The 46,990-nt window shown below is 67.4% G+C and carries 42 protein-coding genes and 1 tRNA gene; 19 read left to right on the top strand and 24 right to left on the bottom strand.

What is annotated here, in order from left to right; genetic code table 11:
- Nucleotides 1-350: transposase (locus AC3IFE_RS04025; protein WP_489189672.1), on the bottom strand; the 350-nt coding region annotated here is incomplete at its 3' end.
- 323 nt (nucleotides 351-673) lie between these two features.
- On the bottom strand, nucleotides 674-1,219 hold the full coding sequence (locus AC3IFE_RS04020) for a hypothetical protein (RefSeq protein ID WP_489189671.1): 546 nt from the start codon (nucleotides 1,217-1,219) through the stop codon (nucleotides 674-676).
- Between the two features lie 341 nt (nucleotides 1,220-1,560).
- Here AC3IFE_RS04020 and AC3IFE_RS04015 point away from each other — a divergent pair, with 341 nt between their 5' ends.
- On the top strand, nucleotides 1,561-2,766 hold the full coding sequence (locus tag AC3IFE_RS04015) for an IS110 family RNA-guided transposase (protein ID WP_489189670.1): 1,206 nt from the start codon (nucleotides 1,561-1,563) through the stop codon (nucleotides 2,764-2,766).
- A gap of 319 nt (nucleotides 2,767-3,085) precedes the next feature.
- Nucleotides 3,086-3,601, top strand: coding sequence for a shikimate kinase (locus tag AC3IFE_RS04010; RefSeq protein ID WP_489189669.1), 516 nt, complete (start codon nucleotides 3,086-3,088; stop codon nucleotides 3,599-3,601).
- A gap of 78 nt (nucleotides 3,602-3,679) precedes the next feature.
- Here AC3IFE_RS04010 and AC3IFE_RS04005 read toward each other — a convergent pair whose 3' ends face one another.
- Both AC3IFE_RS04005 and AC3IFE_RS04000 read right to left on the bottom strand, forming a co-directional pair.
- Complete coding sequence (locus AC3IFE_RS04005; RefSeq protein ID WP_489189668.1) at nucleotides 3,680-4,990, bottom strand: MFS transporter; 1,311 nt, start codon at nucleotides 4,988-4,990, stop codon at nucleotides 3,680-3,682.
- Between the two features lie 169 nt (nucleotides 4,991-5,159).
- Entirely contained in the window at nucleotides 5,160-6,242 is a 1,083-nt protein-coding gene (locus AC3IFE_RS04000) for a tartrate dehydrogenase (protein ID WP_489189667.1), read from the bottom strand.
- 108 nt (nucleotides 6,243-6,350) lie between these two features.
- Between AC3IFE_RS04000 and AC3IFE_RS03995 the strand changes: the two genes are divergently transcribed.
- Nucleotides 6,351-7,271, top strand: coding sequence for a LysR family transcriptional regulator (locus AC3IFE_RS03995; RefSeq protein ID WP_301738464.1), 921 nt, complete (start codon nucleotides 6,351-6,353; stop codon nucleotides 7,269-7,271).
- 52 nt (nucleotides 7,272-7,323) lie between these two features.
- Here the strand turns inward: AC3IFE_RS03995 and AC3IFE_RS03990 are convergent, their stop codons facing one another.
- The 3 genes from AC3IFE_RS03990 to AC3IFE_RS03980 all read right to left on the bottom strand — a co-directional run bounded on the left by AC3IFE_RS03990 (nucleotide 7,324) and on the right by AC3IFE_RS03980 (nucleotide 9,775).
- Nucleotides 7,324-8,328 carry a LysR family transcriptional regulator gene (locus AC3IFE_RS03990; protein ID WP_489189666.1) on the bottom strand — a complete coding sequence of 335 codons (1,005 nt, stop codon included), beginning with the start codon at nucleotides 8,326-8,328 and terminating at the stop codon, nucleotides 7,324-7,326.
- A 106-nt stretch (nucleotides 8,329-8,434) separates the two neighbouring features.
- The gene (locus AC3IFE_RS03985) at nucleotides 8,435-8,854 is read right to left on the bottom strand and encodes an ATP--cob(I)alamin adenosyltransferase (RefSeq protein WP_489189665.1); all 420 of its coding nucleotides are present in this window, start codon (nucleotides 8,852-8,854) and stop codon (nucleotides 8,435-8,437) included.
- A 120-nt stretch (nucleotides 8,855-8,974) separates the two neighbouring features.
- The gene (locus AC3IFE_RS03980; RefSeq protein WP_489189664.1) at nucleotides 8,975-9,775 is read right to left on the bottom strand and encodes an AraC family ligand binding domain-containing protein; all 801 of its coding nucleotides are present in this window, start codon (nucleotides 9,773-9,775) and stop codon (nucleotides 8,975-8,977) included.
- Between the two features lie 163 nt (nucleotides 9,776-9,938).
- Between AC3IFE_RS03980 and AC3IFE_RS03975 the strand changes: the two genes are divergently transcribed.
- On the top strand, nucleotides 9,939-10,565 hold the full coding sequence (locus tag AC3IFE_RS03975) for a LysE family translocator (protein ID WP_489189663.1): 627 nt from the start codon (nucleotides 9,939-9,941) through the stop codon (nucleotides 10,563-10,565).
- A gap of 13 nt (nucleotides 10,566-10,578) precedes the next feature.
- Nucleotides 10,579-11,331, top strand: a complete 753-nt coding sequence (locus tag AC3IFE_RS03970; RefSeq protein WP_089469170.1) for a class I SAM-dependent methyltransferase — start codon at nucleotides 10,579-10,581, stop codon at nucleotides 11,329-11,331.
- Nucleotides 11,332-11,365: 34 nt separating this feature from the next.
- Here the strand turns inward: AC3IFE_RS03970 and rtcR are convergent, their stop codons facing one another.
- On the bottom strand, nucleotides 11,366-12,982 hold the full coding sequence (gene rtcR, locus AC3IFE_RS03965; RefSeq protein ID WP_489189662.1) for an RNA repair transcriptional activator RtcR: 1,617 nt from the start codon (nucleotides 12,980-12,982) through the stop codon (nucleotides 11,366-11,368).
- A 336-nt stretch (nucleotides 12,983-13,318) separates the two neighbouring features.
- Between rtcR and AC3IFE_RS03960 the strand changes: the two genes are divergently transcribed.
- The 7 genes from AC3IFE_RS03960 to AC3IFE_RS03930 all read left to right on the top strand — a co-directional run bounded on the left by AC3IFE_RS03960 (nucleotide 13,319) and on the right by AC3IFE_RS03930 (nucleotide 21,169).
- Nucleotides 13,319-13,391, top strand: a tRNA-Phe gene (locus tag AC3IFE_RS03960).
- Nucleotides 13,392-13,650: 259 nt separating this feature from the next.
- A complete protein-coding gene (locus tag AC3IFE_RS03955) occupies nucleotides 13,651-14,790 on the top strand; it encodes a slipin family protein (RefSeq protein ID WP_089469168.1) in 1,140 nt (379 codons plus the stop codon).
- A gap of 62 nt (nucleotides 14,791-14,852) precedes the next feature.
- The gene (locus tag AC3IFE_RS03950; RefSeq protein WP_489189674.1) at nucleotides 14,853-16,076 is read left to right on the top strand and encodes an RtcB family protein; all 1,224 of its coding nucleotides are present in this window, start codon (nucleotides 14,853-14,855) and stop codon (nucleotides 16,074-16,076) included.
- A gap of 55 nt (nucleotides 16,077-16,131) precedes the next feature.
- The gene (locus tag AC3IFE_RS03945; RefSeq protein ID WP_489189661.1) at nucleotides 16,132-16,947 is read left to right on the top strand and encodes a nucleotidyltransferase domain-containing protein; all 816 of its coding nucleotides are present in this window, start codon (nucleotides 16,132-16,134) and stop codon (nucleotides 16,945-16,947) included.
- 258 nt (nucleotides 16,948-17,205) lie between these two features.
- Entirely contained in the window at nucleotides 17,206-18,357 is a 1,152-nt protein-coding gene (locus AC3IFE_RS03940) for a DUF1176 domain-containing protein (protein ID WP_489189673.1), read from the top strand.
- A gap of 62 nt (nucleotides 18,358-18,419) precedes the next feature.
- Nucleotides 18,420-19,715, top strand: a complete 1,296-nt coding sequence (locus AC3IFE_RS03935) for an XAC2610-related protein (protein ID WP_489189660.1) — start codon at nucleotides 18,420-18,422, stop codon at nucleotides 19,713-19,715.
- A gap of 158 nt (nucleotides 19,716-19,873) precedes the next feature.
- On the top strand, nucleotides 19,874-21,169 hold the full coding sequence (locus AC3IFE_RS03930; protein ID WP_489189659.1) for an O-acetylhomoserine aminocarboxypropyltransferase/cysteine synthase family protein: 1,296 nt from the start codon (nucleotides 19,874-19,876) through the stop codon (nucleotides 21,167-21,169).
- Between the two features lie 115 nt (nucleotides 21,170-21,284).
- Here AC3IFE_RS03930 and AC3IFE_RS03925 read toward each other — a convergent pair whose 3' ends face one another.
- On the bottom strand, nucleotides 21,285-21,614 hold the full coding sequence (locus AC3IFE_RS03925; protein WP_489189658.1) for a hypothetical protein: 330 nt from the start codon (nucleotides 21,612-21,614) through the stop codon (nucleotides 21,285-21,287).
- A gap of 206 nt (nucleotides 21,615-21,820) precedes the next feature.
- On the opposite strand from AC3IFE_RS03925, the gene AC3IFE_RS03920 reads away from it, so the two are divergent.
- A complete protein-coding gene (locus AC3IFE_RS03920; protein WP_489189657.1) occupies nucleotides 21,821-22,105 on the top strand; it encodes a DUF4148 domain-containing protein in 285 nt (94 codons plus the stop codon).
- A gap of 70 nt (nucleotides 22,106-22,175) precedes the next feature.
- On the opposite strand, the gene AC3IFE_RS03915 is transcribed toward AC3IFE_RS03920, so the two are convergent.
- The 5 genes from AC3IFE_RS03915 to AC3IFE_RS03895 form a co-directional block, all read right to left on the bottom strand.
- Nucleotides 22,176-23,600: a heavy metal sensor histidine kinase gene (locus AC3IFE_RS03915; protein ID WP_489189656.1), complete on the bottom strand. Its 1,425-nt coding sequence runs from the start codon at nucleotides 23,598-23,600 to the stop codon at nucleotides 22,176-22,178.
- Entirely contained in the window at nucleotides 23,597-24,280 is a 684-nt protein-coding gene (gene irlR, locus AC3IFE_RS03910; protein WP_006490455.1) for a heavy metal response regulator transcription factor IrlR, read from the bottom strand. Before irlR ends, AC3IFE_RS03915 begins: the two co-directional genes overlap by 4 nt.
- Complete coding sequence (locus AC3IFE_RS03905; RefSeq protein WP_489189655.1) at nucleotides 24,280-27,492, bottom strand: efflux RND transporter permease subunit; 3,213 nt, start codon at nucleotides 27,490-27,492, stop codon at nucleotides 24,280-24,282. Before AC3IFE_RS03905 ends, irlR begins: the two co-directional genes overlap by 1 nt.
- A gap of 127 nt (nucleotides 27,493-27,619) precedes the next feature.
- Nucleotides 27,620-29,089, bottom strand: a complete 1,470-nt coding sequence (locus AC3IFE_RS03900) for an efflux RND transporter periplasmic adaptor subunit (RefSeq protein ID WP_489189654.1) — start codon at nucleotides 29,087-29,089, stop codon at nucleotides 27,620-27,622.
- 26 nt (nucleotides 29,090-29,115) lie between these two features.
- Nucleotides 29,116-30,429: a TolC family protein gene (locus tag AC3IFE_RS03895; RefSeq protein WP_489189653.1), complete on the bottom strand. Its 1,314-nt coding sequence runs from the start codon at nucleotides 30,427-30,429 to the stop codon at nucleotides 29,116-29,118.
- A 302-nt stretch (nucleotides 30,430-30,731) separates the two neighbouring features.
- On the opposite strand from AC3IFE_RS03895, the gene AC3IFE_RS03890 reads away from it, so the two are divergent.
- Nucleotides 30,732-31,448 (top strand): M35 family metalloendopeptidase, encoded by a 717-nt coding sequence (locus AC3IFE_RS03890; protein ID WP_489189652.1) that lies wholly within the window; start codon nucleotides 30,732-30,734, stop codon nucleotides 31,446-31,448.
- A 15-nt stretch (nucleotides 31,449-31,463) separates the two neighbouring features.
- The gene (locus tag AC3IFE_RS03885; protein ID WP_489189651.1) at nucleotides 31,464-31,913 is read left to right on the top strand and encodes a hypothetical protein; all 450 of its coding nucleotides are present in this window, start codon (nucleotides 31,464-31,466) and stop codon (nucleotides 31,911-31,913) included.
- Nucleotides 31,914-32,076: 163 nt separating this feature from the next.
- On the opposite strand, the gene AC3IFE_RS03880 is transcribed toward AC3IFE_RS03885, so the two are convergent.
- The 6 genes from AC3IFE_RS03880 to AC3IFE_RS03855 all read right to left on the bottom strand — a co-directional run bounded on the left by AC3IFE_RS03880 (nucleotide 32,077) and on the right by AC3IFE_RS03855 (nucleotide 39,932).
- The gene (locus AC3IFE_RS03880) at nucleotides 32,077-33,267 is read right to left on the bottom strand and encodes a phosphotransferase enzyme family protein (RefSeq protein ID WP_489189650.1); all 1,191 of its coding nucleotides are present in this window, start codon (nucleotides 33,265-33,267) and stop codon (nucleotides 32,077-32,079) included.
- Between the two features lie 36 nt (nucleotides 33,268-33,303).
- Nucleotides 33,304-33,936: a nicotinamide riboside transporter PnuC gene (gene pnuC, locus AC3IFE_RS03875; protein WP_489189649.1), complete on the bottom strand. Its 633-nt coding sequence runs from the start codon at nucleotides 33,934-33,936 to the stop codon at nucleotides 33,304-33,306.
- Between the two features lie 59 nt (nucleotides 33,937-33,995).
- Complete coding sequence (locus AC3IFE_RS03870) at nucleotides 33,996-36,227, bottom strand: TonB-dependent siderophore receptor (RefSeq protein ID WP_489189648.1); 2,232 nt, start codon at nucleotides 36,225-36,227, stop codon at nucleotides 33,996-33,998.
- A 620-nt stretch (nucleotides 36,228-36,847) separates the two neighbouring features.
- Nucleotides 36,848-37,051: a DUF2970 domain-containing protein gene (locus AC3IFE_RS03865; protein ID WP_050014477.1), complete on the bottom strand. Its 204-nt coding sequence runs from the start codon at nucleotides 37,049-37,051 to the stop codon at nucleotides 36,848-36,850.
- Between the two features lie 120 nt (nucleotides 37,052-37,171).
- Nucleotides 37,172-39,250, bottom strand: coding sequence for a pyridoxamine 5'-phosphate oxidase family protein (locus AC3IFE_RS03860; protein WP_489189647.1), 2,079 nt, complete (start codon nucleotides 39,248-39,250; stop codon nucleotides 37,172-37,174).
- Nucleotides 39,251-39,287: 37 nt separating this feature from the next.
- Nucleotides 39,288-39,932, bottom strand: coding sequence for a glutathione S-transferase family protein (locus AC3IFE_RS03855; protein ID WP_489189646.1), 645 nt, complete (start codon nucleotides 39,930-39,932; stop codon nucleotides 39,288-39,290).
- 126 nt (nucleotides 39,933-40,058) lie between these two features.
- Here AC3IFE_RS03855 and AC3IFE_RS03850 point away from each other — a divergent pair, with 126 nt between their 5' ends.
- Nucleotides 40,059-41,000: a LysR family transcriptional regulator gene (locus tag AC3IFE_RS03850; protein ID WP_089469151.1), complete on the top strand. Its 942-nt coding sequence runs from the start codon at nucleotides 40,059-40,061 to the stop codon at nucleotides 40,998-41,000.
- A gap of 36 nt (nucleotides 41,001-41,036) precedes the next feature.
- Here AC3IFE_RS03850 and AC3IFE_RS03845 read toward each other — a convergent pair whose 3' ends face one another.
- Both AC3IFE_RS03845 and AC3IFE_RS03840 read right to left on the bottom strand, forming a co-directional pair.
- The gene (locus AC3IFE_RS03845) at nucleotides 41,037-41,252 is read right to left on the bottom strand and encodes a hypothetical protein (RefSeq protein ID WP_489189645.1); all 216 of its coding nucleotides are present in this window, start codon (nucleotides 41,250-41,252) and stop codon (nucleotides 41,037-41,039) included.
- Between the two features lie 5 nt (nucleotides 41,253-41,257).
- Complete coding sequence (locus AC3IFE_RS03840; RefSeq protein ID WP_489189644.1) at nucleotides 41,258-41,914, bottom strand: TetR/AcrR family transcriptional regulator; 657 nt, start codon at nucleotides 41,912-41,914, stop codon at nucleotides 41,258-41,260.
- Between the two features lie 87 nt (nucleotides 41,915-42,001).
- Here AC3IFE_RS03840 and AC3IFE_RS03835 point away from each other — a divergent pair, with 87 nt between their 5' ends.
- Genes AC3IFE_RS03835 through AC3IFE_RS03825 form a run of 3 tightly spaced genes read left to right on the top strand, consistent with a single transcriptional unit; the run spans nucleotide 42,002 to nucleotide 45,472 of the window.
- Nucleotides 42,002-42,904 (top strand): SDR family NAD(P)-dependent oxidoreductase, encoded by a 903-nt coding sequence (locus tag AC3IFE_RS03835; protein WP_489189643.1) that lies wholly within the window; start codon nucleotides 42,002-42,004, stop codon nucleotides 42,902-42,904.
- Entirely contained in the window at nucleotides 42,901-44,481 is a 1,581-nt protein-coding gene (locus tag AC3IFE_RS03830; protein WP_489189642.1) for a flavin-containing monooxygenase, read from the top strand. The genes AC3IFE_RS03835 and AC3IFE_RS03830 overlap by 4 nt, the downstream gene beginning before the upstream one ends.
- 7 nt (nucleotides 44,482-44,488) lie before the next feature.
- Nucleotides 44,489-45,472, top strand: a complete 984-nt coding sequence (locus AC3IFE_RS03825; RefSeq protein ID WP_489189641.1) for an alpha/beta fold hydrolase — start codon at nucleotides 44,489-44,491, stop codon at nucleotides 45,470-45,472.
- 49 nt (nucleotides 45,473-45,521) lie between these two features.
- Here the strand turns inward: AC3IFE_RS03825 and AC3IFE_RS03820 are convergent, their stop codons facing one another.
- Nucleotides 45,522-45,920: a carboxymuconolactone decarboxylase family protein gene (locus tag AC3IFE_RS03820; RefSeq protein WP_489189640.1), complete on the bottom strand. Its 399-nt coding sequence runs from the start codon at nucleotides 45,918-45,920 to the stop codon at nucleotides 45,522-45,524.
- Nucleotides 45,921-46,064: 144 nt separating this feature from the next.
- On the bottom strand, nucleotides 46,065-46,990 hold a 926-nt coding region (locus tag AC3IFE_RS03815; protein ID WP_489189639.1), incomplete at its 5' end, for a highly repetitive protein.

Below are 46,990 nucleotides of genomic sequence, written 5' to 3'. Positions count from 1 at the left end.
TGGCCCGCCCCAACGGCGCGAATCGATGACGAATCGACAGCGGCTCGCGAAAAGTCGATCTGGTCTGCTGCTCGCAGCTTCGCGAGCAGCAACTCGTGCAAGCGGTCCCACACGCCGGCCGCCTGCCAGTCGCGCAGCCGCCGCCAACATGTCACGCCCGAGCCGCAACCCATCTCGGCAGGCAGGTCGCGCCAGCGTAGTCCGGTCTCGAGAACGAACAAGATGCCGGTCAGCGCGGCGCGATTCGAAACAGGCAGGCGGCCCGGGTTCTTCTCGCGCCGCGGCTTGGATGGCGGCAGTAACGGCTCGATCAGTGTCCACAATTCGTCGTCGATGATCGGCTTGCCCATCTCCTCGGCCTCGGTTGTTCCGATGCCTGAGGTTAACAGCTCGCCGCGAAAGTTAACAGGCCCACGGGCTCTTTTTGAAACCGTCTCTTATGGAAATAGATCGATTAATTTCCTTTATAAATTCACTCGAATAATAATTAATTATTTCCACGTTCTCTTCTAAGTCAATCCGATGCGAAGCAATCCAGCGATCCGTGCCCGCCCGCGACCGCTGCAGATCGGCACGGCGCTGCCGGGAGGCCGTATCGACCAACGAAGATCGGCCGGTCTCCGACGGGTCATCGCAGTATTCCAGGTAGCATGGACGCGAACCTATCAGTGCTCTACAGACTGATTGCCAGAAATCCCCCGCTCGCAATCAAATCCCGCGCCGTACGACGTAGCATTTGCACCATATCTAAAGCATTTACCCTGACAAACGTCTCCAGCCTGTCGCCTTCGGGGGCGCACAGCACAGCCCAAAAATGGAGTTTGCTCAGCATCGCAACGAGCGACTCCTCGAACACACCAAGCGGAGCGGCCTCGTCATGTTCCTTGGCCCATGATACGTATCGATCCAAACCCGCGCCGGTCATCCACGCATATTCGAGGTCGGATACCCGCTCACCGGCAGGTATCCGACCGAGGACAAAGGAGGTGACCGGATAGATTTGGAACTCGACATCGTCGAGCCCCGAAAAACCATATCGTGCTTCGCCAACCTCCACGACCTCGTCGCCCCAAGTTCTGACTTGTCGCGCCAATTGAAGCAAGACCGCCTCTCTGTCGCGCTTGCGAAGCACGATTCCAACGTTAGCGTTCATATGTCCTTTCAATGTCCGTAGAACGGCGTAGCGGGACCAATCTGCCACTGCTTTTGTACGGGTCATAGCGGAACTCGTGAATGTGCGGATCCGGATGCGGCGGACCTGGCAGATATTCATGCGCCGTCCAGTCCACGCGTCCCCATGGCACATTCGTCCCGTCCAATATCGGCCATGCCCCGTTACTATCTTCATGCCCCGATAATCGGGGCTATGGCCAGCCGGGCCCGGCATGATTCTCGCCCCCAGTCGCAGTCATGATCCGGGGGTGTTGTCACCGGGCCTGGTGGGTGGCTGGTGATCGCTGATAGGGGTTTGGCCGGGATATCCCGACGCCGTCCGTAACGTGGATGCCGAGACTTGCCACCGTTGTTGCAGGTCAATCCGTTCACTCTGCATAGACTTCGATGCAAGACACTCAACAACGTGACGCCGTCGATGTCTTGGTCGGCGTCGATGTCGGTAAGGGCCACCATCACGCCGTGGCACTCGATCGGAACGGTAAGCGCCTGTACAACAAGGCGCTACCCAACGACGAGGCCAAGCTGCGCGTCCTCATCGCCGAACTCAAGACTCACGGTCGACTGCTGTTCGTCGTCGATCGGCCTTCCACCATCGGTGCGCTTCCTGTAGCCGTCGCCCGCGCCGAAGGCGTACTCGTCGCCTATCTGCCCGGACTGGCCATGCGCCGCATCGCTGATTTGCACGCCGGCGAAGCCAAGACCGATGCCGGCGACGCCGCGATCATCGCCGAAGCCGCTCGCTCGATGCCGCATACGCTGCGCTCGCTTCGACTGGCCGACGAGCAACTCGCCGAACTCACCATGCTCTGCGGCTTCGATGACGACCTCGCCGCTCAGGTCACGCAAACCAGCAACCGCATTCGCGGGCTGCTCACCCAGATCCATCCGGCGCTCGAGCGTGTTCTCGGACCGCGCCTTGACCATCCAGCGGTACTCGATCTGCTTGAGCGCTATCCGTCGCCCGCCGCGCTTGCCGGCACCAGCGAGAAGACGCTCGCCAATCGCCTGACCAAGCTCGCTCCGCGCATGAGCAAAGGCTTAGCGGCCGAAATCGTTCAGGCACTGAGCGAACAAGCCGTGACCGTGCCCGGCACGCAAGCCGCCACCATCGTCATGCCCCGTTTAGCCCAGCAGCTTGCGGCATTGCGTAAGCAACGCGACGAGATCGCTGCCGAAGTGGAGCGATTGGTGCTTGCTCACCCTCTTTGGCCGGTCCTGACCAGCATGCCGGGAGTCGGCGTCAGGACCGCCACCAGACTCCTGACCGAGGTCGCTCATAAGGCGTTCGCTTCGGCGGCGCATCTGGCGGCCTACGCCGGCTTCGCGCCGGTTACCCGACGCTCAGGTTCATCGATACGTGGTGAACATCCATCCAGACGCGGCAACAAGGTGCTCAAGCGCGCCTTGTTCCTATCCGCCTTCGCGGCCTTGCGGGACCCAGTCTCACGGGCCTATTACTCGCGCACGATCCAGCAAGGCAAGCGTCATAACCAAGCGCTCATCGCGCTCGCGCGGCGACGCTGCGACGTTCTGTTCGCCATGCCGCGCGACGGCACCATTTACCAACCCAAGTCAGTCCCTAACGCTTGACGAAACACATAGGAGCACGTTACGGCAAGGCAAAGGCACAGCGCGCGCCAGCCCCCGGTGCCTGCGCGCCCCATTGAATCGGTGCATCCCATTCTGGTCCCGCGCACGGCTTCGCCGGCCGTGCGCCCTCGGTTTTTTGGTCGTGTGGTTGTACTGCTTTCGTCATACTTTTTTTGCGATACCGAGGAAGAGTAACGGCGGGGCCACGCCTTTCTTTAGGGTGCTTGTTCGAATAATTTCTCTAATCGCTTCGGAGTGGACATTACAAATCGATTTCACGCCGAGGCACAATGAAGGCGTCCGATCCATCCCGTTCCTCATGTCCTCTACATCGACGAACCCGCCGCTTACCGTCATCCACCTGAACGGCCCGATCAACAGCGGCAAGACGACGATCGGTCGCGCGCTCGCACGCATGCTGCCCGATGCGCGCTTCATCGACGGCGACGATCACGACGCGCCTGAAGACGCGCCGTTCGACGTGCAATGGGCGATCGCGCTGGAGCGGCTGGTCACGCGGATCGCGCAAGCGCGCGAACGCCACCTCGTGATCGCCTATCCAATCGGCGAAGCGGAATTCGAGCGGCTGCGCGCGGCGTGCAACGCACGCGATGCGCGTCTTTTCGTCGTGACGCTCGCGCCGCCCGAGGCGGTTGCGGCGTCGAATCGCGGCACGCGCGCCCTGACGGGCTGGGAGCGGGAACGCGTCGCGCAAATGTATCGCGAAGGCTATGCGTCGCGCGCGTTCAGCGATTGCGTGATCGATACGTCGAACGCGTCGGCCGATGGGTGCGCGACGGCGATCGCTCGCCGCGTGGCCCTTCCCGCCCATTGACGCGGCGGCTTCGGCCGTGCGCCGTCGTCGGCGCACCGCATGCACGTCCGGACGCATGCAAGCGAACGCGCGCCGCTCTCAATGATGTTGCCGTACGCCCGACACGACCTGCTCGCGCGCCCCCGTCCGGCTCAACATCAACGTCACCACCGCCGACACGGCGAGCGTCCCCGCGACCACATACAGCCCCGCCGCATACCCGCCCGTCACATGCTTCAACCAGCCGATCGCAAACGGCCCGACGAACCCGCCGAGATTGCCGATCGAATTGATCATCGCGATCCCCGCCGCCGCGCCGGCCCCCGACAGGAACGCGCTCGGCATCGCCCACAGCGGCGCCTTCGCGGCACTGATGCCGATGTTGACGACGACCAGCGCGAGCACCGTCAGCAACGCCGTGCTCGCCTGCCCCGCGAACACGAAGCCGATGCAGGCCAGCACGCACGGAATCACGACGTGCCATGTGCGCTCGCCGGTGCGATCCGAATGCCGTGCCCACACGATCATCGCGACCACGGCGGCGATGCTCGGAATGCCGGTCAGCATGCCCGTCTGCAATGCAGTGAAACCGAACTGCTTGACCATCAGCGGCGCCCACAGGCCGAGCGTGTACAGCCCCGCCGACGTGCCGAAGTAGATCAGCGCGAGTGCCAGCACGCGCGGGTCGCGCAGCGCCTGCCATGCGCCGGCCGTGTGCCCGGCGTGCGTGTGGCGCGCGTCCGCTTCCGCCTTCAGCTTCGCGATCAGCCAGTCGCGTTCGTCGGCCCGCAGCCACGCGGCCTGCGACGGCGCATCGGTCAGGCGCTTCAGTACGACGAAGCCCAGCATGACCGCCGGCAGCGCCTCGACGATGTACAGCACTTGCCAGTCGGCGAGCCCGAACATCGGCGGCATCTGCATGATCGCGCCCGACAGCGGCGAGCCGATCGCGGTCGAGATCGGCGCTGCCGCCATGAACCACGCGGCGGCCACCGCGCGCTGCTTCGCGGGAAACCACAGGCTCAGGTACAGGATGACGCCGGGGAAGAAACCGGCTTCGGCCATGCCGAGCAGGAAGCGCAGCACGTAGAAGCTCGTCGGCCCGACCGCGAACGCGGACACCGCCGACACGATCCCCCACGTGATCATCACGCGTGCGATCCAGATGCGTGCGCCGACGCGATGGAGAATCAGGTTGCTTGGTACTTCGAACAGAAAGTAGCCGATGAAGAACAGGCCGCCGCCGAACCCGAACGCGGTCGGCGACAGGCCGATCGCCTTGTTCATCGTCATCGCCGCGAAGCCGACGTTGACGCGATCGAGAAAGCTGACGAAGTAAAGCAGCATCACGAACGGAATGATGCGCCACATCAGTTTCCGCGCGACGCGGGTTTCCAGATCCGCTTGCATGTGTCTCCTCCTTCGAGGTCGGGCCGTGCGCCGTCGGTCGTTGGACCCCGCGCGCCGGCCGGCGCCCGGCTCGCGTCGCATGCGCGAGTCGCGGGCTGAAAATGCCTGAGTGAAGCGAGCGCTCGGCGCTCGGCGGCGCGCACGCGCGGCCGCCGCCGCGTCGCCGCCGTCAGGCCGCGACTGCCGCGTTCGCGACGCGCTCGCAAACGGCCGCCGTCACCTGCGCGGTCGTCGCGCTGCCGCCGAGGTCGCGCGTATGCAGCGACGGATCGGCCGTCACGGCCTCGATCGCGTGCATCACGCGCGCGGCCGCTTCCGTCTCGCCGAGATGCTCGAGCAGCATCACGACCGACCAGAACGTGCCGACCGGATTCGCGAGCCCCTTGCCCATGATGTCGAACGCGGAGCCGTGGATCGGCTCGAACATCGACGGGTAGCGCCGCTCGGGATCGATGTTGCCGGTCGGCGCGATGCCGAGACTGCCCGCAAGCGCGGCGGCGAGATCGCTGAGGATGTCCGCGTGCAGGTTGGTCGCGACGATCGTGTCGAGCGACGCCGGACGGTTGACCATGCGCGCGGTCGCCGCGTCGACGAGTTCCTTGTCCCACGTCACGTCGGGAAACTCCTGCGCGATCTGTTTCGCGATCTCGTCCCACATCACCATCGCGTGCCGCTGCGCGTTGCTCTTCGTGATCACGGTCAGCAGCTTGCGCGGTCGCGACTGTGCGAGCCGGAACGCGAAGCGCATGATGCGTTCGACGCCGGCGCGCGTGAGGATCGACACGTCGGTCGCGACCTCGATCGGATGGCCCTGATGCACGCGGCCGCCGACGCCCGCATATTCGCCTTCGGAGTTCTCGCGGACGATCACCCAGTTCAGGTCGCCCGGCCCGCAGCGTTTCAGCGGCGCATCGATGCCCGGCAGGATGCGCGTCGGACGCACGTTCGCGTACTGGTCGAAGCCCTGGCAGATCTTCAGGCGCAGCCCCCACAGCGTCACGTGGTCGGGCACGTCCGGGTCGCCCGCGGAGCCGAACAGGATCGCGTCCTTGCCGCGCAGCGCGTCGAGGCCGTCGGCCGGCATCATCGCGCCGTGCCGGCGGTAGTAATCGGCGCCCCAGTCGAAATCCTCGAACGCGAACGCAAAGCGGTCGCTGCCGCGGGCCAGCGCTTCCAGCACCTGCTTGGCCGCAGGCACCACTTCCTTGCCGATGCCGTCGCCGGGAATCGTTGCGATACGGTAGGTCTTCATGCGGACATCCTCGATCGATCGTGAGCGTGTACGCACTTTACCGAACTGGAATTACGGAAACCGGGGCTATACTCAAAGCATCTTTAACTTCAATTCATGAATCCCGTCATGGCGGATACCGTCCAGCCGGCCGATCTCGGCTTCTTCTCGACGCTGGCCGCCTCGGGCAGCCTGAGCGCGGCCGCGCGCGAACTCGGGCTGACCGCAGCGGCCGTCAGCAAGCGGCTCACGCAGATGGAGCGGCGCGCGGGCGTGACGCTCGTCAACCGCACGACGCGGCGGATGATGCTGACGCCGGAAGGCGACGTCTATCTGGAGTACGCACGCCGGATCCTCGACCAGATGGACGAACTCGGCGAACTGCTCGGCAGCGCGAAGCAGCGGCCGAAAGGCCTGCTGCGCGTGAATGCGACGCTCGGTTTCGGGCGCAGCCATGTCGGCCCGGCGATCTCGCGCTTCGTCGCGCGCTATCCGGAGGTGTCGGTGCAGTTGCAGTTGTCGGTGATGCCGCCGCCGCTCACCGACGACGCATTCGACGTGTGCATCCGCTTCGGCGAACCGCCCGACACGCGTGTCGTCGCGCGGCGGCTCGCGCCGAACCGCCGGCTGCTGTGCGCGGCGCCCGCGTATCTCGCGCGGCACGGGACGCCCGGCACGCCGCACGACCTCACGCGACACAACTGCATCGGCATCCGGCAGGGCGACGAAGGTTACGGCGTATGGCGCCTGACGAGCGGGCGCGGCGCGGGCCGTCACACGGAAGCCGTACGGATCAACGGCAACCTGACGACGAACGACGGCGAGATCGCGGTGAAGTGGGCGCTCGACGGGCACGGGATCCTGATGCGCGCGGAATGGGATCTGCGCGACTATCTCGCCGACGGCAGGCTGGTCGTCGTGCTGCCCGACCATGAAACGCCGAGCGCCGACATCTACGCGGTGTATGCGCAGCGTCACCAGATGTCCACGCGGATTCGCGCGTTCGTCGATTTCCTGGCGGAGGATTTGGGGCGGCTGAAGGCGACGTAGGGGTGTCGGTCACTTGTGCATGGCAGCGTCAGGCACGGCTCGCATCCCGCCGTCAGGCCACCGCTACCAGCCCGCCGTAGCGGTCGCCGCTAGCGGCCGCACCCGCCAACGCCGGCCGCCATCCCACCGCCCCCGCCGCCGCCAGTCCTGCCTGCTCATACCCGGCCTGCACGAAGCGCTCCGCGATCCAGTCGACGAACGCCCGCACGCCGGGCGACACATGCGGGCGCTTCACATAGACGGCCGACACGGCGAGCGCATCGGGTTGCCAGCGCGGCAGCACTTCCCGCAATCGCCCCGCGTCGATCAGCGGTTGCGCGGCGACGCGCGTCGGCTGGATCAACCCGAGGCCGTGCACGCCGCAGGCGAGATACGCCTGCTCGTCGTCCACGCTGACGATGCCGTCGAGTTGCACCTTGCGCACCGCGTCGTCCACCACGAACTCGAGCTCGGCCGGACGCTGACCGCACACGTGCGCGCCGGCCACCGCGCGATGCGCGTGCAGATCATCGGGCGTGCACGGCACGCCGAAGCGGTCGAGATACGCGGGGCTCGCGCACGTCACGCGCTCGAGCGAGCCGAGCCGGCGCGCGACGAGCGACGAATCGGGCAACGCGCCGAGCCGGACGCTGCAGTCGATCGCGTCGCCGATGCGATCGCCCGCGCGCCCGGCCACGGCGAGGATCAGCTCGAGATCGGGATGCCGCGCATGCAATTCGCCGAGCGCCGGCAACACGATCGCGCCCGCCACCGACGCCGGCAATTCGACGCGCAACGGCCCGCTCGGATGCAGCGCGGCGCCGCGGATGCTCGCTTCGAGCTCGTCGACGTCCGCGGTGATGCTGACGCAGCGCCGGTAATACGCGTCGCCTTCGGGCGTCGCCCGCAGCGCGCGCGTCGTGCGCACCAGCAGCGGCATGCCGAGCGCCGCTTCGAGTTCCTGCACGGTGCGCGTCGCGGTGGCGCGCGAAATGCCGAGCGCCTGCGCCGCGCGCGTGAAGCTGTTCATTTCGACGATGCGCGTGAAGATGCGCATCGCGCGGATCGGATTGTCCACCCAACACCTCTGCGTGGTTGCGATATGCCGCCGCGCGCATTCGCGCACCGTGCGGCGTGTCGATGTCGATGTCGACGCCAGCCGCGCGACCCGCGCGGCCCTCGGGTCAGGCGTTCGCCGCCGCGACGCCGGGCGCCGGTTCGGCGAGCAGCCGTTGCGCGAGCGCCAGTGCGTCGTCGCGGCTCGCCGCCGCGTTCAGCGGATAGCCCCAGACCTTCTCGAAGGCGCCCGAAAAGGCATTGAGCGCCACGCGGCGCGGCGCGTTGGGCTCGATCGCGATCATCCCGGGGATCCGTTCGCGCGACAGCGCGCGGTTGGCCTTGCTCCACTTCGCGAGCTGTTTGCGCATCTCGTGATCGTTGTCCGGACGATCGTCGCCGGACGGCGCATCGTCGGTCAGCAGGACGAAGCGTTCGCGGCGCGCGAGCAACGCGTCGAGTTCGGCGATCAGGCGAGCGGGATCGGTGTGGGTCGAGCCGCTGTAACGCAGCCAGACAAACGGGAATTCAGTCGTGACGATTTGCATGTCGACCTCCAGATGAGAACGATTCTCATCTTATGGATCGAGACCCGATGCGTCATTTCTCATCCCGGCCAACTGCTTTTTCAATCCGGCCAAACGTGCGTGAGCGTGCAGCGTGGACGGTCAGCGTTGCCGGTCGGTCAGGTATTGGGTCGGCGACTTGCCGGTCGCCTTGCGGAACATCGTGACGAAACTGCTCGCGCTCTCGTAGCCGAGATCGATCGCGATCTGGTGAACGCGGCGGCCGGTCGTCAGCATCCGCAGCGACAGCGCGACGTGCAGCCGACGGCGCCAGTCGCCGAGGCTCATGCCGAGCTCCTTCGTCGCGAGCCGCGTGAGGCTGCGCTCGCTGATGCCCGCGCGCCGCGCGAGTTCGGCCAGCGGCGACTTGTCGGCCGGATCGGCGAGCAGATGGTCGATCAGCTTGCGCAGCCGGCGGTCGGTCGGCATCGGCAGGTACAGATCCTCGACCGGCGCCGCGACGAGTTCGTCGAGCAGCGTCGCCACCAGCCGCCCTTGCGGCCCGTCGACGTCGTACAGGTTCGGGAAGCTGGCCGCCTTCAGCAGCAGCTCGCGCAACAGCGGCGACATGGCCAGCGTGCAGCAGCGCGTGGGCAGGTCGAGCGCCGCGTCGGGTTCGACCAGTACCGCGTAGAAGGTCGCGCCGGCCGAGCCGCGCGCCGCATGCGGGACATCGCCCGGAATCCAGACCGTGCACTGCGGCGGCGCAGTCCACACGCCGCCGTCGATCTCGCAATAGACGACGCCGCTCAGCGTGTAGAGCAGTTGCGCCTGGCGATGGCTGTGCCGCTCGAGCCGCCATTCAGGCTCGACGACCGAGCCGCCGAACACGACGAGCGGACGCGGCACGTGATAGACGTCGGCGTCCGCGGCGGGATCGGTGATCGGTGCAAGGTCGCGCATGGAACGACGGGCTGTGAAGAAGGCCGGACGCCGGCGCGTCCTGTCGTGCTTATACCAGAAAGGCGCCGGCGCAGCCGCGCCGTTCGACGCGCGTCTGCGGCCGTGCACCGGACGGAATACAATGCGCCGATCCCCTGCCGCTGCGCCACCTGCCGGAGCCGCCATGTTCGACCTGACCACGCTGACCACCTTCACGGCCGTCGTTCTGGGCCTGTTCCTGATCCCCGGCCCCGCCGTGCTGCTCGTGCTGAGCCGCACCGTGCAAGGCGGCCGCAAGACCGGCATCCTGACCGGCCTCGGCGTCGCGAGCGGCGACTTCGTGCATACGCTGTTCGCGGCCGTCGGGCTGTCCGCGCTGCTGATGACGTCGGCGCTCGCGTTCAACGTCGTGAAGCTGGCCGGCGCCGCGTACCTGATCTATCTCGGCGTGCGCGCGCTGCTCGAGAAGGCGGCCGATCCGTCGCTGCCGAAGGTGTCGCCCGTCACGCCGCTCAGGGCGTACCTTCAGGCGATTCCCGCCGAGGTGCTGAACCCGAAAACCGCGCTGTTCTTTCTCGCGTTCATGCCGCAGTTCGTGCATCCGGAGCGCGGTTCGACGTTCGTGCAGTTCGCGGCGCTCGGGCTGATCTTCGTCGTGCTCAGTTCGCTCTACACGACGCTGATCGCGTGCTCGATCCGCCCGCTCGGCCGCATCGCGAAGCGGCTCACGTGGCTCACGCGCTGGCAGGGCAAGATCATCGGCTCGATCTTCATCGCGCTCGGGCTGCGCGTGGCCGTGCAGCAGCGCTGATGCGCGCGGCCGCATGACGCGCGCCGACGCGGACCTGCTCTACACCGACCCGCGCCTCGTCGCGGTGTACGACCTGTTCAACGCGGGCGATCGGGACTTCGCGTTCTACGCCACCGCGATCGGCGCCGGCCGGCGACGCATCCTCGATCTCGGCTGCGGCACCGGCACGTTCGCGCGACGGCTCGCGACGGCCGGGCATGATGTCGTCGCGATCGATCCCGCGCCGGCGATGATCGATTACGCGCGACGCCAGCCGGGCGCCGACGCGGTACGCTGGCTCGCGTGCGCGCTCGACGGCCTGCCGCCCGGCGCGCCGTTCGATGCGGTCGTGATGACCGGGCACGCGTTCCAGTGCCTGCTGAGCGACGACGACGTCGACGCGACGCTGCGCGGCGTGCGACGCGTGCTCGCCGACGGCGGCCGTTTCCTGTTCGACACCCGCAACCCGCGCACCGAACCATGGCGAACATGGACGCCCGCGCAGTCGGCACGCAGCGTCGAGTCGCACGCATTCGGCATCGTCGATCTCCATCACGCGGTGCGTGCGATCGACGACGCGATCGTGACGTTCGACACGCGCTACCGCTTCCGCCGCGACGATACGGTGCTGACGAATACAAGCCGGCTGCGTTTCATCGCGCAACCTGAGTTGCGGGCGCGCGTGACGGCGGCCGGTTTCGCGGCGGCCGACTGGTACGGCGATTGGGAGCATGCCCCGTTCGACGAGGCGAGCAGCGCGGAAATCATCGCGATCTGCCACGCGTAACGGGCGCAACGCAGACATCACGCGCCCCTCGCGCTCACACGCCATCGAGCGCGCGCCGCACCGCATCCCAATCGAGTCCGAACCGCGCGAGATACTTGCGCAACCGGTCCGCATCGTTCGGCTGCTTCTTGCTCTGCCGCGACACGGCGAACAGCGTGCGTCCGGCTTCCGACAGGCTCGCCGACGTGCGGCACACGTCGAGCACGCGCTCGAGTTGCGCACGGTCGAACAGGTCGAGTTCCGCCGCACGCACGCCGAACACCGCGTCGACGCACGCATCCGATGCCCCCGCCCCACCCGGCGACGACCACGTGCGCGTCAGCCGCTCGACTTCCTGCTCGGCGAGCGCCTCGGTAATCCGCCCCGCGTCGGCCAGCGTCGCCATCCGCGTGACCGACGCCGACAGCTCGCGGAAGTTGCCGGCCCACGTCGCGCGCGGCGACGCCGCGAACGCGAGATAGCGCCGCTTCGCCTCCACGTTGAAACGCACCTGCTCGCCCTGCTCGCGGCCGAAACGGTCGAGTTCGAATTCGAGGTTCGGCTCGATGTCCTCGCGGCGCTCCGCGAGCCCCGGCAATTCGTAAGTCCACAGGTTGATCCGCGCATACAGATCCTCGCGGAACGTCCCGGCCGCCACCATCTGCCGCAGGTCGCGGTGCGTGCCCGCGATCAGCTCGAAATCGCTGGTCGCCTCGACGTCCGCGCCCACCGGCAGGAAGCGCTTCTCCTCGATCGCCTTCAGCAGCATCGCCTGCTCGTCGAGCCCGAGTTCCCCGATCTCGTCGAGAAACAGCAGCCCGCCGTCCGCCGCGCGCAGCAACCCCGCGCGCGCCGATTGCGCGCCGGTGAACGCGCCCTTCACGTGACCGAACAGCGTCGACATCGCCGCGTCGCCGCGCAGCGTCGCGCAGTTGATCTCGATGAACGGCCCGGCGAGCCGATGCCGGCCGCGCTTCAGCTCGTACACGCGCTTGGCGAGAAACGACTTGCCCGCACCCGTCGGCCCGACCAGCAGCATCGGCGCGCGCGAACGCACGGCCACGCGCTCCAGTTGCTCGATCAGCGCGTTGAAGCGTGCATTGCGCGTCGCGATGCCGGCCTTCAGGAACGACACCGTTTCGTCGCGCTCGCGCGTGAAGCGCTGCGCGATCCGGTTGTAGCGCGACAGGTCGAGATCGATCACCGAGATCGTGCCCGGCCCGCTCGGCCCTTCGTCGGTTCGCTGCGGCGGCCCCGTCTGCACGAGGCGCGCGGGCAGGTAGCGCGCTTCCGCGAGCAGGAACCAGCAGATCTGCGCGACGTGCGTGCCGGTCGTGATGTGGATCAGGTAATCCTCGTGTTCGAGGTCGAACGGATACGCGCGAGCGTAATCGTGCAGCGTCGCATAGACCTCCTCGAAATCCCACGGATCGTGGATCGTGACCGGCGTGAGCCGCACGTCGGTGTGCGGCGACACGCGCGCGAGATCGTCTCGCACCTGGTTGGCGAGACGCGTGTAGTCCAGCGAATGCAGCAGTTCGAGCCGGTCGATCGGGAGGGCGGGCTGCTCGCACAGCGAAAGCGTCGGCCGCCATTTGCGGTAACGGCGCGGCGCGCGGCCACCCTGGTCGAGCACGGTGCCGAGAAAACCGATCGCGACAGTCTTTCGCATGTTTATCTCATGGGATAAGAGGCGATCCAATTCTATCGGATTTTTCGGACGACGCGCGGCAGGAGGCATTCGCACCCGATCACGTATCAAGGAAAAATACTGTTTATTTTCAATAACTTAAGAAATGTTTGAAGGTCAAGTGCGCGCACTGGCACGCTCCTCGCTAAATACAACGCGCCGGATGTCCCGCTGGCCCACGAGCCAGGGTTCACAAAGCCCTGCTGGTGCGCCGCCGCCGAACCTCGTTCGTCGCGGCAGCGCATGCCGCCATGGACAGACGAAGGCAGGGGGCGCGCCAGGATGCCTCGCCCGGGTTCGAATCCCGGGGCGCCCCATTGTTCGGAAGCTCAGTCAGGTGGAGCAGCCGGCGAAAGCCGGCCGGTGGCGGGTTCGAATCCCGCCCGAACGCTGTCCGCAAGGACAGTCATCTTGATAGAAGCAGTACCCGCCGGTGCGGGCCGCAAGGCCCGCCGCGCGTCGGACCGGTTGCGGTTCCGCGCGATCGGCCGGACGGCCGCACGGCCCGCGCGAAGGCGCACGACGACGCGATGCAGGATGCGTCGTCGTGCACTTCGACGCCGGGCCGGCGCGCCGCCCGCCCGGTTGCGTCGCCCCGCGATCCGCACGATGCGTGTCACCCGGCGGCCATTGAAGATAAGGACAAGAATATGTGGATGCGACATGTCGTGAAAAAGAACGAACGCGCGCTGCTGATGAACGAGGGCGATTTCGTGAAGGTGCTGGAACCGGGCGTGTTCAAGGCCTTCGATCCGTTCAAGCGCCTGTCGGTGCAGACCGCGCGTCTCGATGCGCCGCTCGCCGACGCCGCACTGGCCGATTACCTGCGTCACGACGCACAGGACGTGCTCGCGCAGTATTTCGTCGCGATGGATCTCGCCGACGATGAAGCGGGCCTGCGCTACGAAGACGACGTGCTCGTCGAGATCCTGGCGCCCGGCACGCGCCGGCTGTACTGGCGCGGCCTGACCGCGCACCGTCTCGAGCGCATCGATCTCGCGCAGGACAGCATGCTGCCGGCCGCGCTCGTGAAGCGCATCGCGCAGCCGGCGCTGCGTGCACGCGGCGTGGCGGGGCTGACGGGCGTGCTGCTGGCGCAGGTGCCGGCGTACCACGTCGGTGTACTGAAGATCGACGGCAGGATCGAGCGGCTGCTGGACGCGGGTACGTCGGCGTTCTGGCGCTTCAATCGCGACGTCGCGGTCGAACTCGTCGACCTGCGCTTGCAGGCGATCGAAGTCGGCGGACAGGAAATCCTGACGCGCGACAAGGTCGCACTGCGGCTGAACCTGTCGGCGACGTGGTGCTATGCGGACGTGCTGCATGCGTTCGGCCAGTTGCAGAAACCGGTCGAACACCTGTATCGCGAGCTGCAGTTCGCGCTGCGTTCGGCGGTCGGCACGCGCTCGCTCGACGAGCTGCTGGAGGACAAGCAGTCGATCGACGACGTCGTGATCGCGCAAGTGCGTGCCCGTCTCGGCGATTCGGGCGTGGACGTGCGCAGTGTCGGCGTGAAGGATATCGTGCTGCCGGGCGACATGAAGACGATCCTCGCGCAGGTGGTCGAGGCGGAGAAGTCCGCGCAGGCGAACGTGATTCGCCGCCGCGAGGAAACGGCGGCCACGCGATCGCTGCTGAACACCGCGAAAGTGATGGAAGAGAACCCGACCGCGCTGCGGCTCAAGGAGCTGGAAACGCTCGAGCGCGTCGCGGAACGGATCGACCGCATCTCGGTGTTCGGCGGTCTCGACCAGGTGCTGAACGGACTCGTCAGCATCAAGGGCGCGTAATGCAGCATCCGGCGCGAGGCAGGTGACTCGCGTCGGATCCCGAAATGAATCAGGTGAAGCAGATGATAGACATGGATTATCAGGTGATGGAACTGGCGAACGGCAAGCCGGTGAAGATGTGGACGCAAGGCGTCGCCGTCGAAGAGGAAGCACGCGCGCAACTGCGCAACACCGCGCAGATGCCGTTCATCTTCGGCCACGTCGCGGTGATGCCGGACGTGCACCTCGGCAAGGGCTCGACGATCGGCAGCGTGATTCCGACGAAGGGCGCGATCATTCCGGCCGCGGTCGGCGTCGACATCGGTTGCGGGATGATGGCCGCGCGCACGACGCTGACGGCGTCCGACCTGCCGGATTCGCTGGGTGGGCTGCGCAGTGCGATCGAGCGCGCGGTGCCGCACGGCCGCGCGCCGGGCCGCCGCGATCCGGGCGCATGGGGCGATCGCACGCCGGCCGCCGTGACCGACGCGTGGAAGTCGCTGCAACCGGGCTTCCAGCGGATCGTCGACAAGTATCCGAAGCTGGAAAAGACGAACCACTACGCGCATCTCGGCACGCTCGGCACCGGCAACCACTTCATCGAGGTGTGCATCGACGAGGCGGACCGCGTGTGGTTCATGCTGCACAGCGGCTCGCGTGGCGTCGGCAATGCGATCGGCAGCCTGTTCATCGAACTCGCGCAGGCAGACATGCGCCAGCACATCGCGAACCTGCCGGACCGCAACCTCGCGTATTTCACCGAAGGCAGCCGGCACTTCGACGATTACGTCGAGGCGGTCGGCTGGGCGCAGGACTACGCGCGGCGCAACCGGCAGGCGATGATGGACGCGGTGATCGGCGCGGCGCGCGGCGTGATCGGCACACCGTTCTCGGTCGACGAGCATGCGGTGAACTGCCACCACAACTACGTGCAGCGCGAACGCCACTTCGGCGAAGACGTGCTCGTCACGCGCAAGGGCGCGGTGTCCGCGCAGAAGGGGCAACTCGGGATCATCCCGGGCTCGATGGGCGCGAAGAGCTTCATCGTGCGCGGGCTCGGCAACCCGGAGAGCTTCTGCTCGTGCAGCCACGGCGCGGGCCGGACGATGAGCCGTACCGAAGCGAAGCGCCGCTTCACGGCCGACGATCAGGCGAAGGCGACGCAGGGCGTCGAATGCCGGAAGGACGCGGGCGTCGTCGACGAAATCCCGATGGCCTACAAGGACATCGACGCGGTGATGGCGGCCCAGCGCAGCCTCGTCGAAGTGGTGCACACGCTGCGCCAGGTGGTGTGCGTGAAGGGTTAGCGCGGTGCGCGGCCGATGGCCGGCGGCCGCGCACAACGAAAGGAAAACGACAACGATGAAAACCGACAAGACGATGACGACCGTGCGCAGCGCGCACCCGATCGACCCGGCGGTGCGGGCGCGCGTGATGGCGGAGCTCGCGGAAGTCGAGCGCCGCCACGATGTGAGCGTACTGTTCGCGTGCGAATCGGGCAGCCGCGGCTGGGGATTCGCGTCGCCGGACAGCGATTACGACGTACGCTTCGTGTACGCACACCGGCGCGACTGGTACCTGAGCGTCGAACCGCAACGCGACGTGATCGAACGGCCGCTCGACGACGAACTCGACGTCGGCGGCTGGGAATTGCGCAAGGCGCTGCAATTGCTGCGACGCTCGAATCCGACGCTGCTCGAATGGCTCGACTCGCCCGTCGTGTATCGCGAAGATACGCGCTGGGCGCCGCGGCTCAGGTCGCTCGCATCGGCGTTCTTCTCGCCGGTACGCGGGCGTCATCACTACCTCGCGATGGCGAAGAAGAATTTTCGCGGCTATCTGCAAGGCGACACGGTGCGTTACAAGAAGTACCTGTACGTACTGCGTCCGCTGCTCGCGGTGCGCTGGATCGACATGGGGCTCGGCATGCCGCCGATGCGCTTCGTCGATCTCGTCGACGGGACCGTGCACGAACCGACGGTGCGCGCGGAGCTCGATGCGTTGCTCGCGCTGAAGATGAGCGCGAACGAAAGCGAATACGGGCCGCGCCGGCCGGCGATCCACACGCTGGTCGAGACGATGCTCGCCGATGCCGAACACGATCGCGAATACAAGCGGCCGTGGGGCGACGTGGCGATGCTCGACGCGTTCCTGCGCGACGTGGTCGACGGCCGATGAAAAGTGAACGGCGCGATGCCTCCGGGGATCGCGCCGTTTTTGCATCCGCACGCGTCCGATCGATGCCCGCGAGCAACGAGCGTGCCCGCTTGCTACGTGTCGTCGTCACGATCGCAGCCCATCTCGGCGGTATACTCGATGCCGTTCGCCAGAGCGCGCCGCCGCATGCGCCGCAGCCTTCGACCTGCCCCGCTTGCTGACGATACGCTTGCAGTCCGACGTCTTCCGCCCGTCCATCCACAGTCGATACGAACCGTCATGTCGCACCGCCTTTCGCTCGCCATCGCCGCCCTCCTCGCCGTTTCCCCGTTCGTTGCCGAGGCTCTGCCGCTCGCGCGGCCACCGGTCGAACGCGACTTCAAGAACTGGTCGGTCGTCTGCGACAACGGCAACCGCTGCATTGCCGAAAGCCACGCGGACGATATCGACGACGCACGCCCCCACCTCATCCTGCGCGTGACGCGCGATGCCGGCCCCGACGCGCAAGCCTCGCTCGACCTCTACGCCTCGGCGCCGCTGGACCTGCGCACCGCACGCGTGGATGGCCGGCCGTTCGATGCAATGGCGGCCCGATGGCATGCGTTCGGCGGCAAACCGGACGATGACGACGCGCACCCGTTCCGTATCCGGACCGACGATCCGGCAACGGTTGCCACCTGGCTCACCGCGTCGCGCAATGGGCAACTGCTGAGCTTCGGCGATCCGGCGTCGGCACAAACCGCCCGCACACCGTTGACGGGATTGAGTGCCGCGCTGCTGTTGATCGACGACACGCAGGGCCGTGTCGGCACCGTCACGGCGTTGCTGCGCCCGGGCACCCGGCCGGCGTCGGCGGTGCCGGCCGCGCCCGCGCTGCCGCCTGCGGTCACGCCCGCGCCGCCGCCCGCCTCGCCCCTGTCGAGCGCCGAACGGCGCCCGCTCGTCGATGCGGTGCTCGCGAAGTTCGGCGGCGACGTGAAGCAATGTGCGGCCGAGGTCGAAGACGAAATGCCGGCGCGCGATCGCAGCAAGGCGTCCACTGCCGTGGCGATCTCGGCCGACGAGGCGCTCGTCGCGATCCCGTGCCAGACCAGCAGCCTGTATAACCACACCGACCTGTGGTATCGCGTGCGGCGAACCGCGCCCTACTCGCCGACGGCGATGAATTTCGGCGAGAACGCAAACGCGGGACTCGATTCGGCGTCGTTCGCGAACGAACTGACCGACGCCGGCTACGATCCCGCCAGCGCGACGCTGTCGAGCAAGGTGAGGCTGCGCAGTGCCGGCGATTGCGGCTCGACCGCATCGTGGATCTTCGACGGCCGGCGCTTCATGCTCGGCGATATCGCGACGCACGGCACGTGCAACGGCCTGTTCGACGATCAGTGGCCACGCCTGTATCGACGCGCCGATGCGACCGGAAGCCGCTGACGCACGTATCGCACCGAAACACGCCGGCAGACATAACCGATAACAAACCGAGGGGCCGAACCATGCATCACCCGTTCATCACCGCGTCGCGCCACGCGGCCGCGATGCGGCGCACGCGCGGCTGGCGCAGCGCGCTTGCGCTCGCGCTGATCGCCATCACCGCATTCGCGTCGATGCCGGTGCGCGCGGCAAACGCCGACGAGCCGGTCGAGATCCCGTTCTGGTCGCGCCACTGGGCCGGCACGATCGGCAACCGGCACGTCGAAGTCTCGTTGTCGCGCGTCGCCGACACGGTATCGGGCTGGTACTGCTACGCCCCCTGCACGTCCGACAAACGCTATCGGCTCGCATTGAAGGGAACGCTCGACGCGCACGGTGCGACGCTGTCGGAACGCGATAGCGGCGCGAAAGCCGACGCCGATCGCGTGACGGGCACATGGCGCGTTGCGTCCCTCGACAACGCGGTGGCCGGCACATGGGCTTCGCCGGACGGCAAGCGTACGCTGCCCGTGTCGCTCGCGCCGAAACAGGACGGCAGGCCGTTCCCCTACGACATCCGCCTCGTCGCCGACCATCTGCCGGACGATGGCGGTTCGTGCACCGATGTGCCTGAAGTCACCGCAATCCGCCTGTACGACCACGGCCGCCTCGTCCAGACGCTCGAGACCGATTCGCGGGGCACCTGCAACCTGTTTACACCGGATTTCGCCGACGCGAACTTCGATGGCTGGCCCGACCTGATGCTCGCGCAATCGATGGGGGCCGGTCCGAACACCCCGTACCAGACGTGGATCTTCAACCCGAAAACGCGGCGCTTCGCCGATGCGCCGCAGGGACTGCAAGACATCACGTCGCCGGATTTCGACCCGGTCCACCGGCTCATCTGGACGAGCTGGCGCGCGAGCTGCTGCGAGCACGGCGTGACGACCTACCGCTGGCAGGGCAACGACGTGAAGGAGGTCGACTCGGCGAGCAGCTACTTGCTGCCCGTGCTCGACGGAAACACGCGCCGCTATTGCTACGTCGTGCCCGGCTACGGCAACGGCCATATCGAGTATCCGCAACGCATCGAGCAGACCGATACCGGGCTGCGCTCGACGCTGGGCGCGCTGAAGGACTGCGAGACAGGCGATTCGCCTCAGATGTCGCGGGTGTATATCGACATCTGGAAACCGGGCGCGCCGGGTGGCGCGCCGACGCTCGCGCGTACCGAAAAGGTCGCCTGGAAACGGACGTCGACGCGCGCCGGCATGAAGTTCTGCCCGGACGTGCCGTTCTACGACAACGGCCGCATCCGCCGCATTCTGTTGCGCGACGATCCCGACCAGTGCAGCGACTCGAATCCCGACAAGAACTAGCGTGCGGTGCGCCCGCACGCCGTCTGCGGAAAGACGCATTCTATGTGCCGCGCCCCCATAAGCAACCCACGATTCGTTCTAAAGGCACCTGCACACGTGCTCCTATAATCGCCGGACGGCAGGCCCCCTCGACCTTCACAACAACAAACGGAGCACCCATGACCGATCAGGCCCATTCGAACTGGCGTCTCGAAACCATCGCCGTGCACGGCGGTTATCGTCCCGACCCGACCACGCGCGCGGTCGCCGTCCCGATCTACCAGACCGTTGCGTACGCATTCGACGACACGCAGCACGGCGCCGACCTGTTCGACCTGAAGGTCCAGGGCAACATCTACACGCGGATCATGAATCCGACGACGGACGTGCTCGAGCAGCGGATCGCCGCGCTCGAGGGCGGCATCGGCGCGCTCGCGCTTGCGTCGGGACAAGCCGCCGTCACGTATGCGATCCAGACGATCGCCGAAGCCGGCGACAACATCGTGTCCGCGAGTTCGCTGTACGGCGGCACCTACAACCTGTTCGCGCACACGCTGCCGCAATACGGAATCACCACGCGCTTCGCCGATCCGCGCGACCCCGCGTCGTTCGAGCCGCTGATCGATGCGCGCACGAAGGCGATCTTCGCGGAATCGGTCGGCAACCCGCTCGGCAACGTGACCGACATCGCCGCGCTCGCCGAGGTCGCGCATCGCCACGGCATCCCGCTGATCGTCGACAACACGGTGCCGTCGCCGTATCTGCTGCGCCCGTTCGAGCACGGCGCGGACATCGTCGTGCACTCGCTGACGAAGTATCTCGGCGGGCACGGCACGAGCCTCGGCGGCGCGATCGTCGATTCGGGCACGTTCCCGTGGGCCGAGCACGCCGACCGCTTCAAGCGGCTGAACGAGCCGGACGTCAGCTATCACGGCGTCGTCTATACCGAAGCGTTCGGGCCGGCCGCGTATATCGGCCGCGCCCGCGTGGTGCCGCTGCGCAACATGGGCGCGGCGATCTCGCCGTTCAATGCGTTCCAGATCCTGCAGGGCATCGAGACGCTCGCGCTGCGGATCGAGCGGATCAGCGACAACGCGCTGAAGATCGCGCAGCATCTCGCGCGCCACGAGCAGGTCGAATGGGTGAGCTATGCGGGCCTGCCCGATCACCCCGACCATCCGCTCGTCGCCCGCTACCTGTCGGGCCGTGCGCCGGGCATCCTGACGTTCGGCGTGAAAGGCGGCCGCGACGGCGGCGCGAAGTTCCAGGACGCGCTCAAACTGTTCACGCGGCTCGTCAACATCGGCGATACGAAGTCGCTCGCGACGCACCCGGCATCGACGACGCACCGTCAGTTGTCGCCGGCCGAACTCGCGAAGGCCGGCGTGAAGGAAGAAACGGTGCGGCTGTCGATCGGCATCGAGCATATCGACGACCTGCTCGCCGATCTCGACCAGGCGCTCGCGCAGCTTTGAGCGGAACGGGCGCGCCGGCCACTTGCCGATGCGCCCGCGTCAAACCGCTTGCCCCTGGGGCGGCTTCAAGGTGGTCAATCGCCGGTTGACGCCGGGCGACGCGCGGGTCCAACGATCACCGCGCGGAATTGCGCTGCGGGTATACGCACGGATGCGTTTTCACATACAGGTTCGGATTGCCGCAACGATGCCCCGCATAGTCGACCTGTTCGCCCGGCGTCAGGTCGGCCGGCACGGGCTTGCGCGCGGCGGCGGAAGCGAGGGCCGTGGTGCCGGAACGTGTCGATGCACAGCCCGCGAACAACGGGACGATCAGGACTGCGATCAAGGGGAAACGAATGGCGGGACGATGCAATTTTCGGTCCGGGATAAAGGTCTGAACGACGCCGCCTCTATCGATGCTGCTGTCGCGGGCGACACGAATTCCGCCGGCGCGCTCAGCCAACGGCAGACTGCATGTTCCGCTTCCCGCTCATCGCCCCCATGACGCGAACATGACGGTTGCGTCATGTCGATGGAATCCGCCCCGCACTCCCGCGCGCGCCGAAATCTGACGCATTTTTCATCTCGCGATCACGATCACGCACGGCTGCGTTCGCATACTGGGTCCATGGTTCGCCACCCGGCGGCCCCGATCAAGGAGAGCACTCGATGAAAACGGCAAAACTCGCAGCACTGTTCGTCACCGCCACGCTGTCGCTCGGCATCGCCACGCAGGCCGCATTCGCCCAAACGCAAACGCAAGGCAAGACCCGCACGCAGGTCGTCAACGAACTGAAGCAGGCGCAGCACGACGGCATCGTGCCGATCAGCAAGACGCAGTACCCGCCGACCGCCGAGGTCGTCGCGCGCAACAAGGCGCTTCACGTGATTTCGGTGCATGGCGGCGAGAAAAAGCCGCAGGCCGACAACCACGACGACCTCGCCGCGAAGTAACGATGCGCGGCCAGACGGCCGCCGGCAACGCGCCGCGTTCGGCTGCCTGACGGCGTGTCCGCCCGCGCTGTCAGGTGTCGATGGCGGCCGGCCGTTCGGGCTCGGCCGGCCGTCGCGGGAAGCGCAGCCAGAAGGTCGTGCGGCGGCCCGGCTCGCTGTCGACGCCGCATTCACCGCCGTGATTGTCCATGATCGACCGGACGATCGCGAGGCCGAGCCCCGTGCCCGACGCCGAATTGTGGCGTGACGGATCGATGCGATAAAAGCGTTCGAAAATCCGCCCGACATGTTCAGCCGCGATGCCGGGCCCCGTATCCGACACGGCGATCGTCGTCGCGCCGCCCTGCTCGACGCAATCGATCGTCACGACGCTGCCGCGCGGCGCATAGGTCAGCGCATTCGACAGCAGGTTGCTCAACGCACGCTGGTACAGCGTCAGATCCGCATCGACCCACGCGTGGCCGTCGACCTTCACCGTCACGCCTTCATCTTCCGCCAGCGGCTCGTAGTAGCCGGCCACCCGCTCCGCCTCCCGCGCCGCATTCAGCCGCCGCACGCTGATCGACGTGCCGGTCTGTTCCGAGCGCGCGAGGAACAGCATGTCCTCGATCATCCGCGACAACCGCTGGTATTCGTCGATGCTCGATTCGATCACGCTCCGGTATTCGTCCGCGTTGCGCGGTTGCGACAGCACGACCTGCGCGGCTGCCTGCAGGTTCGTCAGCGGCGTGCGCATGTCATGCGCGAGATTCGACGAGAACTGGCTCAGCCGCGTGAACGATTCGCTCAGCCGCGCGAGCATCCCGTTGAACGCATGCTCGAGCTCCTTCAGCTCGCCGGACGTATCGAGTTCCGGCAGCGGATGCGCGAGCCGGCTCGTCGACATCTGTTCGGCCCGCGCCGCGAACCGCCGCAGCGGGCTCAGCCCGAGCGCGGCGATGCCGTACGCGATCGCGGCCGCGATCACCACGCCGAACACCTGGATCACGACGATCGTATAAGCATGCGTGCGCAACAGCAGCATGTCGGCGCTGCGGTCGTACTGCACGGCGACGCGCACCACGGGCGCACCTGCACCGGCGAGCGGCACGGTCGTCACCAGATACTGGTGCCGCGCGCCGGGCGGCGCGACGCCGGACGGCGCGCGCCCGACGTTCATCGACAACAGCGGCGTATAAGGGCGGAAGCCGGGCGTGCCGACGACGCGCGTGCCGGCTGCATCGAAGATCGCGAGATCCATGTTCGGATGACCGTGCAACTGGTCGATCCAGATATCGGCATTGCGCGCGACGTCGGCCGTCGTGCGCGCCTCGGCCAGATGCGCGCCCAATGCGGCGGAAATGCCGGCCATCTGCTCGGCTGCCGTCGTTGCGACGCGGTTGCTCAGCGCTTCGTACAGTGCGACGCCGCTCGATGCGAGGATCACCGACGTCGACAGGATGATCAGCGCGGTCAGCCGGCCGCGCAGCGTCCGCGGCAGCAAGCGCGCGATCATGCGGCCGCGCCGCCGCGCGCTTCGAGCACGTAGCCCATCCCGCGTACCGTATGGATCAGCTTCGGTTCGTACGCGTCGTCGATCTTCGAGCGCAGCCGGCGGATCGCCGAATCGACGACGTTCGTGTCGCTGTTGAAGTTCATGTCCCATACCTGCGACGCGATCGTCGCGCGCGGCAGGATCTCGCCTTCGCGGCGCATCAGCAGCCACAGCAGCGCGAACTCCTTCGCGGTCAGCAGGATCGTGTCGCCCTGCCGCGTGGCCTTGCGTCGCGTGAGGTCGAGTTCGAGATCGGCCACGCGCAGCGTGTTCGAATCGCGCGGCTGGCCGCGCCGCAGGATCGACTTGATGCGCGCGGTCAGCTCGACGAAATCGAACGGCTTCGCGAGATAGTCGTCCGCGCCGAGTTCGAGCCCCTTCACGCGATCGCCGACGTCGTCGCGCGCGGTGAGAAACAGCACGGGTGTCGACTTGCTGCGCCGCAGGTTCTGCAGCAGCGTCCAGCCGTCCTGCCCGGGCAGCATCACGTCGAGCACGAGCAGGTCGTACTCCTCGGTTTCGGCCTGATGCTGGCCCGTGATGCCGTCCTCGACCCAATCGACGACGTAGCCGGCCTCGGTCAACCCCTTGCGCAGATACGCGCCCGTCTTCGGTTCATCCTCGACAATCAGAATTCGCATCACGCGTTACCCTTGAAGAAACCCAGCCGGCGCATCATGCCCGCGGCGAAACCGCCGCGCAACGCCGCGCGCCACGACAACGCGTGGCTCACGCGGTACAGCACCGGCAGCACCAGCAGCGTCAGCGCGGTGGACGACAGGATACCGCCGATCACGACCGTCGCGAGCGGGCGCTGCACCTCGGCGCCGGTGCCGGTCGCGAACGCCATCGGCAGGAAGCCGAGCGACGCGACCAGCGCGGTCATCAACACCGGCCGCAGCCGCGTGAGCGCGCCGTCGTGCACCGCCGCGTCGAGCGGCATCCCTTCGTCGCGCAGGTTGCGGATGAACGAGATCATCACGAGGCCGTTGAGCACGGCCACGCCGGACAACGCGATGAAACCGACCGCCGCCGTGATCGACAGCGGAATCCCGCGCAGCCACAGCGACACGACACCGCCGCTCAGCGCGAACGGAATGCCGGTGAACACGAGCAGCCCGTCCTTCACGTTGTTGAACATCACGAACAGCAGCACGAACACCATGAACAGCGCGAGCGGCACGACGAGCTTCAGGCGCTCGCTCGCGCTTTGCAACTGCTCGAACTGGCCGCCCCACGACATCCAGTAACCGGCCGGCACGCTCACGTCCTGCTGCAACTGCTCGCGCGCATCGGCGACGAACGAGCCGACGTCGCGCCCGCGCACGTTCGCGCTGACGACCACCCTCCGCTTGCCGTTCTCGCGGCTGATCTGGTTCGGGCCCGGCGCCACGTCGATCGTCGCGAGTTCGGCCAGCGGCACGTACGGCGCCGCCGCGAGCGGCGCGCTGGCGCCGGCGGCCGGCGCGGGCAGCGCGATCGGCAGCCGCTCGATCGCCTCGATGTCGGTGCGCAGTTCGTCGGGCAGCCGCACGACGATGTCGAAGCGGCGGTCTCCCTGAAACAGCGTGCCGGCCTTCTGCCCGCCGACGGCCGCGGCCACCGAGTCCTGCAGGTCGGCGACGCTCACGCCGTAGCGCGCGAGCTTGTCGCGGTCCAGGTTGACGGTCAGCACCGGCAGGCCCGTGGTCTGCTCGACCTTTACCTCCGATGCGCCCGGCACCTTCCGCAACGCAGCCGCGATCTGCTCGCCGGTCTGGTTCAGCACGGCCATGTCGTCGCCGAAGATCTTCACGGCGACGTCGCTGCGCACGCCGGAAATCAGTTCGTTGAAGCGCAGCTGGATCGGCTGCGAGAACTCGTACGCGTTGCCCGGCAGCTCGGCGAGCGCGTCCTCGATCTCGCGCACGAGCTGCTCGCGCGGCTTCTTCGGGTCGGGCCACGTGTCGGCCGGCTTCAGCATGATGTAGCCGTCCGACAGGTTCGGCGGCATCGGGTCGGCCGCGATCTCGGCCGTGCCGGTGCGCGCGAACACGCGCTCGATTTCGGGGAAGCGCGCCTTCAGCGTCTTCTCGATCGACTTCTGCATCTCGACCGACTGCGACAGGCTCGTACCGGGAATCCGCAGCGCGGCCACGGCCAGGTCGCCCTCGTTCAGGCTCGGGATGAACTCGCTGCCGAGCCGCGTCGCGAGCCCGAGCGTGACCAGCACGATCGCGCCCGCCCCGATCATCACGCGCGCCGGGCGCGTCATGAACGCGGCGAGCACCGGTGCGTACGCGCGCCGCGCCCAGCCCATCAGCCGGTTCTCCTTCTCCTCGACCCGCTCGCCGATGAACAACGCGACGGCGGCCGGAATGAACGTGACGGTCAGCACCATCGCGGCCGCGAGCGCCATCACGACGGTAATCGCCATCGGATGGAACATCTTGCCCTCGACACCGGTCAACGCGAAGATCGGCAGGTACACGACCATGATGATCAGTTGCCCGAAGATCAGCGCGCGACGCGCCTCCTGCGATGCGCCGAACACTTCGGCGAAACGCTCGTCGCGCGTGAGCGACCGCCCCGCCGCCGACTGCGCATGCGCGAGCCGCCGCACGCAGTTCTCGACGATCACCACCGCGCCGTCGACGATGATCCCGAAGTCGAGCGCGCCGAGGCTCATCAGGTTCGCGCTCACCTTCGCGTTGACCATCCCGGTGAAGGTCATCAGCATCGACAGCGGAATCACGAGCGCGGTGATCAGCGCCGCGCGGATGTTGCCGAGGAACAGGAACAGCACGGCGATCACGAGCACCGCGCCTTCGAGCAGGTTCTTCTTCACGGTGGCGACCGCCTTCTCGACGAGCACCGTGCGGTCGTACACCGGAATCGCCTTCACGCCGGCCGGCAGCGTGCGGTTTACGTCTTCCATCTTCGCGGCGACGGCCTTCGACACCGTCCGGCTGTTCTCGCCCATCAGCATGAACACCGTGCCGAGCACGACTTCCTCGCCGTTCGACGTCGCGGCGCCGGTGCGCAGTTCGCGGCCGATGTCGACCACGCCGACGTCCTTCATCCGCACCGGCACGCCGCCGACGTTGGTCAGCACGACGTTCGCGATGTCGTCGACGGTGCGCGCCTGGCCCGGCACGCGCACGAGATACTGCTCGCCGCGCTTTTCGATGTAGCCGGCGCCGACGTTGTCGTTGTTGCGCTCGAGCGCCCGCACGACGTCGGCGAGCGTCAGCCCGTACGACATCAGCTTGGTCGGATTCGGCGCGACGCGGTATTCCTTCACGTAGCCGCCGATCGAGTTGACCTCGGTCACGCCGCGCACGTTGCGCAGTTGCGGCCGCACGACCCAGTCCTGCAGTTCGCGCAGGTCGGCCGCCGTATAGCGCGTGCCGTCGGGCTTGCGCGCGCCGACGTCGGCCTCGACGGTCCACAGGTAGATCTCGCCGAGGCCGGTCGACGTCGGCCCCATCGCCGGCGCGATGCCGGCCGGCAGCTTGTCCTTCGCCTCCTGGATGCGCTCGTTGACGAGTTGCCGCGCGAAGTAGATGTCGGTGCCGTCCTTGAAGATCACGGTCACCTGCGACAACCCGTAGCGCGAGATCGAGCGCGTCTGTTCCAGCCCCGGCAGCCCGGCCATCACGGTCTCGACCGGGTAGGTGATGCGTTGCTCGGCCTCGAGCGGCGAGTAGCCGGGCGCGGACGTGTTGATCTGCACCTGCACGTTGGTGATGTCGGGCACCGCGTCGATCGGCAGCCGCTGGTAGCTGAACACGCCCAACGCGGCCACGGCCGCGATCGCCAGCATCACGAGCCAGCGGTGCGCAATCGCAAAGCGGATCAGGCGCTCAAACATGTCGGGATTCCTTGACACGGGTAACGGTCGAGCGCACCGGACAGGCCGCGCGGCCGGTCACCCGGCGAATCGGAAAGCGGGCTGCGTGGCGGGCGCCAGTCGCGCCACGGTGCATGCGTATTGCTGCTCACTCATGTTCCGCGTTCCCCTTGCCGAGCTCCGCCTTCAGCACGAAGCTGTTCGACGCCGCGTATTCCTGGCCGGGCTTGAGCCCCTTCAGCACTTCGGTCGCGCGTTCGTCGCGCCGCCCCGTTTCGACGGCCTGCGCGACGAAGCCCTTCGGCGAACGCACGAACACCGACGGCGTGCCGTCGACGTCCTGCAGCGCGTCGCTCGCGACCGCGAGCGGCACGCGTTGCGTGCCCGCGTCGACCGATACGTTGACGAACATCCCGGGACGCCACACGCGATCGGGGTTCGGCAGCACGACGCGCGCCGGCGCGGTGCGCGTCTGCTCGCCGAGCAGCGAACCCACGTACGCGATCGGGCCGCTCGAGCGCGATTCGAACGCAGTCGCGATCACCGTTGCCTCGCGACCGACGCGCACGTCGTTGAGCCGCTGCGCCGGCACCGCCATTTCGGCCCATACGGTCGAGAGGTCGGAGATCACGAACATGCTCGCGTCGGCGGCAATCGCCTCGCCCGGCGTCGCATGCTTCTCGACGATCGTGCCGGCGAACGGCGCGCGCAGTTCGTAGCGGTTCAGCGCGCCCGCGCCCACCGGCGCGTTCAGCGCGGCGAGCTTCTGCCGCGCGTTCTGCACCGCGATCTCGGCCTCGCGCAACTGCACCTGGGCCTGCTGGTAGTCCTGCTCGGCCGAAATGCGCTCCTGCCACAGCGTGCGTTCGCGCTCATAGGTCGCGCGGGCGCCCGACAGACGGCGCTCGGCCGTCAGCAGCTCGCTGCGGCGGTCGGCCAGATCGGTGCTCGCGATCACGGCGAGCACCTGCCCCTTCGCGACGTTCTGCCCGAGCGACACCGACACCTGCTCGACGATGCCGGCCACGCGCGGCACCACGTGCGCGGTGCGATCCTCGTTGAACTTGATTTCGCCGGGAAGCTGGAACGGTGTCGCGATCTGCGCGGGGCCGGCGTTCGCGAGCGCGATCTTCGACGTCGCCAGTTGCGCGTCGGTCAGCGCGATCGCGCCGTCGGCGAGCGCGTACGGGAACGACGCCGCATCGTCGCCGGCCTTCACGTCGATCGTCGCATCGAACACGTGCGGCTTCGCGATCGACTGCGCGGACACGAACTTCTGGCCGGCCGCGTCGAATCGCAACGGTTCCTGCGTGTGGTCGTACCGCACCAGCGTGCCGGACACGGTCACGCCCTTGTCCAGCGGCTTGCCGTCGACGGACGGATAGACGACGAGCCGCGCGTCGCCGGGCTTTTCCGTCATCACGATCTCGACGGACAGCTTGCCGCGCGTGAGCACGACACCGCCGCGCGCGCCGGCGCCATCGGCCGGCTGCACGGCTTCGGCGGCCGTCGGCGCCGATGCGCCGTTGCCGCTCCGCGTGACGGCGAGCGCGCCGATCACGATTCCGGCGCCGCCGAGCACGGCCGCCGCGATAGCGAAGATTCTGCTGCGTGACATGATGATCCTTCCGGTAAGAGGAGCGCTTATTGCGCGACGGCCGCGAGCGGCGTGCCGACGAGCCGGCCGATGTCGGCGCGGGCCGCATGGGCGCCGGCGAGCGCACGCACGTATTGCGACTGTTCCTGGAACAGCGTGCGCTGTGCGTCGAGCACGTCGAGGAAGCCGAACTTCCCGAGTTCGTAGCCGCGCGACATCGCATCGAGCGCGAGGCGCGCGGCCGGCAGGATGTCGGACTTCAAGCGCTGCGCTTCCTGCTCGGCGGCCTCGAAATTCGCGTATGCCTGCGTCAGTTCCAGTCGCAGGCGCGTGCGTTCGCGATCGAGATCGGCGTTCGCGCGCGTGGCCTTGTGCGTCGCCTCGAGCAGCGCGCCCTTGTTCGTGTTGAACAGCGGAATCGGGATCGATACGCCGACCACGGCCTGGTTGTCCGGCACGCCGCCCGTGGTCACGCGCTTCACGCCCGCGCTGACCGTCACGTCCGGCATGCGCCGTGCGCGTTCAAGCGACACGGCCGCATTCGAGCGCAGCATTTCGGCACGCGCGATCCGTGCGAGCGGCGAATCGTCGAGCTGTGCGGTCAACGCGGACAGCGGCTCGACCGGCGGCACGGTTTCCAGGTCGCCACGCACAGCGAGCCGGTCGTTGCGCGCTTCGCCCATCACCGCGTTCAGCTTTTCGCGCGCGACGTCGACACGGCCGCGCGCGGTCACGACTTCGATCTGCACGCCGGCCGCCGCCACCTGCGCCTTGGTCGCCTCGACCGGCGACACCTTGCCGGCCTGCGCGCGGCGCCCCGCGAGATCCGCCGAGCGCGCGGCGATCGCGGCCGATTCCTCGGTCACCTGAAGCTGGCGCTGCGCGGCGAGCAGCCCGTAGAACGCGGCGATCACATCGGCACGCACGGCCGCGCCCTGCTCGTCGAGCGACGCGTTGGCCGCCTCGCGGCCGTACGACGCGACGTCGAGCCGCGCGCGGCGCTTGCCGCCCAGTTCGATGGTCTGGTTGATCAGCGCGGTGGACGTGCGCTCGGCGCGGCTGAAGCCTTCCTGCAGGAACGAGATTTCCGGGTTCGGACGGGCGCCGGCCTGCATCAGTGCGCCGGCCGACGCATCGACGTCCGCGCGCGCGCCGCGCAGCGCCGGATTGTTGCGGGCCGCGACCGCGAGCGCATCGGAGAGCGTCAATGACGATGCGGGGAGCGTATCGGAGGGGAGAGCGCCGATCGGCGTCGCGCTGCTGGCTGCGATCGTGGCCGACCCGGGCGACAGCGACGGCTGCGCATGAGCCGTCGCGGCCATCGCAAGGACGATGGCCGCGACGAGGTTGAGCTTGAGCATGTTCGGTTCTGCGGTAACGGTTCGCGACCGATGCTACGGACCTGCCGCAGTGCGAACATGAGGCGAAGATGATATTTCCGTCATGTTGGGCGCGGTGTACTCGCCGAATCGACGTGCATATCTGCCCTGCCGGTCACGTCAGCATAAAAAATACGTTTCAAAATTTAGAACTAGTTCTATAGACGTATTCGCTCGAAAAGATGACTGTTCAAGGTCCCGGCAACATGAACAAAACCATGCTGTTTTATGACATCACGGTCGTGCTGCCTCCTTGAAAACCTGCGAATCGAGACTTTTAATCAGTGAAAAACCTCTTCGATCACAACGAGTACGACCTTGTCACCGGCGAAGACAAAGAATGGTTTCTCGTTCACTCCGGGGCCGTCACCAACACAAACCCGGGATCGGTGGTTGACGTTTACATCAACACAACACCCATCTGCCCTAATATGACCAATCGAGAATTTAGAATCATGGTATCTCGGCTGCTTAAGCGGTCCATAATTCTGGTTGAGCGCAGGATCACCGATCTGAAGCGGTATGACAAAACAACCAAAGACAGAATGATATATTGGTTCAATCGATGCGATGAAAATACACGAAAATACCTTCTCACCGGCTTCTCACGACATCTCTCCGTTCTCAAAACGCTGACGCCACACCATTTCGTTCGAAACGATCCGAAGCTCGATAGAATGTTAGGCTGTGTTCCGAACATGATCGACATCGAGAATGAAGCCGCTCACGTTTGCGGGCCCAACACGGAGCGCAGGCTTATCAGCATTGCGATGAAGTTTTGTACCGGCTTGCGCGATCAGAATATGTTCGGAGATTCCCGCCTATCCACGCTCATTCACGAAGTCACTCACTTCGTCGACACCTTCGGTAGCGGCGACCCTCGTTACGGGCTCGATCCCACAGCGGCCGCATGGGCAAGGACCAATCCCGACCAGGCATTGAGGAACGCGGATACCCTCACAGGGTTCGTGATCTACGGCGAAGAATTATTTGCGGAATAAGAATCCGAATTCAGCATGAGAATTCTTATCACGTCACTAATCGTGCCTATCGCAACGTTGCTCCTTTTCCCGGCAAGCTCTGCGGCGGAATGTCAGGGGTCACAAAATCTACCGTCACGGCAATTTTTCGTGGCCTTCTCCCACAACAGTCACGAGATCTCCGAATCCGAGAAAATACGAATTGGACGATGGATTTCAGCAATGAATTTCGATTATCCGATACAAAACTGGATCACTGTAATTGGCAGCGCTTCCAAGATTGAGGCTGATCCTGAACGACTCGCAACGAAGCGAGCTTCCGAGACGGCGAAAGTCGTCATAGACGACGGTCTGACAAACGCACCGATTCAGATAAAAACGCAAATTTATCCAGCCAGCAGTGCAGCTGGATCGACATCGGAAACACGCGAAGTCGCCATTCAAGTGAGCCCCGGCTGCCTCGACAACTGCTGTACCGGCCATTGACATGAAGTCGGCTCATTCACCGCCGCCGCGCTTGCGTTGACCCGTGTACCTCCAACGCTCGCGTGCGACGGTCCACCGAATCCATCCGAACGAGATTTCGATGTTCGATTCGAGCGATATGTCGATCACCGAACCCGGGAAGCTATCCGCGCATTTTCGAGAATCAAACGCGCCCTTGCTTCCCCCGCCGCCGCTGCACGAGCCAGTCGAGCAGTTGCCGCCCGTCGCGTTCACCAAACCACCGCGCATGCCCGATCAGGTAACCGTCGTACGCGATATCCACGATCGCCGGCGCATCGATGATGCAGCCGAAATACGCGACTTCCGACAGCGCGAACTCCGTATGCACGATCGGCAACAGCGCGACGAGCGCCGCATACGCATCGTCGCTCAGCGGTTCGAGCGATTCATAGCCGTCGAGCAGCATGTCGATCTGCTCGTATTCCACGCGCCGCGCATCGGCCGGCGCCATCCAGTCGACCGTATTGCGCTCGATCGCCAGCGCGAGGTCCATCACCGCACAGGTGCGATCCGACAAGCCGAAATCGAGCACGGTCCGCACCTGCGCGCCGGGCCCCGCTTCGGTCCACAGCAGGTTTGACGCATGCCAGTCGCCGTGCGTCCACAGCGGCGACAACGTGGGCAGCAACGGCACGAGACGCGCGTGATACGGGCCGATCGCCTCGGCCACGTCGCCGCGCCAGTCGCGCGAACCGAGCGCACGCACGAGCAGCGGCTGCGCATCGACCCAGCGTTCGAGCGCGCCCGCCAGATCGGCGGACGACAGCACGCGAAAACTCGACAGCAGCGTGCGCACGGGCCGCGCGGGCGCATCGTAGCCGGCCGACGCGCGATGCAGTTCGGCCAGCGCGCGGCCGGCCGCGTACGCGTGCGACGGATGCGTGAACGGCTGCCACGACATCACGCCGCGATACGGATCGACGCCGGGCGCGAGCACGTGCACCTCATACGTCCACTCGCCAAACGCAAATGCGGTCGCACCGTGACGATCGGCCAGCACGTCCACCACCGGCATCCCGCGTTCGCGCAGATGCGCGATGAAGCGATGCTCTTCCTCGAGCCCCGCGACATCGCGCAAGCTCGCGTGATGTCGCTTGACGAACAACCCGCGCCCGTCCGCCATTCGCACGAGCACCGCTGCCGCGAACTGTCGCGGGCTGTGCCACGTCAGCCGCACCGGCTCGCCCGCGCCGTCGATCCGCGCGAGCACGGCCGCCACCTCGTCGTGCGTGATCAGCGGCCAGTCGCGTTCGGCCTGCTCGCCGTCCACGCCGAATTGCGGCGGTGCGACGTCGCGCGACAGGGGGCCGTCCGGCTCGAGGGGGAATGACATGAACGACGTTGCTCCGTGGTTGAATCCGTGCGCGGATCAGCGCGCGCCGCCGCCCGATGCGAGCGGGCCGCCAGCGGCCGCGCGCAATGCGGCGGCCGTGCGGCTCCAGTCGCGCCAGCCGACGACGGCCAGCCCGATGAACAGCGCATAGAGCCCGGCAGTCAGATACAGTTCCTTGAACACGAACATCCCGACGTACACGACGTTCACGATGATCCACAGCCCCCACGATGCGATGTAGCGCCGCGCGGTCCAGTATTGCGCGACGAGGCTGAACGCGGTCAGCGACGCATCGACGAACGGCAGCGCCGCGTCGGTCCAGCGCGCCATCATCCCGCCGAGCAGCGCGCTGCCGATGACGGCCGCGATCAGGTCGGGCAGCATCTTGAGCGGCTGCACGCCGGTCACGGGCGCGACGTCACCGGCCGTCGCCGCACCGCCGTCGGCCTCGCTCGCGCGCTGCGCGAGCCAGCGCTGCCAGCCGTACACCTGCAGCACCGCGAATGCGCCCTGCAGCAGCATGTCCGAGTACAGCTTCGCATCGAAGAAGATCCAGCCGTACAGCGCGACCGATGCGAGGCCGACCGGCCAGCACAGCATGCGCCGCTTCGCGGTCAGCCAGATCGCGAGCGCGCTGACGATCACGCCGGCGATTTCGAGTGGGGACATCGTCTGTGCTCTCCTGGTGAACTGTCGGGGCCGCGCGTCACGCGGCTGCCTCCGGTCGGTCAGAAATCATAGGTCAACGATACGCGCGCGGTGCGCGGCGCACCCGGGAACAGGTACGCATCGCCCTGCTGCTCGCCTGCGTCGCGCCAGTAGAACTTGTTGAACAGATTGTCCACCGACACGCGCAACACCGTACGATGGCCGCCGATCTTCGTCGTATAACGCGCGCCGAGATTGAACACGAACCACGACGGCACGCGCGCGGTGCCCTCCTCGTTCGCGTTGCGCGCAGCGCTGTATTCCACGCCGCCGAGCACGTTCAGGCCCGCGACGCCCGGCACCGCGTAGTCCGCATACAGCGACGCGCGCAGCGCGGGCACGTTGATGATCTGGTGCCCTTCGTACGCCGGCGACCCGGAATCGTATGCGCGGGCGCGAATCGCCGCGACGCTGGCCGTGAGGCCCAGCCGCTCGGCCACGCGCCCGGCCGCGCCGAGTTCGATCCCCTGGTGCCGCTGCGTGCCGCGCTGCACGAACGTGTAGCTCGTGCCCGACGCGTCAGGATCGGCGAACTGGAACTGCTTGCTGATCGAGAACACCGCGGCCGTGAGGCTCAGCCGGTCGAGCCAGTCGTATTTCGCGCCGACCTCGATCTGGTGCGATTCGACGGGCGGCAGGAACACATACGCGTTGGTCGCGCGCACCGGCGCCTGATCGCCGAGCGACAGCGCCTTGCTGTACGACGCATACAGCGACAGCACGTTCACCGGCTTGTAGACGAGCGCGACCTGCGGCAGGAACACCGAGCGATCGGTATGCGTCGCCCCGCCGTCGAGGCTGCTCCAGCTGCGCTGGCGCAGCAGCACTTCCTTGCCGCCCGCGAGCACCTGCCAGTGTTCGCCGAGGCTGATGCGGTCGAGCCCGAACACGCCGTACTGCCACGAATCGAGCTGCGGATACGACGGCCCGGGCGTGTTCGGCGACGGTGCAAACGCGACGTCGGGCCCGTAGATGTTCTCGCTGCCGACATAGTCGTACACGGCAGTCGCCATGTGCACGACGCGGCGCTGCACGCTCACGCCGAGCGTCAGCTCGTGCCGCAGCGGCCCCGTCGCGAACTTGCCGGTCGTGACCGCGCGCAGATCGTCGTTGCGCCGGTATTCGCCGGGGCTGCGGAAGTCGTACACGTCGTAGTCGCCGTTCGCGCCGAAGAAGAACGGCGACGTCGCGCCGGCCGCGCAGCTCGCCGCGTACGAGCAGCCGTACGCGAACGCGCTGTTGTCGTCGATCATCGTGCGGCTGCGGCCGGCAGCGATATAGGCCTTCCAGTCGTCGTTGAACTGGTAGTCGAAACGCGCGTTCAGGTTCAGCGCATCGGTCGTCACCGGTTTTGCCCACGGCTGCGTGCCGAGCGCCTTCGACGTCGTCTTCACCGACGGCACGACGGTGCCGCCGAGCAACTGGTAGCCAGGCGCGGAACGCTGGATCCACTGCTGGAACTCGGCATTGAGCTGCAGGCTCGCGCGCGGGCTGATGTCCCAGTCGGCGGCGATCGAGCCGAACGTGCGCCGTCCGTTCGTGCCGTCGATATACGAGTGCATGTTCTCCTTCGCCGCGTTGATCCGGAACCCGAACTGGTTGTCCGGGCCGAAGCGACGGCCGAGATCGACGGCTGCCGACGTCGAGCCGCGGCTGTCGACGCCCCCCGTCACGCTCGCGACGTTCGCGGAGCGCTTGGTCACGAAGTTGATCACGCCGCCCGGTGCGACGACGCCGCTGTCGATGCCCGCGAGCCCTTTCAGGATCTCGACGCGCTCCTTGTTCTCGAGCGGCACGTTCTGCTCGCCGGACACCGTCAGCCCGTCGATCCGGATCGCGCTCGCGAGATCGACCGGAAAACCGCGGATCGCGAAGCCCTCGAAATAACCGACCGGCGCGTAGTCGTTGACGACCGACGCATCGTTGCGCACGACGTCGCTCAGCCGCTTCGCCTGCTGATCGTCGATCACCGCGCGCGTGATGACGTTCACGGACGCCGGCGTGTCGCGCAACGGTGCGTCGTCGAGCCCCGCGACCGACGCTTCGCGCGCCCGCAACGCATGGCCGCGCTCGCCGCTCACCGTGATCGCGGGCAGCGTCGTGCTGGCGGTCGCATCGGCGCCCGGCGCGGGTGTATCGCCCTGAGCCGCGGCCGCCTGCGCCGCGAAAAGCGTGACGCCGAGACCGACACCGAGCCCGACCTTCGCGCGCCGCCGCCGTGCGCGCGCCGCTGTTGTTCTATTCACCGTCATTGTTCTGGAGGGAAAACTCGCCATTCGACCTGTCGAAACCCGAAACCCGTTACGAAGCTGCGAAGCGTGCGCTTGCAACCGCATCCGCGCCCATCGCCGGACACGAGCCGTCGACACGATATTCATCGGACGAACCGGACCCTGAGGCCTGCAAGCGGGGCGACGGGTCGGAACAACGCAGGATGGGACATCGGATTCGGATGACGCGCCGGAAGCCGACGCAGCGGCCGACGGGTTCGTCGGATGCCTGTCGGGCGGCCGGCTGCGTCGCGCGGTCGTGTCATGCGGGGGACGCTTCGAACGCCCCGGTGCGGGCGGCGGGCAGTCGCGCCGGCCGTTCATCGGAACGGCGGCCTGCCCGTCGCGCGCGACATCGCGGCGTGGCGCGCATTTTACCCCGGGCGCGGCAAAGGGCCGCGGAATCGGGCGGAATGGGAGACGGGGAAGGCGGGGACGGGGACGAACGGTGCAGGCGGCGCGATAACGGCGGCGACGGCGACGATGCGGTCGCGATTCGCGTCATGCGTGCCGGCGCTGATGCCGGCGTCGTCATGCGCCGGTCAGGTGGCCGGAAACGGGAGCGGGAACGGCGGCCCGCTAACGGCTCACCGTCCGCTCGCTCAAAATCCCTGCATCGTCACAGTCGGATCGACGACCAGATGCACGACGCCGTAAATGACCGCGCCGACCAGCAGCGCGAGCAGCAGCGCCACGAACGGCAGCAGCGTGAAGTTGGCGTTCGCGAGATCGTTCGCGTGCGCCTTGCTGTTGCGCACGCCGAAGAAACTCCACAGGACCAGGCGGACCATGCCGAGCAGTTTCATGATGGGCTCCTTTATCGAATCGGTTGACCCTATCGTCGATCCGGACGGCATTCGAAAAAAGCAGCAGTTGCGTGCGCTTTTCGCGCAGCAGGCCGTCTGCGGCGGCATGTCGCACACGCGTCAGCGGTCGAGCACGAGCGGCTCCGTCGCGCGTTGCGCGGGCCGTGCGACGCACAGCAGCGCGCAGCCGGGTTCGATCTGCGCGTCGGGCGCTTGCTCGTAGTCGACCACGCCGGACAGCACGCGCGTCGCGCATGTGCCGCACGAACCGGAGCGGCATTCGGACGGCACGGCCACGCGCTGCCCTTCCGCGAATTCGAGCAGCGTGCCGTCGGCGGGCGTCCACGCGGCTTCGCGCCCCGTACGCCGAAACACGACCGGCACGCTCGGCGCCGCCGGCGCGACAGCCGCGCGGGTCGCACTGCGCGAGACGCTCGACGGCCCGAACGCCTCGAAACGGATGCGTTCGTCCGGCACGTTCAGCGCGCGCAGCCCGTCGTACAGGTCGCGCATGAATGCCGCCGGCCCGCACAGATAGAAATCGTAATCGTCGAATGAAAGGACCCGCTTCAGTTGCCCGATGTCGATGCGCCCGGCCCGCGCGGCCGAGCCGTCGTGAGGATGACTGTCGAACCAGTGAAGCGACACGCGTGCATCGGCGGCCGCGATGCGCGCCAGTTCGGCGGCGAACGGCCGGTCGGCCGCTTCCCGTGCGCCATGCACGAACACGACGCGGCGCGACGGCACGTCGCCGGCCAGTGCGCGGCGCAGCATCGCGACCATCGGCGTGATGCCGATGCCGGCCGACACGAGCACGGCCGGGCGCGGGCTCGCGAGATCGAACGTGAAGCGGCCGCGCAGCATCTGCGCGTCGAGCGTCATGCCGGCCTGCACGTGATCGTGCAGCCACGCCGATACGCGCCCTTCCCGTTTCACGGTGATCCGGTAATGCGCACCGCCCGGCGCGTCGGACAGCGTGTAGCTGCGAATCGTGGGCGCGTCGCTCCCCGGCAGCGCGATGCGCAGCGTCAGATGCTGACCGGCTTCGTACGCAGGCAATGCGCCGCCATCCGCCGATTCGAAATGGAACGACCGGATCGCGCGCGCTTCGTCGACGATCTTCGCAATGCGCAGCGTTCGCCATGCGGGAGCCGATGCCGGCACGGCGGCGAATGGCGCCGGTTCGGCCGTTGCCGCCGCACCGCCCGACGCCGACGCCGACGCCGCCGTCGCCATCGCCGCGAACTGCGGCGCACGCTCGACCGCCGACCACCGGAACGGCAGCACGGCCCGCACGCGCCGCACTTCCCGAACGTGGAAGCGCACGACGCGCTGTGCGCCGTCGAACGACGCGACGAGCGGCCCGTCCCACACGATCTCCGCGTGCGCGGCGACGTACAGCAGATCGCCGCTGTCGAAATCGACGAACAGCAGCCCCGCGCGCGGATCGTGCTGCAGGTTGCCCAGCGTATTGAAGAACCGGTTGCCGCTGAAATCGGGCGTGGTCAGCGTACGCGCATCGTCGACGCGCACGAAGCCCGGCACCCCGCCGCGATGCGATACGTCCGCGCCGCGCGCCGCGCCCGCCTCCGCCGACGTGTTCGCACTCGCGACGAAGAACGTATCGGCCTGTGCGAGCAGCGCGCGATTCGCGTCGCTCAATGCATCCGACACGTCGGGCGCGACGGACGCTCCGACGTCCCGCGCGACGAAAGTGGGCTTGCGGCCCTGGATGTACTTCGCGCAGTTGCCGAAGCTCTGCTCGACGGCGATCGTCAGCGCATCGCCGTCGATCGCGCGCACGACGCCGTTCACGCGATTGCGCCGCCGCGTATCGAATTCGATCCCGAGTCCGCCGAGCGGCGCGCCCGCCTGCCACGCACCGGCCAGCGGATCGCCCGGCAGCGCGGGTGCCGCGATGCGCAGCGTGCGGGCGTCCGGCGACGTGACGAACCCCGGCGTACCGACGCGCAGCGTCGCCCACGGCTGGCCGTTTGCATCGACGCCGCCGAGCATGAAGAACGGCAGTTGCGCGAAAAACGTCCGGTGCTGATCCGGCATGAAGCGCCGGATCCCGCGCCGGCCGGCCGCGCTCGCCGCGTCCGTCACGCCTGCGCGCTGCTGCACGGCAAGCTCGCCCGCGTGAAACGGCGCGGTATCGAGTTCCCACCCCGGTACGACGGCGGTTGGCGCATTCATCGCGTTCTCTCCCGAACAAGCGCGGCAGCAATGAGTATCAAGCGGCGAGCAGACCCGCGCGCGTCGTCGGCATCGCGACGAAGCCCGGCAGCGCCTCGATACGCGCCAGCCACGCCCGCACGTGCGGATACGGTTCGAGCGACACGCCGCCTTCCGGCGCGTGGGCGATGTACGTGTACGCGGCGATGTCCGCGATCGTCGGCTGCGCGCCGGCCGCGAACGGCTTGCCGGCCAGCTCGCGATCGATCACGTCGAGCACCTTCGCGGCCGTGCGCTTGGCCGCTTCCGGGTCGAGCTGCGCGCCGAACACGGTCACGAGCCGCGCGGCCGCGGGACCCGATGCGATCGGGCCGGCCGCGTACGACAGCCAGCGCTGCACGACGGCCGCGCCGACCGGATCGTCGGGCAGCCAGTGCGCGTCGCCGTAGCGCTTCGCGAGGTACACGAGGATCGCGTTCGAATCGGCGATCACGGTGCCGCCGTCGTCGATCACCGGCACCTGCCCGAGCGGATTGAGCGCGAGAAACGCCGGTTCGCGCTGCGCGCCGGTCGCGAGATCGACGTCGATGGTCCTGGACGGCAACCCGAGCAGCGACAGGAACAACCGGACACGATGCGCGTGCCCGGACAGCAGGAACGAATAGACGCGAATGGGCGAGGCGGGCTTGCTGGCGGCAGACATGGAAACACTCCGGAATCTCGCGCCGCCGGGGATCGGCGACGAACGGCTCCAGCGTAACGCTCGCCGTTCGTCGCCAGAAGACGGATAATCGCGGAAACATTCTCCGCTTTCATAGGACAATCGACGATGGCCGATCTGCGCGACGTGAACCTGAACCGGCTGGCGATCTTCGTCGCGGTGGTCGACGCCGGCTCGCTGACGGCCGCCGCCGAGCGGCTCGGCCTCGCGAAGACGGTCGTCAGCACGCACATGCAGCGCCTCGAATCCGAGGTCGGCGCTAACCTGCTGGTGCGCACGACGCGGCGGCTGAGCGTGACCGATGCCGGCCGCGTGTTCTACGACGCGTGCCGCGACATCGTGCGCGCCACCGAAGCCGCGCTCGACACGGTGTCGTCCGACGCCGGGCCGCTGCGCGGCACGCTGCGCGTGAGCGTGCCGATCGACTACGGCGCGCTGGTGGTCGCGCCGGCCGTCGTCGCACTGCGCGACCGGCATCCGGCGCTCGCCGTCGAACTCGTCGCGAACGATCGCGTCGTCGACCTGGTCGCGGACAACCTCGACGTCGCGATCCGCATCGGCCGTCTCGCCGATTCGAACTATCGCGCGGTGCAGCTCGGCACCTATGAGAAATGGCTGGTCGCGAGCCCGGCGTTCGTCGCGCGACACGGTCTGCCGCGCGATCCCGATGCGCTCGCCGCGCTGCCGTTCGTGATGCTGTCGTCGCTGCCGCGCCCGCATACGCTCGAACTCGATGACGTGCGGGGCGGCCGCGCGTCGGTGCGCTGCGTCGCGCCGGTCGTGTCGAACACCGCGACCGCGTGCCGCGCGATCGTGCTCGCGGGCGGCGGCTTCGGGCTGCTGACGGATTTCTCGACCGCGGACGACGTCGCGGCCGGCCGGCTCGTGCGGCTGCTGCCGGGCTGGCACACGGCGCCGGCCGGGATCCATGCGGTGTATCCGTCGACGCGGCTGCCGTCGCCGAAGGTGCGCGCGTTCATCGAGGCGATGAAGGCGCGGATCGGGGAGACGCCCGTGGTCGTACCCGCGAAGCGACGCCGCACGCGTTAGCGTGTCAGTCGAACCGGACGACGTTACATTCGGGACTCATTCGTCGCAGCCCTCGATATCGGCGAATACGCACTCGACAGGACGAAAACGGCCCTGCTCGATTTCGCGCTCGCCTGAAGACAGCAGCGTCGCCAACACCAGCGTCGCCTGAGACGCTCCCGACGATTCGATATCCACGACATACCGCTGGCCAAGATCCGGATGGCCGCCCGTATCAACGCATGATTGATGGCGAACCGTCACGTCACGCATTGCCGCTACCCCGCCTCCCGCAACGTCCCCAGCAGCACCTTCCTGCAACTCGCGATCATCTGCGTCTCCGGATCGCGATAGTCGGTCAGCAGCCACGCCGCGCCGACGTTCGTCATCGCGCCGACGAGCGCGAGCCCGATCAGCCGCTGCTCGGTACGCTCGGCAGGCGTGACGACTTCTCCCGGCGCGCCGATCGCCATGATCAGCTTGCCGAAGTCGATCAGCATGCGCTGGTACGTCATGTCGGTATCCGCGCTCACGCCCATCACCTCGAGCAGCAGCACGCGCGCCGCGCACGGATCGCGCAGAAACGCGAAGAACGCGGCGAGCCCCGCGTCGACACGCTCCCGCAAATCGCCGCCGCGCGCGGCGACCGCCCGCGCGACCGCGTCATGCAATTGCTGCGCGTGATGCAGGTAGGTGCAGCGCAACAGATCCTCGGTGCTGTCGAACGCCGCATAGAAATAGCGGTCGTTCAGCTTCGCTTCCTGGCAGATCGACCGCACGGTCGCCTTGCGAAAACCCACCGTGCCGAACACGCGCGTCGCCGCGCGAATCAACGCGTCGCGCCGCTCGGCGGCCCGCACCTCGGGCGCCACGCCGCCATACGACCGGCCCTTTTTTTCCGTTTCGAGTGCTTTCTCCATTCCGCTATTTGACATCAGGACACCCGAAAACTAAAGTGGTGACGAACAACACCACAATAGATGCGCCGCCGGTGCAGCGCAAGCGGAACGGGAGGACGACGAATGAAGGGGTTTTCCGGCAAGGTCGCCGCGATCACGGGCGCCGGTTCGGGCATGGGCCGCAGCCTCGCGGTCGAGCTCGCGCGGCGCGGTTGCGAGGTCGCGCTCGCCGACGTCAGCGAAGCCGGCCTCGCCGGCACGGCGGCCGCCTGCGCGCGGCACGGTGTACGCGTAAGCACACGGCGGCTCGACGTCGCCGACCGCGACGCGGTGTTCGCGTGGGCCGATTTCGTTCGCGCCGAGCACGGCAAGGTCAACCTGATCTTCAACAATGCGGGCGTGTCGCTGGCCGCCAGCGCCGAAACCGCGCGTCTCGCCGATCTCGAGTGGATCGTCGGCGTCAATTTCTGGGGCGTCGTGCACGGCACGCAGGCGTTCCTGCCGCATCTGCGCGCGTCGGGCGACGGCCACGTCGTCAACACGTCGAGCCTGTTCGGGCTCGTCGCGATGCCGACGCAAAGCGCGTACAACGCGACCAAGTTCGCGGTGCGCGGCTTCACCGAGGCGCTGCGCATGGAACTCGAACTCGACGGCGCGCCGGTGAGCGCGACCTGCGTGCATCCGGGCGGCGTCGCGACGAGCATCGTCGACGCGGGCCGCGTCGATACCAGCATCCACGCGCTGACGGGCCAGGACGAAGCGACCCATCGCCGCCAGGCGAACCGCCTGATCAACGCGACGACGGCCGACGAGGCCGCGCGGCAGATCCTCGCGGGCGTCGAGCGCAATGCGCGCCGCGTGCTGGTCGGCGCCGACGCGCGCCGGCTCGACAGGATCGCGCGGCTGCTCGGCGCCGGTTACCAGTGGCTGATGTTGCGCCACGTGCGCCGCGCCCGCGCACGCAACCTCGAACGCGCCCACGCTCCGGCCGCGCGCCCGACCACGCCGACCCAGGACCCCGCATGACCTCGACGACCGACCGGCGCGACGCGCCGCCCGCTGCCGACGCCCGCCACGACAGTGACGATCGCCGCGACCTCGACGTGCTGATCGTCGGCGCCGGCCTGTCCGGCATCGGCGCCGCGTATCACCTGAAGCAGCGCTGCCCGCATGCGAGCGTGGCGATCGTCGAGGCGCGCGACGCGATCGGCGGCACTTGGGATCTGTTCCGCTATCCGGGCGTTCGTTCGGATTCCGACATGTTCACGCTCGGCTACAGCTTCCGTCCGTGGCACAGCGACAAGGCGATCTCCGACGGGCAGACGATCCTCGACTACATCCGCGACACCGCGCGCACCTACGGTATCGACAAGACGATCCGCTACGGCCGGAAGGTCGTCGCGGCCGACTGGGATTCGAACCGCGCGCGCTGGACGGTGCGCATCGAGCGCACGCGAGACGGCGCGACCGACACGCTCGTCTACACCTGTCGCTTCCTCTTCATGTGCAGCGGCTACTACGACTACGACGCCGGCTACCTGCCCGACTGGCCAGGCATGGATACGTTCGAAGGCAAGCTCGTGCATCCGCAGCACTGGCCGAAAGACCTGTCGTACGCGAACCGGCGCGTGGTCGTGATCGGCAGCGGCGCGACGGCCGTCACGCTGGTGCCGTCGATGGCGGCCGACGCGCGGCACGTGACCATGCTGCAGCGCTCGCCGACCTACATCGTGTCGCTGCCCGCGCGCGACAAGATCGCGAACGCGCTGCGCCGCGTGCTGCCGTCGCGGCTCGCGCACCGGCTCGTGCGCATGAAGAACGTGCTGCTGACGATGTACCTGTACAACGTGTCGCGCCGCAAGCCCGACCGGACGAAGCAATTCATCATCCGCGCGGCCAGCAAGCAGCTCGGCCCCGGCTTCGACGTCGCGAAGCACCTGACGCCGCGCTACATGCCGTGGGACCAGCGCGTGTGCCTCGTGCCGAACGGCGACCTATTCAAGGCGATTCGCGCGGGCCGCGCATCGATCGTCACCGACGAGATCGAACGCTTCACGCCGACCGGCCTCCAGCTCAAGAGCGGCCAGCAGCTCGACGCGGACGTGATCGTCACCGCGACCGGGCTGAAGGTGAAGATGCTCGGCGGCGCGCGCGTGACCGTCGATGGCCGCCCGGTCGATCTGCCGGAAACGGTGTCGTACAAGGGGATGATGTACAGCGACGTGCCCAACCTCGCGTCGTCGTTCGGCTACACGAATGCGTCGTGGACGTTGAAGGCCGAGTTGATCGCGCGCTACGTGTGCCGGCTGCTCAACCACATGCGCGCGAACGGGTACGACACGTGCGTGCCGCGGCTCGGCGCGGGCGATCTCGGCGACGTGCCGGCCGTCAACCTGAGCTCCGGCTACATCCAGCGCGCGGCCGGCATCCTGCCGAAGCAGGGGCACCGCAAGCCGTGGAAATTCCACCAGAACTACGTGCTCGATCTCGCGTCGCTGAAGTTCAGCACGCTCGCCGATTCCGCGATGCATTTCGAACGCCGCGCAAAAACCGGCGCGGCCGCCACCGCACCGGCTGCCGAACCCGCACTCGAAACCCGCTGAGGCCGACATGACTCCTACGCTCCACCTGATCCAGAACGTGCTGCTCGGCGTCGTCGCGGTGCTCGCCGCGCTCGCGCTGTTTTCCGGCTACGTGGCCCATCGCGTGACGCGCGCGTTTCCGCCCGAAGGCCGCTTCGTCGACATCGACGGCGATCGTATCCACTACGTCGAATACGGCAACGGCCCGCCGATCGTGTTCGTCCACGGGCTCGCGGGGCAATGGCGCAATTTCGCGTACCTGCCGCTCACGCGGCTCGCGCAGCAGCATCGCGTGATCCTGATCGACCGCCCGGGCGCCGGCCGCTCGCTGCGCGGCGCGGCCTCGCAGGCGAACGTGTTCGCGCAGGCCCGCACCGTCGCCGCGTTCATCGACGCGCTCGAGCTCGACAAGCCCGTGCTGGTCGGCCATTCGCTCGGCGGCGCGATCGCGCTCGCGGTCGGCCTCAACCATGCGGACCGCGTGAGCCGGCTCGCGCTGATCGCGCCGCTGTCGCACGAGCAGACCGAGCCGCCCGCGCCGTTCAAGCCGTTGATGCTGCCGTCGCCGCTCGTGCGTCGTTTCGTGTCGTGGACCTTCGCGATCCCGCTGACGATCCTGACGGGCCGCAGCGCCGTGCGCCAGGTGTTCGCGCCGGAGGACGTGCCGCGCGACTTCCCGGTCAAGGGTGGCGGCCTGCTCGGGATGCGCCCGCACGTGTTCTACGCGACGGCGACGGACCTGCTGTCGGCGCCCGTCGACCTGCCAGCAATGGAGCGTCGCTACGCGGCGCTCGCGCTGCCGGTCGACGTGCTGTACGGCCACGCCGATCCCATCCTGAACTGGCGCGAGCACGGCGACGCGCTCGCGAAGAAATCGGCGCGCGTGCGGCTGAAGGTCGTCGAGGGCGGGCACATGCTGCCGGTCACGATGCCCGAAGCGACGGCCGACTGGCTTCTCGAAGTCGCCGCCGCGCCGGCCGACGTTGCGGCGCAGACCGTGCGCATCGCGTAGCTCGCGGCGGCGCCGGTTTCCGTCGCGGGGAGCCGACGCCGCGACGCAATCAGGCTTCGTCGTCGGGTATCGACAGCCCGCGCTCCGAGAGCACCTCGCGCGCGCTGCGAAACGCCTCGACCGCGGCCGGCGCGCCGGCGTACAGCGCGCTGTGCAGCAATACCTCGCGAATCTCGACGAGGCTCGCGCCGTTGTTGAGTGCGCCGCGGATATGCCCCTTCAGTTCCGTGCCGCGGCCGAGCGCCGCCAGCATCGCGCACGTGCACAGGCTGCGCGTCTTCAGGTCGATCCCGCCCCGCTGCCACGTGCTGCCCCACGCATGCTCGTTCAGCCAGTTCTGCAGCGGGCGGGAGAACCCGTCGAGATCGCTCATCGCGCGCTCGACGAACGCCTCGCCCATCACATCGATGCGCCGCGCCTTGCCATATTCCCTGTCCTGTTCGCTCATGTCGGTGTCCTGGTGATTTGGCGTCGTGGCCGTGCCCGCTGCCGCGCCGGCGGCCGGGGTTCGCGTCATGTTCGGCGGGACGGCGCGTTTCGTCAAAGATGCGGGCCTCGATTCGCGGCCGGGCGCGTCACGTGCGATCGAACGCTACGTAACATCCCGTCGCGCGTTACGGCGCCTGACGGGAACATCACGGCCGCGACGCTCGCGCGCCGCGCGTGCCTGTCGCGCGAAATCGCCATTCCTCCGTTTAAATCGCATCGATATTCCCGATTTCCGCAACAAATCACGACACCGTTTCGCGAAACATGTCGTGGCTCGGAATTTGCAGTGAAGGCTTGGACACACTTCCAATGTCGAGGCCAACATGCACATTCTCCTCAAGAAGACGACGGTAACGATGGCCGTCTCGTCACTGCTCGCGCTGTACGGCTGCGGCTCGGTCGATGGACCGACGACCCCGCCGACCATCAAGCCGAGCACGTCCGGGACGGGTGGTAGTTCGGGGACTTCGGGTACGTCGGGCAGTTCCGGTACGTCGGGTACTTCTGGCACGTCGGGTACCTCCGGCACTTCGGGCACTTCCGGTACCTCGGGCACTTCCGGCACTTCGGGTACTTCGGGTACTTCGGGTACTTCGGGTACTTCGGGTACTTCGGGTACTTCGGGTACTTCGGGTACTTCGGGTACTTCGGGCAGTTCCGGTACGTCGGGTACTTCTGGCACGTCGGGTACCTCCGGCACTTCGGGCACTTCCGGTACCTCGGGCACTTCCGGCACTTCGGGTACTTCGGGTACTTCGGGTACTTCGGGTACTTCGGGTACTTCGGGTACTTCGGGTACTTCGGGTACTTCGGGTACTTCTGGCACGTCGGGTACCTCCGGCACTTCGGGCACTTCCGGTACCTCGGGCACTTCCGGCACTTCGGGTACTTCGGGTACTTCGGGTACTTCGGGTACTTCGGGTACTTCGGGTACTTCGGGTACTTCGGGTACTTCGGGTACTTCGGGCACTTCGGGTACTTCGGGTACTTCGGGTACTTCGGGTACTTCGGGCACTTCCGGCACTTCCG

The sequence above is a fragment of the Burkholderia sp. APQ4-4ca genome (assembly GCF_057837105.1).
This window is presented reverse-complemented; position numbering and strand designations above follow the sequence as displayed.

Bases quoted from the DNA above. Each gene is read 5' to 3' on its own strand.
- AC3IFE_RS04020 (WP_489189671.1), bottom strand. From the start codon at position 1,219: ATGACCCGTACAAAAGCAGTGGCAGATTGGTCCCGCTACGCCGTTCTA.
- AC3IFE_RS04015 (WP_489189670.1), top strand. From the start codon at position 1,561: ATGCAAGACACTCAACAACGTGACGCCGTCGATGTCTTGGTCGGCGTC.
- AC3IFE_RS04010 (WP_489189669.1), top strand. From the start codon at position 3,086: ATGTCCTCTACATCGACGAACCCGCCGCTTACCGTCATCCACCTGAAC.
- AC3IFE_RS04005 (WP_489189668.1), bottom strand. From the start codon at position 4,990: ATGCAAGCGGATCTGGAAACCCGCGTCGCGCGGAAACTGATGTGGCGC.
- AC3IFE_RS04000 (WP_489189667.1), bottom strand. From the start codon at position 6,242: ATGAAGACCTACCGTATCGCAACGATTCCCGGCGACGGCATCGGCAAG.
- AC3IFE_RS03995 (WP_301738464.1), top strand. From the start codon at position 6,351: ATGGCGGATACCGTCCAGCCGGCCGATCTCGGCTTCTTCTCGACGCTG.
- AC3IFE_RS03985 (WP_489189665.1), bottom strand. From the start codon at position 8,854: ATGCAAATCGTCACGACTGAATTCCCGTTTGTCTGGCTGCGTTACAGC.
- AC3IFE_RS03980 (WP_489189664.1), bottom strand. From the start codon at position 9,775: ATGCGCGACCTTGCACCGATCACCGATCCCGCCGCGGACGCCGACGTC.
- AC3IFE_RS03975 (WP_489189663.1), top strand. From the start codon at position 9,939: ATGTTCGACCTGACCACGCTGACCACCTTCACGGCCGTCGTTCTGGGC.
- AC3IFE_RS03970 (WP_089469170.1), top strand. From the start codon at position 10,579: ATGACGCGCGCCGACGCGGACCTGCTCTACACCGACCCGCGCCTCGTC.
- rtcR (WP_489189662.1), bottom strand. From the start codon at position 12,982: ATGCGAAAGACTGTCGCGATCGGTTTTCTCGGCACCGTGCTCGACCAG.
- AC3IFE_RS03955 (WP_089469168.1), top strand. From the start codon at position 13,651: ATGTGGATGCGACATGTCGTGAAAAAGAACGAACGCGCGCTGCTGATG.
- AC3IFE_RS03950 (WP_489189674.1), top strand. From the start codon at position 14,853: ATGATAGACATGGATTATCAGGTGATGGAACTGGCGAACGGCAAGCCG.
- AC3IFE_RS03945 (WP_489189661.1), top strand. From the start codon at position 16,132: ATGAAAACCGACAAGACGATGACGACCGTGCGCAGCGCGCACCCGATC.
- AC3IFE_RS03940 (WP_489189673.1), top strand. From the start codon at position 17,206: ATGTCGCACCGCCTTTCGCTCGCCATCGCCGCCCTCCTCGCCGTTTCC.
- AC3IFE_RS03935 (WP_489189660.1), top strand. From the start codon at position 18,420: ATGCATCACCCGTTCATCACCGCGTCGCGCCACGCGGCCGCGATGCGG.
- AC3IFE_RS03930 (WP_489189659.1), top strand. From the start codon at position 19,874: ATGACCGATCAGGCCCATTCGAACTGGCGTCTCGAAACCATCGCCGTG.
- AC3IFE_RS03920 (WP_489189657.1), top strand. From the start codon at position 21,821: ATGAAAACGGCAAAACTCGCAGCACTGTTCGTCACCGCCACGCTGTCG.
- AC3IFE_RS03915 (WP_489189656.1), bottom strand. From the start codon at position 23,600: ATGATCGCGCGCTTGCTGCCGCGGACGCTGCGCGGCCGGCTGACCGCG.
- irlR (WP_006490455.1), bottom strand. From the start codon at position 24,280: ATGCGAATTCTGATTGTCGAGGATGAACCGAAGACGGGCGCGTATCTG.
- AC3IFE_RS03905 (WP_489189655.1), bottom strand. From the start codon at position 27,492: ATGTTTGAGCGCCTGATCCGCTTTGCGATTGCGCACCGCTGGCTCGTG.
- AC3IFE_RS03900 (WP_489189654.1), bottom strand. From the start codon at position 29,089: ATGTCACGCAGCAGAATCTTCGCTATCGCGGCGGCCGTGCTCGGCGGC.
- AC3IFE_RS03895 (WP_489189653.1), bottom strand. From the start codon at position 30,429: ATGCTCAAGCTCAACCTCGTCGCGGCCATCGTCCTTGCGATGGCCGCG.
- AC3IFE_RS03885 (WP_489189651.1), top strand. From the start codon at position 31,464: ATGAGAATTCTTATCACGTCACTAATCGTGCCTATCGCAACGTTGCTC.
- AC3IFE_RS03880 (WP_489189650.1), bottom strand. From the start codon at position 33,267: ATGTCATTCCCCCTCGAGCCGGACGGCCCCCTGTCGCGCGACGTCGCA.
- pnuC (WP_489189649.1), bottom strand. From the start codon at position 33,936: ATGTCCCCACTCGAAATCGCCGGCGTGATCGTCAGCGCGCTCGCGATC.
- AC3IFE_RS03870 (WP_489189648.1), bottom strand. From the start codon at position 36,227: ATGACGGTGAATAGAACAACAGCGGCGCGCGCACGGCGGCGGCGCGCG.
- AC3IFE_RS03865 (WP_050014477.1), bottom strand. From the start codon at position 37,051: ATGAAACTGCTCGGCATGGTCCGCCTGGTCCTGTGGAGTTTCTTCGGC.
- AC3IFE_RS03860 (WP_489189647.1), bottom strand. From the start codon at position 39,250: ATGAATGCGCCAACCGCCGTCGTACCGGGGTGGGAACTCGATACCGCG.
- AC3IFE_RS03855 (WP_489189646.1), bottom strand. From the start codon at position 39,932: ATGTCTGCCGCCAGCAAGCCCGCCTCGCCCATTCGCGTCTATTCGTTC.
- AC3IFE_RS03850 (WP_089469151.1), top strand. From the start codon at position 40,059: ATGGCCGATCTGCGCGACGTGAACCTGAACCGGCTGGCGATCTTCGTC.
- AC3IFE_RS03845 (WP_489189645.1), bottom strand. From the start codon at position 41,252: ATGCGTGACGTGACGGTTCGCCATCAATCATGCGTTGATACGGGCGGC.
- AC3IFE_RS03840 (WP_489189644.1), bottom strand. From the start codon at position 41,914: ATGTCAAATAGCGGAATGGAGAAAGCACTCGAAACGGAAAAAAAGGGC.
- AC3IFE_RS03835 (WP_489189643.1), top strand. From the start codon at position 42,002: ATGAAGGGGTTTTCCGGCAAGGTCGCCGCGATCACGGGCGCCGGTTCG.
- AC3IFE_RS03830 (WP_489189642.1), top strand. From the start codon at position 42,901: ATGACCTCGACGACCGACCGGCGCGACGCGCCGCCCGCTGCCGACGCC.
- AC3IFE_RS03825 (WP_489189641.1), top strand. From the start codon at position 44,489: ATGACTCCTACGCTCCACCTGATCCAGAACGTGCTGCTCGGCGTCGTC.
- AC3IFE_RS03820 (WP_489189640.1), bottom strand. From the start codon at position 45,920: ATGAGCGAACAGGACAGGGAATATGGCAAGGCGCGGCGCATCGATGTG.